General features: G+C 51.0%; 48 protein-coding genes and 2 pseudogenes (1 of these 50 running past the window's edge). 24 read left to right on the plus strand and 26 right to left on the minus strand.

Going from position 1 to position 57,671, the window contains the following annotated elements; translation table 11 throughout:
• From C1N53_RS21850 to C1N53_RS21865, 4 genes are all read left to right on the plus strand, one after another.
• Complete coding sequence (locus C1N53_RS21850; protein WP_137761619.1) at positions 1–1,440, plus strand: MATE family efflux transporter; 1,440 nt, start codon at positions 1–3, stop codon at positions 1,438–1,440.
• A gap of 352 nt (positions 1,441–1,792) precedes the next feature.
• Positions 1,793–4,333: a multicopper oxidase domain-containing protein gene (locus C1N53_RS21855; protein WP_137761704.1), complete on the plus strand. Its 2,541-nt coding sequence runs from the start codon at positions 1,793–1,795 to the stop codon at positions 4,331–4,333.
• Positions 4,334–4,587: 254 nt separating this feature from the next.
• Positions 4,588–5,226: a DUF2911 domain-containing protein gene (locus C1N53_RS21860; protein WP_137761620.1), complete on the plus strand. Its 639-nt coding sequence runs from the start codon at positions 4,588–4,590 to the stop codon at positions 5,224–5,226.
• A gap of 162 nt (positions 5,227–5,388) precedes the next feature.
• On the plus strand, positions 5,389–5,838 hold the full coding sequence (locus tag C1N53_RS21865) for a DUF305 domain-containing protein (protein WP_137761621.1): 450 nt from the start codon (positions 5,389–5,391) through the stop codon (positions 5,836–5,838).
• A 179-nt stretch (positions 5,839–6,017) separates the two neighbouring features.
• Here the strand turns inward: C1N53_RS21865 and C1N53_RS21870 are convergent, their stop codons facing one another.
• Positions 6,018–7,952: a copper-translocating P-type ATPase gene (locus C1N53_RS21870; RefSeq protein WP_371415971.1), complete on the minus strand. Its 1,935-nt coding sequence runs from the start codon at positions 7,950–7,952 to the stop codon at positions 6,018–6,020.
• On the opposite strand from C1N53_RS21870, the gene C1N53_RS23035 reads away from it, so the two are divergent.
• Positions 7,866–8,171, plus strand: coding sequence for a hypothetical protein (locus C1N53_RS23035; protein ID WP_371415973.1), 306 nt, complete (start codon positions 7,866–7,868; stop codon positions 8,169–8,171). The two genes, C1N53_RS21870 and C1N53_RS23035, sit on opposite strands and share 87 nt — an antisense overlap.
• Positions 8,172–8,174: 3 nt before the next feature.
• Here the strand turns inward: C1N53_RS23035 and C1N53_RS21875 are convergent, their stop codons facing one another.
• From C1N53_RS21875 to C1N53_RS21930, 12 genes and pseudogenes are all read right to left on the minus strand, one after another.
• The gene (locus C1N53_RS21875; RefSeq protein WP_168194102.1) at positions 8,175–8,483 is read right to left on the minus strand and encodes a phosphoribosylpyrophosphate synthetase; all 309 of its coding nucleotides are present in this window, start codon (positions 8,481–8,483) and stop codon (positions 8,175–8,177) included.
• Between the two features lie 95 nt (positions 8,484–8,578).
• Positions 8,579–9,244 (minus strand): hypothetical protein, encoded by a 666-nt coding sequence (locus C1N53_RS21880; RefSeq protein WP_137761623.1) that lies wholly within the window; start codon positions 9,242–9,244, stop codon positions 8,579–8,581.
• Positions 9,245–9,481: 237 nt separating this feature from the next.
• Positions 9,482–10,069, minus strand: a complete 588-nt coding sequence (locus tag C1N53_RS21885) for an AraC family transcriptional regulator (RefSeq protein WP_137761624.1) — start codon at positions 10,067–10,069, stop codon at positions 9,482–9,484.
• A 185-nt stretch (positions 10,070–10,254) separates the two neighbouring features.
• Positions 10,255–10,749, minus strand: coding sequence for a hypothetical protein (locus C1N53_RS21890; protein WP_137761625.1), 495 nt, complete (start codon positions 10,747–10,749; stop codon positions 10,255–10,257).
• Between the two features lie 222 nt (positions 10,750–10,971).
• Positions 10,972–11,601 (minus strand): DUF3347 domain-containing protein, encoded by a 630-nt coding sequence (locus C1N53_RS21895; protein WP_137761626.1) that lies wholly within the window; start codon positions 11,599–11,601, stop codon positions 10,972–10,974.
• 125 nt (positions 11,602–11,726) lie between these two features.
• The gene (locus C1N53_RS21900) at positions 11,727–12,170 is read right to left on the minus strand and encodes a hypothetical protein (RefSeq protein ID WP_137761627.1); all 444 of its coding nucleotides are present in this window, start codon (positions 12,168–12,170) and stop codon (positions 11,727–11,729) included.
• Between the two features lie 45 nt (positions 12,171–12,215).
• Complete coding sequence (locus C1N53_RS22895; protein ID WP_256377517.1) at positions 12,216–12,344, minus strand: hypothetical protein; 129 nt, start codon at positions 12,342–12,344, stop codon at positions 12,216–12,218.
• Between the two features lie 7 nt (positions 12,345–12,351).
• Positions 12,352–13,551, minus strand: a complete 1,200-nt coding sequence (locus tag C1N53_RS21905) for an efflux RND transporter periplasmic adaptor subunit (RefSeq protein WP_137761628.1) — start codon at positions 13,549–13,551, stop codon at positions 12,352–12,354.
• Between the two features lie 8 nt (positions 13,552–13,559).
• A complete protein-coding gene (locus tag C1N53_RS21910) occupies positions 13,560–14,876 on the minus strand; it encodes an efflux RND transporter periplasmic adaptor subunit (RefSeq protein ID WP_137761629.1) in 1,317 nt (438 codons plus the stop codon).
• Between the two features lie 79 nt (positions 14,877–14,955).
• Complete coding sequence (locus tag C1N53_RS21915) at positions 14,956–16,215, minus strand: TolC family protein (RefSeq protein WP_137761630.1); 1,260 nt, start codon at positions 16,213–16,215, stop codon at positions 14,956–14,958.
• Positions 16,202–19,408 (minus strand): annotated as a pseudogene (locus C1N53_RS23040) (efflux RND transporter permease subunit). The gene C1N53_RS21915 and the pseudogene C1N53_RS23040 overlap by 14 nt, the downstream one beginning before the upstream one ends.
• A 153-nt stretch (positions 19,409–19,561) precedes the next feature.
• Complete coding sequence (locus C1N53_RS21930) at positions 19,562–19,996, minus strand: hypothetical protein (RefSeq protein ID WP_137761633.1); 435 nt, start codon at positions 19,994–19,996, stop codon at positions 19,562–19,564.
• Between the two features lie 399 nt (positions 19,997–20,395).
• Here C1N53_RS21930 and C1N53_RS22950 point away from each other — a divergent pair.
• Both C1N53_RS22950 and C1N53_RS21940 read left to right on the plus strand, forming a co-directional pair.
• Positions 20,396–20,592 (plus strand): annotated as a pseudogene (locus C1N53_RS22950) (hypothetical protein); the annotation flags it as partial.
• Positions 20,593–20,705: 113 nt separating this feature from the next.
• A complete protein-coding gene (locus tag C1N53_RS21940; RefSeq protein ID WP_137761634.1) occupies positions 20,706–20,915 on the plus strand; it encodes a heavy-metal-associated domain-containing protein in 210 nt (69 codons plus the stop codon).
• A gap of 79 nt (positions 20,916–20,994) precedes the next feature.
• On the opposite strand, the gene C1N53_RS21945 is transcribed toward C1N53_RS21940, so the two are convergent.
• The 3 genes from C1N53_RS21945 to C1N53_RS21955 form a co-directional block, all read right to left on the minus strand.
• Positions 20,995–21,966, minus strand: coding sequence for a nucleotidyl transferase AbiEii/AbiGii toxin family protein (locus C1N53_RS21945; protein ID WP_137761635.1), 972 nt, complete (start codon positions 21,964–21,966; stop codon positions 20,995–20,997).
• The gene (locus C1N53_RS21950; protein WP_137761636.1) at positions 21,963–22,679 is read right to left on the minus strand and encodes a DUF6088 family protein; all 717 of its coding nucleotides are present in this window, start codon (positions 22,677–22,679) and stop codon (positions 21,963–21,965) included. Before C1N53_RS21950 ends, C1N53_RS21945 begins: the two co-directional genes overlap by 4 nt.
• 125 nt (positions 22,680–22,804) lie before the next feature.
• Positions 22,805–24,649 carry a DUF6035 family protein gene (locus tag C1N53_RS21955; RefSeq protein WP_137761637.1) on the minus strand — a complete coding sequence of 615 codons (1,845 nt, stop codon included), beginning with the start codon at positions 24,647–24,649 and terminating at the stop codon, positions 22,805–22,807.
• A gap of 177 nt (positions 24,650–24,826) precedes the next feature.
• On the opposite strand from C1N53_RS21955, the gene C1N53_RS21960 reads away from it, so the two are divergent.
• The 10 genes from C1N53_RS21960 (at position 24,827) to C1N53_RS22000 (ending at position 38,394) form a co-directional block, all read left to right on the plus strand.
• Positions 24,827–25,204 (plus strand): metalloregulator ArsR/SmtB family transcription factor, encoded by a 378-nt coding sequence (locus C1N53_RS21960; RefSeq protein ID WP_137761638.1) that lies wholly within the window; start codon positions 24,827–24,829, stop codon positions 25,202–25,204.
• A 5-nt stretch (positions 25,205–25,209) separates the two neighbouring features.
• Positions 25,210–25,815 carry a mercuric transport protein MerTP gene (gene merTP / locus C1N53_RS21965; RefSeq protein ID WP_116541363.1) on the plus strand — a complete coding sequence of 202 codons (606 nt, stop codon included), beginning with the start codon at positions 25,210–25,212 and terminating at the stop codon, positions 25,813–25,815.
• A gap of 2 nt (positions 25,816–25,817) precedes the next feature.
• Positions 25,818–26,027 carry a GDCCVxC domain-containing (seleno)protein gene (locus tag C1N53_RS22840; protein WP_116541362.1) on the plus strand — a complete coding sequence of 70 codons (210 nt, stop codon included), beginning with the start codon at positions 25,818–25,820 and terminating at the stop codon, positions 26,025–26,027.
• 288 nt (positions 26,028–26,315) lie between these two features.
• Positions 26,316–26,576 carry a DUF6660 family protein gene (locus C1N53_RS23045; protein WP_371415972.1) on the plus strand — a complete coding sequence of 87 codons (261 nt, stop codon included), beginning with the start codon at positions 26,316–26,318 and terminating at the stop codon, positions 26,574–26,576.
• 368 nt (positions 26,577–26,944) lie between these two features.
• Entirely contained in the window at positions 26,945–31,333 is a 4,389-nt protein-coding gene (locus tag C1N53_RS21980) for a CusA/CzcA family heavy metal efflux RND transporter (protein WP_137761640.1), read from the plus strand.
• A 29-nt stretch (positions 31,334–31,362) separates the two neighbouring features.
• Complete coding sequence (locus C1N53_RS21985; protein ID WP_137761641.1) at positions 31,363–32,571, plus strand: efflux RND transporter periplasmic adaptor subunit; 1,209 nt, start codon at positions 31,363–31,365, stop codon at positions 32,569–32,571.
• A 229-nt stretch (positions 32,572–32,800) separates the two neighbouring features.
• A complete protein-coding gene (locus tag C1N53_RS21990) occupies positions 32,801–33,559 on the plus strand; it encodes a helix-turn-helix domain-containing protein (protein ID WP_137761642.1) in 759 nt (252 codons plus the stop codon).
• Between the two features lie 56 nt (positions 33,560–33,615).
• On the plus strand, positions 33,616–35,643 hold the full coding sequence (locus tag C1N53_RS21995) for a heavy metal translocating P-type ATPase (RefSeq protein ID WP_137761643.1): 2,028 nt from the start codon (positions 33,616–33,618) through the stop codon (positions 35,641–35,643).
• A 22-nt stretch (positions 35,644–35,665) separates the two neighbouring features.
• Positions 35,666–35,821, plus strand: coding sequence for a hypothetical protein (locus tag C1N53_RS22650; RefSeq protein WP_168194103.1), 156 nt, complete (start codon positions 35,666–35,668; stop codon positions 35,819–35,821).
• Between the two features lie 65 nt (positions 35,822–35,886).
• On the plus strand, positions 35,887–38,394 hold the full coding sequence (locus tag C1N53_RS22000; RefSeq protein ID WP_137761644.1) for a heavy metal translocating P-type ATPase: 2,508 nt from the start codon (positions 35,887–35,889) through the stop codon (positions 38,392–38,394).
• A 291-nt stretch (positions 38,395–38,685) separates the two neighbouring features.
• Here C1N53_RS22000 and C1N53_RS22010 read toward each other — a convergent pair whose 3' ends face one another.
• Entirely contained in the window at positions 38,686–38,928 is a 243-nt protein-coding gene (locus tag C1N53_RS22010) for a hypothetical protein (protein ID WP_137761645.1), read from the minus strand.
• Between the two features lie 426 nt (positions 38,929–39,354).
• Between C1N53_RS22010 and lpdA the strand changes: the two genes are divergently transcribed.
• The 4 genes from lpdA to C1N53_RS22030 all read left to right on the plus strand — a co-directional run bounded on the left by lpdA (position 39,355) and on the right by C1N53_RS22030 (position 44,975).
• Entirely contained in the window at positions 39,355–40,758 is a 1,404-nt protein-coding gene (gene lpdA / locus C1N53_RS22015; protein WP_137761646.1) for a dihydrolipoyl dehydrogenase, read from the plus strand.
• Between the two features lie 216 nt (positions 40,759–40,974).
• The gene (locus C1N53_RS22020) at positions 40,975–41,919 is read left to right on the plus strand and encodes a murein L,D-transpeptidase catalytic domain family protein (protein ID WP_137761647.1); all 945 of its coding nucleotides are present in this window, start codon (positions 40,975–40,977) and stop codon (positions 41,917–41,919) included.
• A 706-nt stretch (positions 41,920–42,625) separates the two neighbouring features.
• A complete protein-coding gene (locus C1N53_RS22025; protein ID WP_137761648.1) occupies positions 42,626–43,522 on the plus strand; it encodes a cation diffusion facilitator family transporter in 897 nt (298 codons plus the stop codon).
• A 676-nt stretch (positions 43,523–44,198) separates the two neighbouring features.
• A complete protein-coding gene (locus tag C1N53_RS22030) occupies positions 44,199–44,975 on the plus strand; it encodes a histidine phosphatase family protein (RefSeq protein WP_168194104.1) in 777 nt (258 codons plus the stop codon).
• A gap of 599 nt (positions 44,976–45,574) precedes the next feature.
• Here the strand turns inward: C1N53_RS22030 and C1N53_RS22035 are convergent.
• The 9 genes from C1N53_RS22035 to C1N53_RS22075 all read right to left on the minus strand — a co-directional run bounded on the left by C1N53_RS22035 (position 45,575) and on the right by C1N53_RS22075 (position 54,842).
• On the minus strand, positions 45,575–45,787 hold the full coding sequence (locus C1N53_RS22035) for a hypothetical protein (protein ID WP_116544964.1): 213 nt from the start codon (positions 45,785–45,787) through the stop codon (positions 45,575–45,577).
• Between the two features lie 181 nt (positions 45,788–45,968).
• A complete protein-coding gene (locus tag C1N53_RS22040; protein ID WP_116544963.1) occupies positions 45,969–48,089 on the minus strand; it encodes a DUF5916 domain-containing protein in 2,121 nt (706 codons plus the stop codon).
• Between the two features lie 133 nt (positions 48,090–48,222).
• On the minus strand, positions 48,223–49,017 hold the full coding sequence (locus tag C1N53_RS22045; protein WP_116544962.1) for an ABC transporter permease: 795 nt from the start codon (positions 49,015–49,017) through the stop codon (positions 48,223–48,225).
• A 12-nt stretch (positions 49,018–49,029) separates the two neighbouring features.
• Positions 49,030–49,662, minus strand: a complete 633-nt coding sequence (locus tag C1N53_RS22050) for an ATP-binding cassette domain-containing protein (protein WP_116544961.1) — start codon at positions 49,660–49,662, stop codon at positions 49,030–49,032.
• A 68-nt stretch (positions 49,663–49,730) separates the two neighbouring features.
• Complete coding sequence (locus C1N53_RS22055) at positions 49,731–50,714, minus strand: DUF1259 domain-containing protein (protein WP_116544960.1); 984 nt, start codon at positions 50,712–50,714, stop codon at positions 49,731–49,733.
• A 48-nt stretch (positions 50,715–50,762) separates the two neighbouring features.
• On the minus strand, positions 50,763–51,524 hold the full coding sequence (locus tag C1N53_RS22060) for a hypothetical protein (protein ID WP_116544959.1): 762 nt from the start codon (positions 51,522–51,524) through the stop codon (positions 50,763–50,765).
• Positions 51,525–51,546: 22 nt separating this feature from the next.
• Positions 51,547–52,263, minus strand: coding sequence for an ABC transporter ATP-binding protein (locus C1N53_RS22065; protein ID WP_137761650.1), 717 nt, complete (start codon positions 52,261–52,263; stop codon positions 51,547–51,549).
• Positions 52,250–53,809, minus strand: a complete 1,560-nt coding sequence (locus C1N53_RS22070) for an iron ABC transporter permease (RefSeq protein WP_116544957.1) — start codon at positions 53,807–53,809, stop codon at positions 52,250–52,252. The genes C1N53_RS22065 and C1N53_RS22070 overlap by 14 nt, the downstream gene beginning before the upstream one ends.
• A gap of 16 nt (positions 53,810–53,825) precedes the next feature.
• Positions 53,826–54,842: an extracellular solute-binding protein gene (locus C1N53_RS22075; RefSeq protein WP_116544956.1), complete on the minus strand. Its 1,017-nt coding sequence runs from the start codon at positions 54,840–54,842 to the stop codon at positions 53,826–53,828.
• 398 nt (positions 54,843–55,240) lie between these two features.
• Here C1N53_RS22075 and C1N53_RS22080 point away from each other — a divergent pair, with 398 nt between their 5' ends.
• The 3 genes from C1N53_RS22080 to chrA form a co-directional block, all read left to right on the plus strand.
• Positions 55,241–55,807 carry a hypothetical protein gene (locus tag C1N53_RS22080; protein ID WP_207774915.1) on the plus strand — a complete coding sequence of 189 codons (567 nt, stop codon included), beginning with the start codon at positions 55,241–55,243 and terminating at the stop codon, positions 55,805–55,807.
• A 157-nt stretch (positions 55,808–55,964) separates the two neighbouring features.
• A complete protein-coding gene (locus C1N53_RS22085) occupies positions 55,965–56,828 on the plus strand; it encodes a chromate resistance protein ChrB domain-containing protein (RefSeq protein WP_116544955.1) in 864 nt (287 codons plus the stop codon).
• Between the two features lie 140 nt (positions 56,829–56,968).
• Positions 56,969–57,671: the 5' portion of a chromate efflux transporter gene (chrA, locus tag C1N53_RS22090; RefSeq protein WP_116545007.1), read on the plus strand. Its footprint extends 509 nt past the window's final position; 703 of the gene's 1,212 nt are visible here — the first part of the coding sequence; it begins with the start codon at positions 56,969–56,971; the stop codon falls past the right edge of the window.

The following is a 57,671-nucleotide window of genomic DNA, read 5'->3' on the forward strand; positions in this document are numbered from 1 at the left end:
ATGGAAGTTAATAAAGAGCGTGTAGATATACCAATTGCTGTCACTCTTCGTGATAAAATGAAGATTGTCCTGCTCCTTGCTTTTCCAGCAGTAGTAGAGAACTTCTTTCAGACATTTATTGGCTTTGTGGATGTCTATTTCGTCTCAAAGATAGGCTTAGCCGAAGTTTCTGCCATAGGGGCCACCAACGCCATACTGGCTATCTATTTTGCCGTCTTTATGGCTATCGGGGTGGCAGCAAACGTAAGGGTGGCAAATGCCCTGGGAGCGAAACAGGTAGAAAGGGCTCGGCATATAGCGCAGCAGGCCATCATACTCTCCATCCTTTTCGGCATTCTGACAGGTATCGTAACATTGTTTTTTGCACGCCCCCTGCTCACGCTCATGGGGCTGGAAGAGCAGGTGCTGGATATTGGAGAGAACTATTTCCGGGTTGTGGGTATTCCTTCCGTGTTCATGTCGCTCATGTTTGCGCTTAGTGCCAATTTACGGGGCTCGGGTAACACACGGGCACCCATGAAAGTCAGCATTCTCATCAACATCTTTCATGCGTTCCTGGGGTATGCCCTAATTTTTGGTTTCTGGATTTTTCCTGAAATGGGGGTGACAGGTGCTGCTTTGGCTACAGTTGCTTCCCGTGTACTTGGGGCTCTTCTGCTGGTCTACTACATCCAGCGGTCGGAGGTGCTGGCCTTCCGGAAGGACTTCTGGTCAGTTGACTGGGGCCATCAGAAGGAGCTTGCTACATTAGGCAGCCCTGCGGCCGGGGAGGTGCTCATCATGCGGGCAGGGCAGATCGTCTACTTCGGGTTCATCGTTTCGCTGGGAACCAACGTCTTCGCCGCCCATCAGATTGCCGGTAATGTGGAGGTAATCTCCTATATGGCAGGTTATGGCTTTGCCACAGCAGTTACTATACTGGCAGGACAGCAGATAGGTGCAGGAAGAATAGAGGAGGCGATTTCCTTCACAAAAATAGGGGCCTGGATGGCTGTAGGCATCATGGGTGTGCTGGGCTTACTGCTCTTTTTCCTGGGAGAGTGGGCTGGCAGTCTGTTCTCCGAAGACCCGGAGGTAATCTCTAAGATAGGGGACGCCCTGAAGGTTTCGGGTGCGTTTCAGCCTTTCCTGGCAGCCCTTTTAACGCTTACAGGCGCGTACCAAGCCGCTAATAATACGAAGTTCCCCATGTACCTGACGGCGGCTGGTATGTGGGCCATCCGCACCGTTCTGGTCTACTATCTTGGAATCACCCTGGGCTGGGGCCTTATTGGTGTCTGGATCGCCATTGGTATTGACATTGTGACCCGTGCAGGGGTCTTGGCCTATAAGTTTGCTAAGGGTACATGGATGAATCTGGAAAAGGAAGCAGAGGTGGAGTCACAATGTCACCCGCAGTCCATTAAAGAGACCATGTCTGACTGCGTTAACAATTACTAAATATGTACTAAATGACAATGCCACCGGGATATGTTAGCAAGAAGAAACTCAGCTAAATCTGTTGGTCAGCCACCACCAATTATCCAGGTACTAAAAGAGGCTAATCCAACCTATGAAGCTGTTTCATGTAAACAGAGATATAAATTAGCAGCACTAGCTTAGAAGTGGATAAAAGACCTTTAAGCATTGCGTGTCGCAGGTATAGTATAGAACGCTTTAATTACCTTACCAGCTTAAAATGTATAAACTTTTGATACTAGTATTATTGCTCGGGACTGGGCAGTATACTTTCGCACAGCACGAACAGCATAAGCCAACCCAGCAACAGCAGACTGAGATCTACACCTGCCCGATGCACCCCGAAGTGCAAACCTCAAAACCCGGTACATGCCCCAAGTGCGGTATGACGCTGGTAAAGAAAAAGCCACAAGCCCCTGCAAAACAACAGCAGCAACAGGCTCCACAAAAAAAAGCTGTTAAAGCCAAGCCTGCTGCCCCAGCAAAGCAACGTGTACAGCAGAAACAAGCACAGCCTGCTCAGAAACAAGCTCAACCTGCTCATCAACATGCACAGCCGACACAGCAAAAGCCAGTCACACCTGTACAGAACCCGGAGGAAAAAGAGAAGCCCATCCACAAAACAGGACACAAGCCAGAAAGCCCGGGACAGACCTATACTCCTCGCACCGTTCGGTATGACCTGTATGTACGGGATACCTTGGTCAACTTCACAGGAAAAACCAGAAGAGCCGTGGCTATAAACGGGAGCATTCCGGCACCTGCCTTAACCTTTACCCAGGGTGATACAGCCGAGATCTATGTGCATAATGAGATGGATGTGGAAACTTCTATCCATTGGCACGGCGTGTTTTTGCCCAACCGGTTCGATGGTGTTCCCTGGCTTACCCAGCAGCCGATCAAGCCCCATTCCACTTACCTCTACAAATTCCCGATCATCCAGAATGGTACTTACTGGTATCACAGCCACAGCGCCTTTCAGGAACAAAGCGGCATGTACGGTGCCCTGATCTTTAACAAGGTGAATGAACCGGATATGCCGGCTATACCGATCGTGCTTAGCGACTGGACCGATATGAACCCCAAAGAGGTATACCGTTCCTTGCGGAGCGCCAACGACTGGTTTGCGATCCGGAAAGGTGCTACCCAAGGCTATGCAGAGGCTATAAAGAAAGGCTACTTTGGCACCAAACTTAAAAATGAGTGGAAGCGGATGACGGCAATGGATGTGAGCGATGTGGCCTATGAGAAGTTTTTAACCAATGGGCAGGATATTGCAGAGCAAACCCATTTCACGGCAGGGGATGTAGTCAAACTCAGAGTAGTGAATGGCGGTGCTTCCACCTACTTCTGGCTGACCTACTCTGGTAGTAAGATTACGGTGGTGGGCAACGATGGCAACGATGTGGAGCCAGTGGAGGTGGATCGCCTGATCATTGCGCCTGCCGAAACCTACGATTTGCTGGTCACCATACCCGAGAGCATGCAGTACGAATTCCTGGCTACTGCCGAAGACCGCTCCAATACCACTTCGCTGTGGCTGGGCAGGGGCATGAAAATGAAGGCACAGCGTCTAGGCAAGCTGAACTACTTTGAAGGCATGAAGATGATGAACGACATGATGAAGATGAACGGGGACATGGAGCCGATGGGCATGGAAATGAGCAACCAGCAGATGGATATGAACCGCGTGATGTACCCGGAATCAGCAGCCCAGGACCACAGCATGCACGGAGAAGGGGCGACAAAACCTGCTGCTGATACAAGCATGCAGATGAAGCAGCAGGTTGACACCACCGCACACCAGGGCCATGATATGAAAGGATACGATATGCAGAACATGAACATGAGTGGCAGCAAGGACGAGATGGTCACCCTGAACTATGGCATGTTGCGCGCTCCTGAAGAAACAACCCTGAAGCCCGGCCCGGAGAAAGTATTGCGCTTTGAGCTTACCGGCAACATGAACCGCTATGTATGGACGATGGACAACAAGACGGTGTCAGAGTCGGACAGGATCCTGATCAAAAAAGGGGAGAATGTGAAGATCATCATGTTCAACAACTCCATGATGCGCCACCCCATGCACCTGCACGGGCACGATTTCCGGGTACTGAACAAACACGGAAAACATGCACCTCTAAAAAATGTACTGGACATACTTCCGATGGAGACAGACACGATTGAGTTTGCAGCTTCGGAGAGTGGTGACTGGTTTTTCCACTGCCACATACTCTACCACATGATTGCCGGCATGGGCCGTGTATTCACCTACCAAAACTCACCACCCAATCCTGAGATTCCGGATCCTGAGCGGGCCCAAAAGATGTTTAACCGCGAAGACAAGATTTTTCTGCCTTCAGCGATGGTAGGGCTGGAGAGCAATGGCAGCGACGGAGAGTTTGTACTTGGTAGCTCCCGGTACCAGATCTCCACTGAATGGAGGATTGGTTTTAAGAAGGAGTATGGTATTGAAAGCGAGACCTACTTTGGCCGTTATTTTGGAAAAATGCAATGGCTCTTTCCCTTCGTCGGCTTTGACTATCACTACAATAGTATAGAGAATGAGCCCGAGGAAAACATGTTCGGGCAGCTAAGCAACCAAGATAACCGGAAGGTGGCCGTGGCCGGGGTGCAGTATACCTTGCCTATGCTGATCGTGTCAGAAGCGAGGATAGACTCCAAGGGTAAGCTGCGGTTCCAGTTGCGGCGCGAAGATGTCCCACTAACAAGCCGCCTGCGCCTGAACCTGATGGGGAACACCGATAAAGAATACATGGCCGGCCTGCGATACATTGTAACCAAGTATATATCCCTATCAACGCATTACGACAGCGACATGAAGTATGGCGCTGGGCTTACATTTATTTATTAGGCTGTGTTAGCACAGGAAACAAATGTGCGTTTCTATTCTGGTTCGACATCTAAGGTATAATTAAAACGCTCTGTGGACCACTGCTCCTGGATCTTAATCATTTCAACAGTACTAACCTTTGTACTATCACAGCCAGGCTTTTTTACCTGAATGCTAGTATCATCAGGTGCATAAAATTTGTAGCTTTAAAGATTCATTCAGAACAAGAATTAAAATCGCTCTATACCTTAAAGCCACCTATACCGCTAAACAGCATGAACAGAAATCTTACAAAAACCCTTTATGCCCTTATACTTTGTGGCGCACTTACTTACTGCAACCAAGCAGCGCAGGAGCAGGAGGCCCCAATCGAACAGGAACAGGAGGCAGCACATGCCGAACATACGCCGAAAGTGAGCGAGGGAGCAGTGGTGATACAGGACCAGCCAGCTGCGGACACGCTGAAAGGCAGCCTGAAAGCAGAGGTGCACGGGCAGATCGGGAACGCACACATTATGATCAACTACCATTCTCCTGCTGTGCGCGGTCGTACTATCTGGGGTGGCCTGGTAGCGTATGACCAGGTATGGGTGACAGGTGCGCACTCTGCCACCAGCCTGAGCACTGATAAAGACATCACCATTGGAGGGAAGACATTGAAGGCTGGTAAGTATGCCCTTTTCACCATTCCGGGTAAGGACGAGTGGACAGTCATCCTCAACAAAAACTGGGAACAGCACCTGGCCGATGACTACTCCGAAGCGGAGGATGTGCTGCGGATCAAAGTAAAGCCGGAAGCAACCGCACAGCCACAGGAGCGTTTGCGCTACCAGATCGTATCGGAGACTGACGAAGAAGGGGCCATCGTCATCACCTGGGAGAAGCTAAAAGTAAACATTCCGGTTGCTGTATAAAAACTAAAAAAATCATCAAAAAGCCGCTTCAACTGGTGTCGAAGCGGCTTTTTTGGATTTAATAATAAACCAAAGTATATAAATATCGGTATCTCTATACTATTGAAAGCAGTGCTTATGGCATGCATCAGTTTCTAATCTGAAACTTAAAAGTTACTAAAAATGGAAAAAGGAAATTATAAGAAATTCTTCCTCATGCTGGGTGTCTCCTTTGTCATCATGTATGGGGTGATGTTTCTGAATGCAGACAAGTTCGACCATGTATACCTGAACCTGAACCGGCTTTATATGGCCTTGCTCATGATAGCTCCCATGGCGCTTGTCATGCTGGGGTTTATGTCCTCTATGTACAAAGATAAAAAGCTGAATGGCATCATAATAGGGGTAAGCCTGGCCGTAATGGCAGGAACCTTTCTACTGCTCAGAAGTCAATCGCTGGTGGGTGACAAGCAGTTCCTGAAGTCTATGATCCCGCATCATTCCTCTGCCATTCTGGTCAGTCAGGAATCCGATATTAAAGACCCGGAAGTGAAGAAACTAACGGAGCAAATCATCGAGTCGCAGGAAAAGGAAATTGCTGAAATGAAGGCGATCCTGAAGAGAATGGAGTAGGTACTTTGCTCACTTTTTCTGCTGGTTTTGTGAGCCATCTCTTTCATTTTCTTGTCTACGCTATTGGCTAGTTATTCATCGGCCATCCGGACTGCTCCTTGAAAGGGGTGGGCTCACATACTGCATGTGCTGATGCAGAAGGCCTATCAGTTCTATCTTATTCTTATCCTACAAAATAATCAGTATTTTAATTGCCGGCGCAGCAACTGCGCATTGATCGCCACGATTACCGTACTCAGGCTCATCAGGGCGGCGCCCACGGCAGGCGATATCATGATGCCTTGGTTATAAAGTACACCAGCCGCCAGGGGTAGTGCGATGACGTTATAACCTGTGGCCCAGATCAGGTTCTGGATCATTTTGCGGTAAGTGGCTTTGCCAAACAGGATAAGCGAGGCGATGTCCTGCGGGTTGCTGTTGACCAGAATAATGTCGGCTGTTTCGGCGGCTACGTCAGTGCCGGAGCCCACGGCAATCCCCACATCAGCCTGTGCCAGGGCAGGGGCGTCGTTCACACCGTCGCCGGTCATGGCCACAAACTCGCCCTGGTTTTGCAGTTCTTTCACTTTCTCCTGTTTCTGGTGCGGCAGCACATTGGCCAGGTAACCATCCATTTGCAGTTTGTCGCTCACGCTTTTGGCTACCCGTTCGTTATCACCGGTGAGCAGCAGGTTCTTGATGCCGTTCGCCTTCAGCACGCTTATGGCCTCTGCCGACTCTTCCCGTATCTGGTCGCGCATGGTGATGTACCCGACGGGCTTTCCTGCTACCAGCGTATAGACCACTGTTTCCACGCCTTCCTCTGCCTCGCTGGAAGGCACTTCAATGTTAAATTCCTTGATATAATTGGGACCCACCACCTTTACATCCTTGCCCTCTACCATACCTTCCAGTCCTTTGCCGGGCAGGTAGTTGAAAGACTGGGAGGGAGGCACCGCTATACCTTCGGCCTTCACTTTCCGGAGGATGCTCTGCGCGATGAAGTGCTCGGAGTTCTGCTCCACACCGGCTGCCAAACGCAGCATTTCCCGCTCGTCCAGAGCCTTGTCAAAGGTCACGACAGCGGCTATTTCATGCGAGCCTTGTGTAAGGGTGCCGGTCTTGTCGAAGATGATGGTAGTGATGAGGCGGGAGTTTTCGAACGCGGTGCGGTTACGGATAAGCAGGCCATTGTTGGCGGAAACAGCCGTGGAGATGGCCACCACCAGCGGCACGGCCAAACCCAGCGCATGCGGACAGGAGATGACCATGACGGTGACCATACGCTCCAGGGCAAAGGCAAGTTCATGGCCTAGCATAAGCCACACGGCAAACGTACCGAAACCGGCAATGAGGGCAATGTAGGTAAGCCATTTGGCAGCACGATCAGCCAGGCGTTGCGTCTCCGATTTGGTCTTCTGCGCGTCCTGCACCAGCTTGATCACTTTGTTAAGGTAGCTCTCTTTGCCGGTATATTCCACCCGCACCCGCAATGCCCCGTTTCCGTTGATGGAGCCGCCGATCACTTTGTCGTCCTTGTTCTTTTTGACTGGTTTGCTCTCGCCGGTCAGCATGCTCTCGTTGAGATAGCTTTCACCGTCTTCTACCACACCGTCAGCCGGTACTTTCTCGCCGGGTTTTACCAGAATCAAATCACCTTTCTGCAGGTCCTCAATGCGCACGCGAACGGTCTCTCCATCCTTAATCAGCATGGCTTCGGCCGGCATCATGCTCACCAGCAACTCCAGTGCTTTGGAGGCACCGAGCACGGAGCGCATTTCAATCCAGTGCCCCAGCAGCATGATCACAATCAGGGTGGCCAGCTCCCAGAAAAAGTCCATTCCTTCTAGCCCGAACACGATGGCAGTGCTGTAGAGGTAGGCTACGGTGATGGCCACCCCGATCAACGTCATCATACCCGGTGCGCCTTTCTTCACCTCCTCAACCAGACCCGTCAGGAAAGGCCAGCCACCATAAAAGTAGATGATGGAGGAAAGCACAAAAGCAATGTACATGCCGTAGGGCACATCCAGCGTAAAGCCCAGAATGTGCTGCACCATGGGGCTCAGGATGATGACAGGTACAGACAGCGCGAGCGAAAACCAGAAGCGCTTTTTGAAGTCCACGATCATCATGCGGTGATGGTCGTGGCCGTGCTCGCCGTGGCCGCTGTGGTCATGCCCGTCGTGCGGCGGGTGGCCGCCGGTGTCTTCGTGCATGGCGTGCTCGTGGCCGTGCAGCATTTTTTTCCCCAAGTGTTCTTTGGCTGCTTCTACGTGATTTTCAGCTTGTTTTTTGGGCCCATGGTGATGATGGTGATGCTCAGGATTGTTCTTCATAACTATCTGATCTGATGTTTAGTACTCTCGCCTTAATTTGCGGGCCAAATCAGGCGTAACAGCATCAGCATATACGCCATATGCATCCACCAAAACTCCCTTCACTCCTTTATCAGAGGAAACAGCATACACGACAGAATTATCATCCGGATTGCTGGCACCTTCAAACCGGTAAACTTCATCAATCTCAAATTCTTCAGGTTTTAACTCCAGGTGTAGCTGCGGGCATTCCAGACAGGTGGGCTGCAAATTAAAGTCTACTGCGTAGCCGCGCTCCCGTAAGTTGTTCAGCGTCTCGACCATCGTATCATACTTGTACTGTTTCATCTATTTAGCTTTAGTAAATATAATGATTTTGTTTGATTCTTTCTTGAAAATTAGTAAATGGAAAAGGCGCAGCTAGGGTGACTGCGCCTTCGGACTTAATGGTGGTGACCAGTCTCCAGGTATTTGCCTTGTGGGCCGACACCCTCTATATGTACGAGCTGAGCGCCATAATGTCCGGCCATGGCCACACAGTAGGCAGCACTGGTAAGAACAAGGGCAACAACCAGCACGCTCCAACGCTTCCCTTTAAACAAGAACTGATTTAACAATTGGGCTATCAGGCCTATTCCTCCTAGGTAGATGGTCCAGTCAGCGTAGAAGTCATGCTGTTCAAGCACCAGCTTGGCATGCGCTGTAAGGCCAGTTGTATGCGGGTGGTCGATTTCAGTTACATAGTAGGCCGTACTAAAGCTGATCAGAGTGGCTACGGTGGTGATCCAATCGAGCTCCTTGCGCAGAAACAGGATGTTGCACAGCTGGACGGCAGCAGCCACTAAAAGCAGCACGATGGGGAAATGCACGATCAAAGGGTGCTTATTTGGAAAATCATCCGGCCTGGCGTGGGCGGAAGCGGGGTCCTGCACGTGGGCTGCGTGCTCTTCGGGTGCTATCTGCTGCGGCGTAAGGGTATCTGGCACCTGCGAAATAGCCTCTGTCCGGGCGGTGCTGCCATGTTTCTCGCCTCCATGTGCGTAAAGCGGGGCTGTATGCATCAGACACAAAAGCAGGATGAATAGCATTGATAAAAGGGTATTTTTCATGATTTGTAAAAATTTAGCATTTATTGGGGTGTGATTAAACAGGATGTAAACTCTGGAAAGTACCTGTCCATGAGAGCTGGCAACACACCAGCTCGTAATATGCTAGCAAAGCGCTGCTGTCAGCCAGGCATTAGAAGCAAGGCAGCACATTAGGCTACACTTCCAGTACTATGCCGGCCCTTGGGCAGCTTTTTAATTTATAAAGCTGTAATCTCTTTGTCCATGGGTACGCATATGTCAATACAGGTTATCAATGGGTTGACGATCCGCTCCGCCCTGCTTCTTGTATATACTGGGGCTTATGCCGGTTACCTCTTTGAACTGCCCAGACAGGTGTTGCAGGCTTCTATAGCCTAACTTGGCCGCAATGGTACCAAGAGGGAGCTCTCCATAGGTTAGCAGTTCTTTAATGCGTTCCACCTTCTGCAGTATGATGTATCTGTTCAGGGCAATTCCCTCAGATGCTTTAAAGGCCGTACTGATTGTAGCGTAATCCTTCCCAAGCTCCATGGCCAGGTGCGTGGACAGATTTGTAGATAGGGTGGCAAGCCTGTCTGCAGAGATCAGGTCAATAACAATTACCTTGATGCTTTCCACAAGCTTTTCTCGCTTGCTGTGAAGCAGTTCAAACCCTTTGCTAACCAGTGCCGCTTCTATAGCGGTTTCATCCAACCGGTCACTCTGCTCGATTAGGGCCGTGCCAAGCTTTACTTCCAGTACTTGCAGGCCGAGGTTTTCAAGTTCCTGGCGCACTACCATGATGCAGCGGGGACATACCATGTTTTTAATGTGTAGCACCTTGAGGTGCCGACTCTCTTCACTCATTTTCACGAATTGAATATGAAGCGAAATCTTTGCTTCACTTGTTGGACAAACTAACTTAACACGACGCTGAAAGCCTTTCTGCATACCAGGAATTTGGTATAGGGCAGGGGACAGAAGGTCGTTTGCATCGGTGCTTGAAAGCATAGGCTTTCAAGCACCGATGCAGAACAAGTACAGTTTGTGCATCAAATAATAAGAGAGTGCAGGAATACCCTGATATCGGGTATTTTAGGTACAGGGGCATCGGGGGGAGTATACGTTACATCTGTAATATGGCTCTTGTACAGGAAACCCAGCACTGCCTGATAGAAGGTGTCCATGAAGGCAATAGGTGCTTTTACAAGCTGGGAAAGCTCCACGGATGGGGAGGATTTGAGAAAAGGAGCGTACTCTTGTTCTACGCAACAGCCAGTGTCTTCCGTTGACGAAGCAGGATGCTCACCGCTTTGGTGTGCACTCCTGTCACCGTGATGCGCGGATGTAGGGGTTCCATGTCCAGGAGAGTGACTGTGTTCTCCATGTCCCGTGCTATGGTGGTGTGCTGTAGAAGCGACAGGTTGAAGCCGCTGTACCAGGTGCGGCAGGTTGCAAGCCAGCTGAACAAGGTACAAGTGTACGAAGACCGTTAGGAGAAACAGTCCCGTAAAACTTATATTCTTGTTATGCCTGGTTCTTTTCATGAAGCAAAGCTGCAATCGGACAGGGTACTGTCCGATGCGCATGATAAATATATAGAAAAAGTATTACCTAAACCTACTCTTAGGCAGGGCACGACTGGCTACTTGCTGCATCGCCTCCGTTCGGACTCACTCGCCAAATACTTCGTACCGACCTTGGCAGGCGCACAGGTATAATAAGTTAAGTCATGCGTGAGCCACAGTTAGACCCACGCATGAATGGTTTTAGTTGAACACTTCCTCGATGCTACCGCATTCTAGCATGCTCTCGCCAAAGTATGGGTTACGGATTTCCCCATCAGCGCTCAGCCAGTAGGCGCCTTGGTTGTTGTTGGCCATGGGGCAGTGCTGGTAGAATAAAGTAGCGGTGGAAGCACCAAAGGCTTTGGTCAGGGCAAAAGTAGCTTCAGAAAGCAACTCTAACTGGCCACGCTGCACCGCCAGATCAGCTGCCTCTGCCATTTTGGAAGCGCTTTGTTTGACCTCTGCTATTCTTTCTTCCGCGAAGGCTTTTTGTTCTCCTGCCAGTCCTGCCGCATCTACTTTTTCAGCTGCAGCCAGCAGCGTTTTGGCTTCATCCTGCGCTTGCTGAGCATCAGAAGCAACCAGGTCGTCTTTCAGCTTCAGGAAGCTGTCCAACACTGCAGCAATTTGCTCTTTTACAGGTGCTGCTACAGCTGTGTAGTCCGGAGCCTCTACTACTAGTGAGTTACTGGCAGGCATTTCATCACCATGTGCCATGCCTTCATGGTGTTCGTGGCTTTCTGTTTCGGTTGCAGAGGTTTCTTGTTTAGCCTCTGAACAGGAGGTAAACAGAAATGCTGCCAGGGCGGCTGCGATTAGGGGTTGTTTCATCGTTGGTTTGGTTAATTGTTTATGTAAGGATTTAATTTAAATTCAACTGGACTTAAAGAAAGCAGTGAGACAAACAGTGAGCAGAACGTTACAACCTGTTCCGGTATTCTCCTTTTACTTCCATGTTACTGCATGTACTTCCGGTAATTTTCTTCAGAGGCAAAGTAGAGCACATCGCCGTTGGCACCGCCGGGTTTCAGGGCGATGAAGGCCAGCGACTTGTCCACCTCCTCCCCGGTTACCGGATCAACGGCATGGCGTACTTTCCGCTGCTGCTGGATGGTGTTTACGCACATTTCGCAACAGCCGTAGTACATTTTGTTTTCGAATGGTACAGGGAACTGCTTTTTACCCATATAGGCGTTGTTGACCATACAAACCAGGTCTTTAGGCAGGCCCTCCCTGGTCATCAGGTCTTCCGCGGAAGGATCAGCCTGTGTTTGGGGAGTGGCAATCGCCATGTGGTTTGCGTGGGGGACGGGTGCCGCTGCAGTTGTTTGGGCCGCGGCGGCAGCCTGGGTCTCGGCGGTCTTTTCTGAAGTGCACGATGCCAGTAGGATTGCTGACAAGGCTGCGGTATACAGCAGGTTCTTTTTCATGGACAAGGAAATAAATTAAGTTGTAAACTGTTCAAATAACACCAGCCCGAGGGCCAGCAGTAGAGCCAGGTAGAGCAGCCGCTTCGGCCAGCTGTTCTTTTTTTCAGGCGCTTGCTCATCGCCGGTTCTGCAACATTCCTTCATCGTATACTTAGTGCTGATGGCCGGCCATCGGGTCAGCCCCTTGCTTCAAAACAAACTCGCTGTACAGAAGGTAGGCCCCGCTCACCACGACCCTGTCGTTTTCCTTTAAGCCGGAAAGAATGGCCACGCTGTCGGCGCTCGCTGCTCCCAGTTTTACCATTTGAGCTTTGAAGGTATCCTTGCCCGACTGCACCCACACATGGCTGCCTTTGCTGTCCCGGAGCACCGCATCGGTTGGCAGGGTAAGGGACTTGCCGTTCGGGTTGCGCAGGATAACGCTTGCCTGCATGCCCGGCAGGTATTGCTGGTTGGGGTTAGGGAGTTCGGCGCGAAGGGTGGCCACCTGGCTACCTGCCTTGAACTCCGGACTGATGAAGGTCACTGTTGCGGAGACGGGCGTTTGACTGAAGCCTTCGACCGCGACTTTCAATGCATCGCCTTCATTTACACGGGCAAGCTCCTGGGGATACACTTCGGCTTCTACCCAGATTTTGTCGAGCCTGCCCAGGCGGTACAGAATCCCTCCCTCAGCCACGTACTGGCCTTCGGCTGCTGCGACTTCGGTCACCACACCGCTAACGGGGGCGACAAACGTGATACGCGGGCTCACCTGCCCGGAACTAGCCAGACGTTGAATTTGCGCCTCTGTCAGTCCGTATAGCAGGAGCTTCTTTTTGGCAGCTTCCAGAAAGGAAGTGAAACGCGGGTTTTCTTGCCCCAGCTCCTGGTTTTGCCGGAGCGCCAGCAGGTATTCGCGTTGCAGCGTCAGAAGATCTTCCGAGTACAGCTCGTAAAGCGGCTGTCCTTTTTTTATAGGCTGGCCGCTTTCTTTCAGGTATAGCTTCTCGATGCGGCCGGCGGCGCGGCTGCTCACCACATCGGTCTGCGTTTCGTCGAGCACCAGTTTGCCGGTAAGGATCGCGTTGCTCCCCACGGAGCCAAACTTGATGCGTTTGGTTTTGATGTTGCCCAGGGCAATCTGGCTTTGGCTCAGCATCAGTTCCCCGTTTTCCTTACCCGTCTGTGACACCGGCACCAGGTCCATGAAGCAGATAGGGCAGGTACCGGGCTCGTTCTGAACGATCTGCGGGTGCATCGGGCAGGTATAGGTTGCTGATTCGCCATCAGCATGCGTTTTTTCCTCCACCGAACAGGCAGCTACAAGTATAGCTGTCAGCAGGAAGAGTATGTTCAAATATCGTCTCATGGGTCTCTTTAATTATTAACCTTGATAAAGCTTTCACTGTCGACCAGGAACTGGGCGTTGGTGGCGATCACATCGGTTTGCTCCAGGCCAGCCGTGATCTGGATCTCATGCCCTGCGCTGGCGCCTGTGGTCACTGCTACCGGTTCGAACACACCGTTCGCTTTCCGGAAGGCCACCGTTTTGGTGCCGATATCCAGCACCGCCGCCTGGGGTACCCAGAGGGCAGGAGCCGTGTCGACGCTGGCTTTTGCGGTGACCAGTTGCCCCACCATTGCCAGTTTTGCATTACCTGGCAGGTATACCCGCACTTTGGCAAAGCTCTCCCCCTCGTCGAAGAACGGCTGAAAGAAATCCACCTTGCCATCAAGCTGCTCACCTGGGATTTGTGGGAAAGAGATCTTCACCGGCTTGCCTTTGGACAGGGCCTGTATCTGTCCGGCAGGCACATTAAACTCGGCCCACAGTTGCTCGGCATTCACCACCTGCACCAGCGGCTGCCCTACGCTTACATACATGCCTTCGCGCAACTGGATGGCCTGTCCGGCTGGATTAGTTGAAGCCCCGGAAGTAGGTGTTGGGGTTGCGGCGCCGCCTCCGCCCATGGCGTCCATGCCGCCACCGGAGCCGGCTGCAGGAGTAGCTGCGGCCATACCGGTAGAAGCGGCCGGAGAAGCTGTATTGAGATCAATTACGTAGCCGTCGTAGGGGCTATAGAGCGTGAAGGTATAACTCTCTTCGCCTTTGCGGATAAGGCGGTTTATCTGTTCGTTGGTGGCCCCGAGGTACTGCAGTTTTTGCCTGGCGGAAGCGATCAGCTGTTGATCTTCAGGTGAAGCCTTCACCAGGTAGAGCAGTTCGCGCTGCGCCGTGATCAGGTCCGGGCTGTACACCTCCATCAGCTTCTGCCCCTTGCGGATCGGCTGGAAATTGTATTTGACATACAGCTTTTCGATGCGGCCGCCCACGCGGGCGGGGACCGTGTAAACGCGCCGCGGATCATAGGTGATGATGCCGTCCATCTGCACGGTGGTCTGAGTCGCCTTTTGCGCAGGCTTTGTCGTGGTAATGCCGGCTACCACCGTGCCAGTCGTCGGTTTCAGCAGAAACGCCAGGTCCTCGGTAATTTCAACGCCTTCGCCATGTACGGTTTTGGGGACTAAATCCATACCGCAGACAGGGCAGGTGCCGGGCTTGTTCTGCACAATTTGCGGGTGCATGGGGCAGGTATACTCCGTTTCACCCTCTGCATGTGTTTTTTCCTCCACCGAGCAGGCAGCTACCAGTAGCGCTGTCAACAGGAAGAGTATGTTCAAATATCGTCTCATGTTTGATTTTGAGTGAGTGATCGAGTGGCTGTGTGTCAAGGTTTGAATCAAATCCTTTGCACAGTCACTCAACCGCAATTTATTTCTCTATTTCTTTTTCATAGCTCACCGTCATCTGATAGAGTGACTGGAGAAGCTTGAGATACTCCATCTGCGCCATGTTCAGGGCTTCCCAGGCGTCGATCACCAAAGGCAGCTCCTCGCTGTTCTGCTCATAGGCCAGCAGGGTCACATCGTAGTTCTTCTTCAGCGCCGGGAGGATCCTGTTGTTGTAATTTTCAACCTGCACACGCATCGTGTTCAGTTCGAGTGCCATGGTTCGCGCCATGCCCTCCGCCTCGTTGAGCATGGCTTCCCGCTCACGCTGCATGGCCTGTATTTCCAGGTTCATGGCCTTGGTGTTGGCCTTGTACATCTTCGACGACCAGGGGGCGATCGGGATCGAGACCATACCCATGGCCGTGAACTGCTGCGGCATCATGTTGTCGCGCGGGTACATGTGGTCAAAACGGATGCCGAAATCCGGCAGGCGTTCCTTTTTCTCCATCTCCACGTTCAACTGCATCGATTGAATCGTTCTATCCACTTGGCGGATGTCGCTGCGAGCGCTGCTCAGGTAGGTGGTGTCCACGGTCAGCTGGTCAGGCACGGGGACCGCTACGGCGGTATCGATTTTATACTTCTGCTCTTTGGGCAGATTCATGAGGATATTGAGCTGCACGTTCTGCTGTTCGATCTGCGTAGCGGTCATCACCTGCATGTTCTTCACCTCGTGCAGCCGGGCTTCTGCTTTGTACACACCGCCCAGTTTGCCCTGGCTGTAAGGGTAGCGGATACGGGCCAGCTTCAGCATGTATTCCATGATCCGCTCGTTGTCTTTGAGCACGGCCAGTTGTTTTTCCAGCACCACCCAGTTGTAGTAGGCGGTTTTAGCTTGCGCACGAAGCTGGTTATAGGTCACATCCTTCGCCGCCTGCTCGACGCCTGCTCGCGACTGCATGTATTTCTCCTTGGCGCGAAGCTTTACCGGGTTGGGTATGTCCTGTTCTGCTGAGATCATAAAGGAGCCTTTATCGCGTTCATCCATGACCTTAGCACCCGGGTAAGGGGCCATGAACACACCACCGCCTACCATGGGCGCCATCCAGCTCTTTGCGCCTTCAGCGTAGGCATCCATCGCTTTTGCCTTATAGTTGTACTGTTGCAGCATCGGATTATTGTTGCTGATGCGCTGCAGTACGCTGTCTAAGTTGATGGTGTGTTGCTGCTGGGCCAGCACCGGGGTGCCAGCCAGCAACACAAACACAAACAACCAATTTATTTTCTTAATGCTTAACATCGTATATCTCTAATTTGCCGTGCTTCTTTAACTCATACTCTTTCGTCATTTCAAACACCACCGGGGTTACCAGCAGGATATGGATGGAAGAGGTAAGAACCCCTCCGATCAGCGGCAGCACGATCGGGAGCATGACGTCAGTGCCCACACCAGTTGCCCAAAGCACCGGGATCAGGCCGAACAGCGATACCGACACGGTCATGATCTTGGGGCGAAGGCGTTTTACCGCTCCTTTGAACACATAGTCCCGGATGTCCTGCTTGGTGATGGTCTCGCTGCTGTTGCCTTTCAGCGTCACCAGCTCGTGTATGGCCTCGTTCAGGTATACCACCATCAGCATACCGGTTTCGATGGCCATACCAAACAGGGCGATGAAGCCTACTGCCACCGCTACCGATAAGTTGACGCCATAGAAGTAGACAATGAATACCCCGCCGATCAGGGCAAACGGGATGGTGATCAGGCTGAAGAAGGCTTCTTTCAAAGAGTTGAAAGAGAAGTAAAGAATAAAGAAGATGATGAGGACCACCAGCGGAAGTATGATTTGCAGGGTCTGGTTGGCGCGCACCTGGTTTTCCCACTGACCGCTCCATTCCAGGTAATAGCCGTTGGGCAGACCGGTCACTTCTGTATTTATCTTCTCAATGGCTTCCTTCACAGTGCTACCCAGGTCGCGGTCGCGCACGTTAAAGAGCACGGCCCCGCGCAGCTGCGCATTCTCTGAGTATATCATCGGAGGCCCTTCGGTAAAACGCACCGTGGCAACCGAAGAAAGCGGAATAGTACCTGCCGAAGCCGTCTGTATGGGGATGCGCTCAATCCGCTCCACGCTGTTGCGGTATTCCTGTGCCAGGCGTACGTTAATGGAGAAGCGCTTGCGCCCTTCAATGGTATTATCTATCGGTGCGCCACCCAATGCAGACTCCACGATCATGTTCACGTCGTCTACGGTCAGGCCATAGCGGCTGAGGGCTTCCCGATTGATGTCTATTTCCAGGTATTTGCCGCCTGTGATCGGCTCTACGAACAGGTCATTTACGCCTTCGACATCACGCAAGGCAGACCGGACTTTTTCCGATACCGACGCGATAGAGTCCAGGTTCTGTCCATACACTTTCACGCCCACGTCGGTCCGGATGCCGGTAGCCAGCATGTTGATGCGGTTGATGATGGGCATGGTCCACCCATTTACCACACCCGGGATCTGTAGCTTGCTGTCGAGTTCCCGGATGATATCCTGTTTGGTGATGCCTTCGCGCCATTCCGACCGTGGTTTGAGCATAATGATCGTTTCGATCATGCTGATCGGGGAATTGTCGGTGGCCGTACTGGCGCGACCCGCTTTGCCCAACACACTCTCCACTTCAGGCACTGATTTGATGATCTTGTCCTGCACCTGCAGAATGCGCTTGGCCTCGGCGTTGGAAATGTCAGGCAATGTTACCGGCATGAACAGGATAGAGCCTTCGTCCAGCGGCGGCATAAATTCGGTGCCCAGGCTCATGAGCATGGGGATGGAAACCAACAAGGCCAGAATGTTGACCCCGATGGTGGTTTTACGCCACTTCAGGCACCACTTCAGCACCGGTCCGTACACCCATTCCAACGCCCTGTTGATCGGGTTGGCGCTTTCTTCTTTAAACTTCCCTTTTAAGAAAAAGGAGATGAGCACTGGTGTCAGCGTGATGGCTATGATGGCATCCACGATGAGGATAAATGTTTTTGTCCAGGCCAGCGGGCCGAACAGCTTGCCTTCCTGGCCGGTGAGCAGGAATACCGGCAGGAAAGAGGTTATGACGATCACGGTACTCCAGAACACGCTGGGCCCCACCTGCTTGGCAGCCTTCTCGATGATCCGGATTCTATCTTCTTTTGATAATTTCATGTTGAGTTTCTTCTTGAAAGACTACAGTTAATCCTCCCATGGTTTGCCCTTGCTCGCGTCAGCCAGATGGCGGTAGGAGTTTTCTACCATCACAATCGCATCGTCCACGATCACACCGATTGAAAGGGCAATGCCGGTAAGCGACATGATATTGGAAGAGATACCGAAGGCGTTGAGCAGTATAAAGCCAATGGCGACTGACAGGGGCAGCTGAATTATGATGACCAGTGCGCTGCGCCAGTGGAAGAGGAACAGAAACACAATCACGGAGGCTACCAGCATCTCTTCAATCAGGGTCTTTTTGATGGAGTCCACCGATTCGTTGATCAGGCCGCTGCGGTCGTAAACGATGTTGAACTTCACGCCCTCGGGAAGGCCTTTGGCGACCTCTTCCATCTTCACTTTCACGAGGTCGATCACTTCTTCGGCATTCTCGCCGTAGCGCATCACCACAATGCCGCCCACCGCTTCGCCCTCGCCATTTAGGTCGAAAATGCCCAGGCGGCTTTCCCCTGTCATCTGCACCGAGGCCACATCGCGCACCCGCACCGGTATGGAGTTGTTGGTGGCGATGGCAATGTTCTGGATCTCTTCCGTAGATTGTAAATAGCCTGTGGTTTTGATGATATAGCCGATGTCGGATAGTTCGAATTTACGGCCACCGGCTTCGTTATTATTGGAGCGGATGGCCTGGATAACCTGCGGCACCGAGAGTTTATAGTAGGTAAGTTTATTAGGATCCAGCGTGATCTGGTATTGCCTCTGGAAACCGCCAAAGGAGGCCACTTCGCTGACGCCTTTCACGTTCTGCAGCGCAAACTTCACATACCAGTCCTGGACGGCGCGTTGCTCCCCCAGGTCCATGCCTGGGGCGTCCAGGGTGTACCACAGGATATGGCCCACGCCGGTACCGTCTGGTCCCAGGGTAGGGGTGACGTCTTCCGGCAGCATGTTGCCAACAGAGTTGAGGCGTTCCAGCACGCGGGTCCTTGCCCAGTACACATCTGTTTCGTCTTCAAAGATGACGTAGATAAAGCTCATGCCGAACATGGAGCTGCCCCGCACATACTTCACTTGGGGCAAACCCTGCAGGTTGGTTACGAGGGGGTAAGTGATCTGGTCTTCGATAATCTGTGGGCTGCGGCCCATCCATTCGGTAAAAACGATCACCTGGTTTTCAGACAAATCCGGGATGGCATCCACCTTGTTTGTCTGTACTGAATACAAGCCCCATCCGAATAGAACCGCCGAGATGAGCAGAACGATATACCGGTTACGGAGCGAAAGAGAAATTAACTTCGCAATCATGTGAATTTGAATTAACCTTAACAGGAAAGAAGGAGCTACTGAAAAGCAGCAAGTATAGAGTGAGGCCAACGTATAAGTATGATCTGAGTAGCCTGAATCTTTATAAAAGACACAGCTACGCCAGTCACATTATGGCATCCACAATCTGTAAGGTCAAATCAGGAAGGTTTGCAACAGCACAGGTATGTCGCGGGTAATAGGGGGGGATTTATACAGCGCGTAGGTAGACGCTTGTTCTGCTTCAGGAGCAAATAGCTGAAGTATAACCACTTTAAAAGCGGCTACAAATTTCAGGTCTAAGGCTTTGGTAAGAAGTTGTGCGTTGGAATCTGAGGCGGCATCAGCTTGCTCCAGGTGGAGCGTGTGGTCATCGCAGCAGGCGGATGCAGAATCGTCTGAGCCAGGCACGTTATGGCAGGATGGCAGTTTTTGTTGCTGCTGTTCCATCGGGCAATCTGCCTTGGCTCCGAAAAAGGAAAGATCCTCTAACTCACCCTCACACAAATGCATGCCCACCGAGATGCCGGTCGAAGAGACAAGCACCACGAAGGTCAGGACAAGTAGGATCAGGTGACGGATCAGCTTCATAGTGTGACTTAAACTTTTGCAAAGATAAAGCATATGTAACAGAGTTTGTTACATAAATAGCGGAATGTTTTATAAATTCTTTGCGAAACAACCCATCAGGCGTATGATCGCGCGGATGGATTATAATTTAAATAAGAGCTATTATGAGGTTTCTGACAACAGGGAAATGCTTACTCCCTTTTGTTTAATACTGCTTGAAGATTATCTACACTGCCGTGTGTTGTGTCCATAAGATACGTTGGCAGATAGAAACTTCCTGGCTTATTGTGGGAAAACTCATTCCGACTGAAACCAAACCTTTAACAACCATCCTGTAAAACTTGCAGCACTCAGCTTAAATTGCATAACAGCCTGGGAAGGACGAAGATACAATTTCCCGGAGTGCAGAATCTTTCTTGGAGGCATACAGGGCGGATGATCAGGCAGAACCTGTTCTGGGCCTTCATCCACAATCTAATAGGCATTTCCATCACGGCTGGGATACTCACCCGCTACAAGGCTTCCTGCTAAATCCGATGAGAGTAGGAGTAGCCATGATATTGAGTTCTGCGTCAGTGATGACCAACAGTTTGCAGCTAAAGGCGCAGAAAATATAGAGGAGCAAGATAAATAAGTAAAAAATAAGAAGGATTGTGTAACAGACCACACTTAGGCAGGTGCTGTTTTTGTAGTGATAAAAATAAAGTAAGAAAACTAGCTATACAAAAGGATAAAGCAGCTACAGTTTAAAACCAAAATCAATTGCGGAGGCTGTGTTTCTAATGTGCCCCCAGTACTTAATGCTACTGAGGGTGTTTGCGAGTGGAGTGTGGATACAGCCAATAAAGACAAAGTTCTCCCCGTGAAAACAGGTTCTTTATCTGCCAGTGAAATTATTGCCACTGTCGAAAGAGCTGGTTTTAAGGCACAGACACTGTAAGTGTACAATAGCTGGTGCTTACGCGCCAGCTATTTTGCTAAATTTTTCCGCTTACTTTATATTTAGCTCATAATCTTATTCAGAGGCTGCTCCTTTGCTCTCTGATGCGTGCAGCGATTATTTCCAAAACAGCTACTATTTCCTCCGGGTCAGGCAGCGTACCATATACCAGAGAACGAAACTCTTGTAGGTAAGCCGTAGCCAGAGAGCCCCAAGTTCCTCTCACGTCGGCGAACAGAAGGCAGGCATCCAACGGCTGCATGGCCCAGCCCCCCTGAAACTCACTATTGCGGGCATCATCAGCCTGCACGGCCTTGATCATTTGAAAGAAGCCCTCGCTGTGCAGAAAGGCGGTCACTGCGGGTGCTTTTAGCATGGTGTGCAGGTCATATACGTGGCGGATCTTGCTACCTAATTCATCTACCGGGTTTTCGGCATAAGAGGTCCGCACCAGGGCCAGCACTTTCTCTGTGAAGGTGCGTTCCAGGCTGACCACATTCACTTCAAAAGGCTCAAGCCCGTACTGGCGGATCATATCCAGCAAGCCACGTTGAGCCATAAACTGGCTGATGTAGGTCTTGATCGGCATCAGCTGGTGTGGATTAGGGCTGGCAAAGGAGTTGATCTCCACCAGAATCCTGTCGGTCGCCTGGCCATAGTCTCCCTGCACGGAGGCCCCGTAGTCGTGCAGCGTCTTTCGGAAGCGGGAGCCCTTGCTGGTCCGGTGCGGATCATCTACCTCAACCATATCCTTTGTGATCTCTTTTGAGATTTTGCGGATTAGCTGCATGACCTGATTGTTGGTCATGCCTTCGGGCGCGTTGATAGCTAGATCGATGTCCTCTGAAAAGCGCTCAATCAGGTTGTAGGCCTTGGACAGGGAGGTGCCGCCCTTGAAGATGGCCTGCTCCACGTAGGGGGAGTGGGCCAGCCTATAGAGCACCAGCGTCACCCAGTAGTCTTTCTCCACATACACATCCCTGATCTGCAGTGCCTCTGCCGTGGCCGTGATGGCGTCCCGGAACACCTCCGGGTTTTGGTGCAGGTTCATATAATATTCCAGTCTTTTCTGTTGGGCAAAATGCTCTCGCTAATGCCCAGTTTGTATTTAGTCAGCGGGTTGAGTGACTGCTTTAGCCTGTCTGCCTCCTTAGCATATCCCAGCTGCTCCAGCAGGGCTCCCAGCAGGGCACGGGTAGCTGGGTTGTAGTCCAGCGCCAGCTCTATAAGACGTGATGTGTCACGCTCAGTCAGCTTCCTGATGTACTCCAGTAAAATGAGGATGGTCTTTTTGTTGTTACGGTCCGGAATCTTCTTGTAACCGCGCAGGGCGTCCAGGATTTGAAGCTTGTCTATGTCGGACTCCTTGAAGCTGGTGGGGCTTTGGACATAACGGATCTTGGTCTTCCCGACGCTGGTGACCCGCCGCTGCTTGCGGGTCACCAGCGTCACCTCCCGGGGGACCTGCGTGGTCAGGCCCAGCTGGTTGTAAAGCCCCAAACCGCTCTCGTACCCTTTGACTTTTCCCTTGGAGGTGCTCAGGCTCTTGATGATCTCTTTTTCCGAGGGTTTTACTTTGCCAAACAGGGTTTCCTTTGGCTTGTAGTAGCGGCCTTTAGCCAGCCGGTTGATCACCCCTTGCCTGACCAGGCGGCTGAGTGCCGCTGCCAGGGCCTCCAGCTGGCTGTCGCTTACCTGAAAATCGGCGTAAGTCAGCAGCTGCCCGGGCTGTGCCTGCTCGATTCTTTCCCGGACTTTCTGCATAATGCTCATCACTTCCTTTCTAAGTTGTGCACTGGTTTAGCCTAATGGTTCTATAAAGGTAGTAGCTTAGCTATTACATGTCAAGTTTTTTTGTTATTAAACTTGACAAAATAAAAGAAAGTGCTTTAAAAGGAGCCTCTTAAATCATCCAGGACGCTTTTCAAGCTTACCACCTCTGCTTGCAAAACGCTTATCTCACCATCTAATGCTTCACTACTGATTTCAATATTCGATTTTTCGAGTTTAGAGTCAGCTATCTCCGCTTCAAAAGTTTGCTTTATCCTATCTTGCAATTGAATCTTTAACTCTACTTGCATCTCGTCAATGCGCGAAATAGATCTCTGGCAAGCCTCTACTTTATCAGAAAAGGTCAATACATCCTGACCATGTTCAACCAAGAGAAATAAGCTGCTCTTGGTAAAGACCTCCAATAGGTTAGTTTCAGAAAGCACAGACCGAAGCTCAGCCCCCTCGAAAAGCGTTCCCACAGCTGACTTCGGTATATATTTCACTCGAGCATAATGAGGTCTTATCAGATGGAAGTATTGATCTACCTCAGGTAGAATTTGGTAACTTACTCCCGCTATTGTTATTTGCCCCAGTGTAGGAAGGTCGGCCTGCTTCTTCAGCCAGTAACCTTTCTCTACGAATGCCCGCGCAAAGCTTGCCTCTAACTCTTTGCCAGTCTCCAGGAACTCTGCACGCAGTGTGTTCACCATTTCATAATGGCCGTATTCGAAGTTCCTGTGGAAAGGGTTTGAGCGGCTTTTACCAGTTATGAGGTCATAAGTTTTATCAGCAAAAGCTATAAGATTTGTTAGGATTTGCATCCTGTTCTCTACTCTTTCCTGTAATCGTTGTGCTTTCCTCTCCGCACTATCTTTCTCCTGTTGGAGCCCGTGAAGCTGCTGGGTTAATTTTGACAGGTTTTCTTTTAACTCGGTATGAGCAGCTATTCTTCTTTTCTCTTCAGCCTTTCTTTGCTCCAGGATTCTGGCCTGTGCGGCCCTGCGTTTTTCGGCTTCATTTTCTTGTTCCCTTTCAAGGAGGGCTCTTCTGTTTCTTTCCCGGGCAACGGCGAGTTCCACTTCTCTCTTCTCCTTCTTCGCATCGTGAAAGTAGACTTTATAGCTTACGGTATCAAAGGTCAGGTCGGAAAGGGTAACATAAGTCATTTCCCAGGTATCCATTATCTCAAGCCCCTGCCGGTAATACTTCTTGTAGTAGCACTTCAGCACCAGATCGTTCTCAAGATCTGATTTCCTGCTACATTCCTCGTCGAAAACATAAGCATTATGGTGATTGGTAAAGATCACATCATTATAGGTTAGCTTTCTGACATCATCATCCAGGCTGAACTTATGAAACACCCAGGGTATATAGCTGCCCTCTTCCTGATAGAAATGCTGCCTGCCGGTAATCACACTCAGCCAGGTGGTGGAAAGCTGCAACTCAATAGCCACGCGCTTATCCTGGAAAGAGGCATTGATGTCAGGCTTACGCCACTCCTTTTCAATGAGCTTGCTTTTAACAACCTTTTCTATCTCAACAGAGGATACCCCCTTTTTAAACAACCTGTTTTTGTTCAGGTAAGCAGCGATCTGTTCCTTGAGGTGAATGTGCAGTGCGCTCTCTTTGGCACCATTGTATTTGATGCGGTCAACCTCCTCCCGTGTGTATACATGGTTGGTTTTTATATGGCAGGCTGCGCTATCTTTTAGATGAGCGAAGTGGAAGCTGTCCTTTTTACTTTTTCCGCTGTTAAAATTCCCACCCCTGATCCTGATCAGCTGCTTGCAGTAATAGCAGACGTACAGCGGCTCCCGGTAACCTTGAATAGCTTTCTGTAACTCTGAGCGGTGCTCTGTGATTTCATCTAAAGGCTTTTTAAAAAAAATATATGCGCTCACTTGCTCTCCTGTTTCATAATTCAGGACATCTTCAATGGTCAGTTTTCCTACTTGTCTCATAAGCCTCAGTTGATGAGGGAGTAGAACATAAAATTTATGAAGTTGTGTTAAATCCTCTAGTGCTGAAAATAGTGGCAATACTGATACCATCGGTTGTACCATTGAGTAACATTTGCAAGTATTTAAGTACTTGCTTAAATACTTATCATTTATTAAATTTGCTTGACAGAAATTGCTATGGAAGAAGAGAAGTTATGTATTCGGGTTTACACCAATAAAGAAAGACTGCAACTATGCTCTGATCGGCTGGAGACTGCAGCCGGTATGATACAGACCCTGAGCCAGGTCTTTAGCCTGGCAGGGAGTGAGACAAGGCTTAAGCTACTATACCTGTTGGAGCAGGAGGAATCGCTGTGCGTCTGTGATCTAAGCGACGTGCTGCAAATGACCATGCCCGCTGTCTCGCAGCACCTGCGCAAGCTCAAGGATGCTAACATCATCCAAAGTAAGAAGGTAGGGCAGACCGTGTTCTATTCCCTAAAGCAGGAGCGCCAGGAAGTAATAAAGCCCCTGTTGGAGCTAATCATCAGGGAAATAGAAATAAAAACAAACTAAGTGAAATGAGAAATACTTCATCTAAGCTTGCGGGTAGCAGCATAGTGGCTGCATTTACGGCCTCTCTTTGCTGCATCACACCGCTGCTGGCCGTAATGGTAGGTGCCACAGGGGTTGCTTCTTCTTTTGACTGGGTTGAACCACTCAGGCCGTATCTGATAGGCATTACCATCGCAGTCCTGGGCTTGGCGTGGTATCAACGTCTGAAACCGGGCAGGTCAGCCTCTAGCTGCGACTGTGAGCAAAATGATAAGTTCTCATTCTGGAAGTCGAACAGGGTGTTGCTATTGGTGAGTTGCCTTGCGTTGCTTCTGCTTACCTTCCCAAATTATGCAGGTGCTTTCTATGGGCAAACAAATCCGATAGCCAACGGTGCCGAGGGCGACATTAAGCAGACAATGGAACTGAAAGTGGAGGGAATGACCTGTGCGGGCTGTGAGGCGCAGGTGAGCCAGGTGATAGGCGAGGTGCCGGGAGTCTTTCATGTGAGCACCTCGTACAAGGCTGGAAGCGCCACCATCTCCTACGACAGCACAAGGGTGAAGCCCTTGGATATCCTACAGGCGGCTAAAAAGACGGGCTATACAGTGGAGGTAGCTAAGAAGAAGTAAGCATGGGAGAGACTAGTCTAAGCTCAGTTATCACCTGTCCGGAGTGCGGGCATCGAAAGGAAGAGCAGATGCCCACAGATGCCTGCCAGTACTTTTATGCGTGTGAAAAGTGCAAGAAGCTTCTGAAACCGAGGCCAGGGGACTGCTGCGTGTACTGCTCCTACGGCACAGTCCCTTGCCCGCCTATTCAGCAAAGCAGAAGCTGCTGCTAGGTTGTTTATCACTATTTTTATCATTGGATAGTGTAAACCAGCAGAATTTGCAGCGTAGAACGCTCGAGCTATAGATTAGCACCAGCTAACTCTTAATCTTTTAGCAAGTACCATCTTAAAGGCGTAAACTAACGTAACATTATATTGGCCCTTTCAAGGGATCATTATAGGAATAATTTCAACATCCGCAATGCCATTGCATTATTTTTTCTCTTACCTTTGCACTGAATGAGGTTTATACTCTCCATATTGATTCTGCTATTGCTCACGCTTTCCCTGAAACCATGCATGGACAGGGCAAGTGCGGTTTCGAGTGAACGGCAGGCAGTGGCTATGGCTGGCACACATCAGGACCATCAGGATAATATTGCGGATGGATGCTCCCCATTTTGCTCCTGCCATTGCTGCCATACCCATTTTCAGGCACAAAGCACAGCCGTAATCGAGCACACCTCCCCACAGCAGGCAATTCAGAAGGTGGATCTGTACAAGAGTAGTTTTATCCCCTTCCTTTCCTATTCCATCTGGCAACCGCCGAAGGTAGCCTAACCCGTTTCCCTTTCTTTTTTGTGAACAGACCTGTACATAACCGGCACTGGTATGTACGTGTCCTTCTGTTCCTGTTTATTCCTTCGAATTCAGAACGCAGTAACCCGACGAGAGCATTCTAAAACATTTTGCCAATCGGAATTGAAAAAAGTAAGCAAGAAAAAAGCCAATAAGAGAAGGAAACCAGGGCAGAGAAATAGGCAACACAACTGGCGGGGGCGGCAACCTAAGTGGCAGAGGCGGCTAAAAATGGCCGTCCTGATTGCTGCCACCCTCCTGGGCGCTTTAGCCGTCATCGCCAAGGCTTACCATTTCTTCTCTGTTCATTTAAAATAACCTAACAGAATTTTGATTTAAAAACTTTAATTATGCTTGACCGCATTATACATTTCTCCATTTACAACAAGTTCATCATCGGTATCTTCACCCTTGCGCTTGTTGTCTGGGGCAGCTATTCCGTCACGCAGCTGCCCATCGATGCCGTACCCGACATCACCAACAACCAAGTGCAGGTGATTACCACCAGCCCCTCCCTGGCAGCCCAAGAAGTAGAGCGCCTCATCAGCTTCCCGGTGGAGCAGACCATGTCCACCATCGCCGATATTGAGGAGGTGCGCTCCATTTCCCGCTTCGGCCTCTCGGTGGTGACCATTGTGTTTGAAGACAATGTGGACATTTACTGGGCCCGCCAGCAGGTGAGCGAGCGGCTCGTGGAGGCCAAAAACATCATACCCCCAGCCATAGGCAGCCCGGAGATGGCCCCCATTTCCACAGGCTTGGGCGAGATCTACCAGTACGTCGTGCATCCCAAGCCTGGTTATGAGAAGCAGTATGACGCGATGGAGCTGCGTACCATCCAGGACTGGATCATCAGACGGCAGCTTCTCGGAACGCCCGGCGTGGCGGAGGTTAACAGCTTCGGGGGCTTTGTGAAGCAGTATGAAGTGGCCATCGACCCTGCCAGGCTCCGCAGCTATAACCTGAGCATCAGTGACGTGTTGGCTGCGATGGAGCGCAACAACCAGAACACGGGTGGGGCTTACATCGACAAAAAACCCAACGCCTACTTTATCCGCAGCGAGGGGCTTATCAGCAGCCTGGATGAGGTCAAGAAGGTCGTGGTCACTAACACTGCCAATGGAACTCCTGTGCTAATCTCTGACATTGCCCAGGTACGCTTCGGCAGTGCCAACCGCTACGGTGCCCTTACGGACGCCACAGGGGAGGCCGTGGGCGGTATTGTGATGCTGCTCAAGGGCGAGAACACCAACCAGGTGGTGGACCGGGTCAAAGAGCGGCTCGAACAGATAAGGAAGTCACTGCCCGAGGGCGTGGAGATCCAGGCGTTTCTCGACCGGAGCGAGCTGATCGGGCGCGCCATCGGCACAGTGGAGAAAAACCTGATTGAAGGGGCATTGATCGTAATTTTCGTGCTGGTGCTCTTCCTGGGAAACTTCCGCGCAGGGTTGGTGGTAGCCTCTGTCATTCCGCTGGCCATGCTCTTTGCCATCATCCTGATGAACCTGTTCGGCGTGACAGGTAACCTGATGAGCCTGGGAGCCATCGACTTTGGCCTTATCGTCGACGGGGCCGTCATCATCGTGGAGGCGACCATGCACCACCTGGGGCTGCGCAGCAAAGGCAGGCTGACGCAGGCGCAAATGGATGAGGAGGTGTACGAATCGGCGCGGAAAATCCGCTCCGCCGCTGCTTTTGGCGAGATCATCATTTTGATCGTGTACCTGCCGATACTCGCGCTGGTTGGTATAGAGGGCAAGATGTTTAGGCCCATGGCGCTGACTGTTTCCTTTGCCATACTCGGGGCCTTCATCCTCTCGCTCACCTACGTGCCCATGATGTCGGCACTGCTGCTGAACAAGAACATTACACACAAGCGCACCATCTCCGACCGCATGATGGATTTCTTCCAGCGGCTCTATACTCCGATCATCCATGGAGCGCTTCGCTTCAAGGCACTTGTTTTGGCCATAGCCGTAGGTTTGTTTGCCCTGAGCCTGGTGCTTTTCTCCCGCATGGGCAGCGAGTTTATCCCCACCCTGGAGGAGGGCGATTTTGCGCTGGAGACAAGGCTGCTGACCGGGAGCTCTTTGTCTGAGACGATTGAAAAAGTAACCTTGGCTTCCCGTATCCTGAAAGAGCAGTTTCCTGAGGTTAAAGATGTGATCAGCAAAATCGGCGCGGCAGAGATACCGACAGACCCCATGCCGATGGAGTCCGCCGACGTGACCATTACCTTAAAAGACAAGGAGGAGTGGACCAGTGCGGAGACACGGGAGGAGCTGGCCAACAAAATGACAGAGGCGCTGGAGGCCATACCGGGAGTTACCTTTGGCGTTTCACAGCCAATCCAGCTGCGCTCCAACGAGCTGATCTCCGGGGTGCGCCAGGACGTGGGCATCAAGATCTTTGGAGAGGACCTGCAGGAGCTGACCCGGCTGTCCCAAGAGGTTGGCAGCATCGTGTCCACCGTGCAGGGGGCCGAGGACCTGTACCTGGAGCAGGTGTCCGGCCTGCCGCAGATCGTGGTGGACATCAAACGGGATCAGATAGCCAGGTTCGGCTTGGACGTGGAGACGGTGAACCAAGCCATCAACGCGGCCTTTGCCGGCCAAAGCGCCGGGATGGTCTACGAGGGAGACCGCCGCTTCGACCTGGTCGTGCGGCTCACGCACGAGAACAGACAGGACATAGCCGATGTGCGGCAGCTCTTTGTCACTACACCGAATGGGGTACAGGTGCCCCTAGAGCAAGTGGCAGACATTGTGTTTCGGCAAGGGCCAAACCAGATACAGCGCGAGGACGCCAAGCGCCGCATCATCGTGGGGTTTAACGTCCGGGGGCGGGATGTCGCCAGCGTGGTGGAGGAGGTGCAGCAGAAAATAGACCGGCAGGTGCAGCTTCCCACGGGCTACTTTGTCACGTATGGGGGGCAGTTTGAGAACCTGCAGGAAGCCAACAAGCGGCTCTCGGTGGCTGTTCCGGCTGCCTTGGCGCTGATATTCCTACTGTTGTATTTCACCTTCGGCTCCGTGCGCCACTCGCTGCTCATCTTCACTGCCATACCGCTGTCGGCCATCGGGGGCGTACTGGCCCTGTGGCTGAGGGATATGCCCTTCAGCATATCGGCCGGTGTGGGTTTCATTGCCTTGTTCGGGGTGGCAGTGTTAAACGGTATTGTGCTCATCGCTGAATTCAACCGACAGCGCAAGGAGCACAATAGCCTGAGCCTGCGGGATGTGGTGCTCAACGGCACCTCCACACGTCTTCGCCCCGTGCTGATGACGGCTGCGGTGGCCTCCCTTGGCTTTTTGCCGATGGCGCTCTCCAACACGGCAGGGGCTGAGGTGCAAAAACCACTGGCCACGGTAGTGATCGGAGGGCTTATCACCTCCACCATGCTGACGCTGGTGGTGCTGCCCGTGCTTTATATTCTCATCGAAGGGTATCTCTCCAGCAGAAAGCAACGCAAAGCAAGTGACAGTGGATTTCCGGCAACCGCGATAGTGACGGTTTTGGCCACGGTTGCCCTGCTTATGGGCAGGGCGCAGCCGGCACAGGCCCAGCAGCAGCATCCGGTAGAAGTGTACACGCTCGATGAGGCCGTTGCCAAGGCAATTAACCGAAACCCCTCCGTAGAGGCCGCCAGGCTTGGCGTCAAGAGGAGCCAGTCGCTCAAAGGGGCAGCCTGGGACATCAATAAGACGCAGCTGCAGTACTCCACCGGTAAGCTACAGTCTGGAGAGTATGACACTGAGGTTTCTGTGTTGCAGACGTTTGCCTTTCCGACTCTTTATGCCAGACAGGCAAAGCTTGCCGGGGAACTCACCCAGGCAAGCAGGATCGGCCTGACCCAGCGCCAGCGGGAAGTCGTCCGCGACGTGAGGCTCAACTACTACGGAATAGTCTATGCACGCTCCCGACTCAGCTTGCTCACCTATCAGGATAGCCTGTACACAGCTTTCCTCCGGGCCGCCCAGGTCAGGCTCCGGACCGGTGAGACTCACCTGCTGGAGCAGGTGACGGCCGAGACGCAGCTGTCGGAAGTGCGCAACAGCGTCTTTCAGGCGGAGGCCGACAGGGCCGTGTTCCAGGAGCGCCTGCAGGCCTTGCTGGCAACCGACACGCTGGTAGCCACGGCAGACACGGTACTCAGCCGCTTGCCCCTGCCAGGCATAACCGAGGAAATGCTGGAGCGGAATCCGCGGCTCCGACTGGCCCGCCAACAGGTCGAGGTGCGGCAGGCGGAAACCAAATTGGAGCGGTCCAGGCTACTGCCGGACCTACAGCTGGGCTATACGAACCGAACCATTGCCGGGAATCATGGAAAAAGGGGGGGAGAGGAGTTCGAGGCGCCCCAGGAGGTGTCCTTCGGCGTGGCCATCCCACTGTGGGCAAAGCCACAGAGGAGTCGTATAGAGGCGGCTAGGATACAGGCAGACGCAGCTCAAATGAACCTACAGGATACACAAAACGAGCTGCGGGCAGACGTAGAGGGTGCACTTCAGCAGGCGCTGAAGCTGCAGGGTAGCCTGGACTATTATGAGCAGACAGCCCTGCCACAGGCAGAGCTAATCATCAACCAGGCTACCCGGGCTTATCGCGCAGGGGAAATTAACTACCAGGACTACATCCTTAGCCTGAACAGGGCATTGGCCATCAGGACCAATTACCTGGATACCCTCTACCAGTACGACAGGGCAGTCATCGAGCTGAACTTCCTGATAGAAAACCAATAATAAAAACTTTAAAGCTGAATTTGTCCCACATGAAAAGGATTCTGAACATAAATCTATTTTTTATCGCAGGCTTACTGTTTTTCTCCTCGTGCAATGAGGAAACTGCCCCTACCCATGAAGCAGAACAGGAGCAGGAAGCTGGCCACGGTGAAGAGGAAAACCCCAACGTAGCGGAACTGACCGCGGAGCAGTACCGGGTGGCAGGCATTGCGCTGGGCAAGCCGGAAATGCGCAACCTCAGCAAAGGCCTCGTTGTGACGGGGCAATTGGAAGTACCACCTCAGAGCACGGCCTCGGTGAGCGCCCCTATGGGGGGATTCGTCAAGGGTACCAGTCTGCTGGAAGGGGAGCGCGTGAAGAAAGGGCAGCTGATCGCCAGGATCGAGAACCCTGATTTTGTGACCCTGCAACAGGATTACCTGGAGGCAAAAAGTAGGTTAGGCTTTATGGAGCAGGAATACCAAAGGCAGAAGGAACTGGCGGAAGAACAAGTAACGGCCGCCAAGACCTTCCAGCAGACAACAGCCGAATACAGAAGCCTGCAGGCACGTGTGCAGGGATTGGAGGAAAAGCTAAGGATTATCGGAGTCAATCCAAGCTCCCTAAGAGCGGGCGGTATTAGCCGTATACTTCCCATATATGCCCCCATTGATGGGTATGTCACATTCATAAACGCAAGTGTCGGCCAGTATGTCGCCCCCACGGATGTGCTGTTCCGGATAGCGGATACAGATAAAATGTTTGTGGAGCTTACTGTATTTGAAAAAGATGTAGCTGCCTTAAAAGTTGGGCAGCCTGTCTGGTACGCCTTGCCAAATGAGCAGGCGGCGCAGCGTGTGGCCACGATTCACCTTATTGGCAAAGAGATAAGCCAGGAGCGAACGATTCAGGTACTGGCTCAGATGAAAGAGCAGGACAAAGAGCTGACTCCGGGGATGTTTGTGAAGGCCAATGTCGAGCTTAACGGACAGCAGGTATTAGCCTTACCGGAAACGGCTGTGGTCCAGGATGCGGGGAATGACTACATCTTCCTCTTCACAGGAGAGGAGAAAGAAGGTGAGGCAGTCATGAAGCGCTTCAGGATGGTACCGATAGAAAAAGGCGTGGCAGAGAGCGGTTACGTGCAGGTGGCGCTTCCTGCCGGTGTAGATACGGCCTCAGCAAATTTCGTCACCAAAGGAGCCTATTCACTGCTCTCGAAGATGCGCAATTCAGAGGACGAGGGCGGACATCATTAAACCTGGACCTGCAATAGGTTTCTCTGCCTGCAGAGAAACCTATTGCAGGCAATCAAAGGGGCTAAGCGCTCAGTATCCGTGCCGTTTTCACTTTCTTCAGGAAGAGAACATGGTGGAAGAGTTAGCCGCAAGAGCTTCTTCCAAGGTAGTGAATAAGTCGTTTATGTCCCGCGCAGGTAACCGAATGAGCTTGTAGAGCGTGCTTCTTCACCGTGTAGTATGTGGAAGAATGAGTGTAAAGTCAAAAATACTATGGATAGTGGCATGGATAGCAGTTGCTATGGTATCCCTATACCCACTGATGCTTTCTGTGGGCAACATCGAGGCGCCACATAAGCAGAAGTCTTGGCTGGGAGAAGTTGTCCTGATAATTCAGGGCAACTTCTCCTTTCAAGATTCAGAGCAATACATCCTCTGGCTGCTGCTTGGGCTCTTATTAGCAATCTTCCTCCTGAGAGTAGCAACCGGTAATAAAAAGCTTCAGGCAATAAGGGAGTTTCAGGTCGTAAGGCAAATCATGGGCCTCATTAAAGTGGGAGAGACTCAGGTTGTTGCCCTACTGCCAAGAATGCTGGGAGCTCCTGGGCAATCAAAGTTCTCATCTGGTCCGGCGCTGGCTGTAGCTAGTACAATGGCAGGCTTGATGAACACGCAAGGGGGCTTTCTTTTTATTGGCGTGGACAAGGACGGCAGCTGTAGGGGAATGGAAGAAGACTATAAGGTTTTGGGAAACTCAGGCCGCGAGAATTTTCGTCAGCACCTCCTGCAGGTGGTAGAAAGCGTGTTGGAACCTAGCTGCTGCGCACTGTTAAAGGTAAGCTTCCAGGTAGTTGAGGGAAAAGACATTTGTCGTATACAGGTAAAACGTGCTTCCTTCCCTGTCTACGTGCACGTGGGTGAGCGCTCGCATTTTTATATCCGGGAGGGCGTAAGCACCCGGGAACTAGAGGTAACAGAGGCCCTGGAGTATATTGAAAGAATGAGCTAGGAAGGCCTCTGAAAGTACAGGGTCACGCAAAAGGCAGCATCTTAAACAGAAGAATTATGAACAGTGAAGACAGCAAGAATAAAGCGATAGAGACGGGTTTCAAGCCCCTGGAGATCACTTCCCCGAGGACAGCGGAAGCACCAGGGCCGAATGTGGGGGCAGAATGCTGCTCTACAGATGGAAGAACAAAAGTTAAGGGGGCTCAGGAGCATGAGGAGGCAGAAGAAGAGGCAAAGGCTTCCTACATCCCCACGGCCATCAGCCTTGTCCTGCTACTGGGAGGCATTTTGCTTGACTACCTGGACACCCCTTGGTTTACAGGTTACCTTCGTTTTGCAGTTTACAGTATAGCCTATGTGCTGGTGGGCTGGCGGGTGGTGTGGCATGCCATCAAAAGCCTGCGTTCCAGCTTCTTCAATGAGTTTTTCCTGATGAGCATGGCTACGTTGGGTGCCTTCTATATTGGCGAATATGCAGAAGGAGTTGCTGTGATGCTTTTCTATGTCATAGGTGAGCACTTCCAGGAAGCAGCTGTGCTGCGCTCCAGGCGTTCTATCAAGGCACTCATCGACAACAGGCCGGATGAGGTTGGGCTCGTGACCGCTAATGGGGTATTGACGGTGAAGGCGAAAGAGGTGCAAGTGGGGGATGTAGTACAGGTGAAGGCCGGCGAAAAGGTGGCTTTGGACGGGGAGCTGCTCTCTGAACGATCCTCCTTCAACACCGCCGCCCTGACAGGCGAGTCTAAACCAGATACTAAAAAGCAGGGCGAGACGGTGCTGGCCGGGATGATTAACCTGGACCGGGTAATCGAGCTGAAGGTAACTTCTGCTTATGAAAACAGTGCCCTTTCCAAAATATTGCAGCTGGTGGAGGAGGCCGGTAGCCGCAAGGCCAAAACGCAGCAGCTTATCACCCGTCTGGCCAAAGTGTACACGCCTGTTGTCTTCTTCCTCGCCCTTGGCCTCACTTTCATCCCCTACTTCTTCGTGGAGGCTTATGATTTTAATCAGTGGCTCTACCGGGCGTTGGTCTTCTTGGTCATCTCCTGCCCCTGCGCGCTGGTGATATCCATCCCGCTCGGCTACTTCGGGGGCATCGGAGCCGCCTCACGTAACGGCATCCTGTTTAAGGGGGCTAATTTCCTGGACCTAATGACGCAGGTAGACACGGTAGTGATGGACAAGACCGGCACGCTGACCGAGGGGGTATTTAAGGTACAGCGAGTAGAGACATTACTGGATGATAAGGCCTGGTTCCTGGAGGCTGTAGCCGGACTGGAGAGTAAATCCACGCACCCGATCGCCCAGGCTATTGTTTCAGAAGTGGGGCTGACCTACCAGAGCCTCTCGGTGAGAAACGTGGAGGAGATTTCCGGTCATGGACTGAAGGGCCAAGTGGAGGGCAGGCAGCTGCTGGTGGGAAATACCCGATTGCTGGATAAGTACAGTATTGTCTATGATTCCAGCGTGAAGGAGATAGTGGAAACGATCGTGTTGGTGGCCGTAGACGGAACCTATGCAGGTTACATCACCATTGCTGATAAAGTTAAAGAGGACGCTCCCTTGGCTGTGAGGAGAATGCGTGAGCTGGGGGTGAATAAGCTGGTGATGCTTTCCGGTGACAAGGAGAGCATCGTGCAGAAGGTTGCTGGTGAGCTGCAACTGGATGAGGCATATGGAGGCCTACTGCCGCAGGATAAAGTAAGCGAAGTGGAGAAGCTGAAAGCAGAGGGCAGGACAGTTGCCTTCGTGGGCGACGGAATCAACGATGCGCCGGTGATCACACTGGCCGATGTGGGCATGGCTATGGGGGGGCTTGGCTCGGACGCAGCCATTGAGACGGCGGACGTGGTGATCCAGACAGACCACCCTTCCAAGATCGCTACGGCCATCGACATTGGCAAGAAGACCAAGCAGGTCGTGTGGCAGAACATCACGCTGGCCTTCGTGGTGAAAGCCATCGTGCTGATCTTGGGGGCTGGCGGCCTGGCCAGTCTATGGGAGGCCGTGTTTGCCGACGTGGGCGTCGCTTTCCTGGCCATACTGAACGCAGTACGGATCCAGCGAATGAAGTTTAAATAAGCATAATAGTCATCTTTGTGGTGTGGCTCATGTATTTTCATTGGAAGCTACTGGTAACTTCCTGTTTAAGCGAAGAGGCTGGCTGGCTGTGCTGGACTTGGCTTTAAGGACACTCAAGCGCCACGCATATTGGTTTGAAGAGAGCGAGCGCTCTTTACTACCCTGGAGTGCTACCTAGTTGCCAGTAGGCACGTAACCTGCAAGAAGGTATTAATCTAGGCTATACAACAACATCGAAGATCAATGGAGAAGCTCAAAATAGAAATCCCCCTCCTTTTACCCCAAGTGCCGGATGAAAAAGACCGCTGTGTACGTGAGCTAATGGACCGGCTGCAGGGCCGGGAAGGCATAGAAAGCGTGCATGTCTCCAACGGGCAGGAGGATGGCGTGCCGCAGCTTTGCTTTCACTATAATCCGGAAGAGATTTCCATGGCCCGCATCGAGGCGCTGGCCAGGCAAACTGGAGCTTCACTGGCTGAAAAAATTGGGCATAGGCTCCTGGCAGTAGACGGTATTCGCCATGCTCGCCATGCCCGCCACCTAGAGCAGGCTTTACAACAGTCAGAGGGGGTGATTCAGGCTTCCGTTGCCCCCACAGGCATGGTGCGACTAGAGTTCGATAGGTCCAGCACCAGTGAAGGAGAAATTATCTCTACTCTAAGGAAGGAAGGCGTGAATGTTCTGGACGCCTCTGTTAGTGCTGAAGACTATACACGCCAAACTGGAGGTCGTGTAGCGGAGGCAGAAGCAGAAGGGCACCAAAGGTTAAAAAAGAAAATGGAGCCAGGCAGCGACCACACGCACGAGCATGGGGGCATCTTTGGCAAGAACACCGAGCTGATCTTTTCCATTATCTGTGGTGTGCTGTTAGGTACGGGCTTCGGCTTGAGCTTCGTGGAGGGTGCGGCGGATTGGGTAAGCCTCTCGCTCTACATTGGAGCCTACTTTTTTGGAGGCTTTTTTACCACCAAGGAGGCGGTGGAGGAGATACTTAAAAGGAACTTTGAGATAGACTTCCTGATGCTGGTGGCAGCTATCGGGGCCGCTATCCTGGGAGAGTGGGCCGAGGGGGCGCTGCTGCTGTTCCTCTTCAGCATGGGGCACGCCCTGGAGCATTATGCTATGGACAAAGCCCGCAAGTCCATTGCAGCGCTGGCGGAGCTGGCGCCCAAAACAGCCTTGCTCAAACGGAATGGCAAAACCGAAGAGGTGGGCATCGAGACTCTTCGCTTGGGCGATGTGATCGTGGTGAAGCCTAATAGCAAGATTTCGGCGGACGGGGTGGTGGTCAAAGGACGCAGCAGCGTGAACCAGGCTCCTATTACGGGCGAGAGTGTGCCTGCGGATAAGCTGCCGGTAGAGGACCCGGAGCAGGACTTTGGGCCGGATAGTGAGATCAGGGCCGAAAGCCGCGTGTTCTCCGGGACTATCAACGGGAATAACACGTTGGAAATAAAAGTGACCAAAGAAGCAAAGGACTCCACTTTATCACGCCTGGTACAGCTGGTGAACGAGGCTCAAACCCAAAAGTCCCCCACCCAGCGCTTTACCGATAAATTTGAGAAGCACTTCGTGCCCTCCGTACTCCTGCTGGTGCTGCTGCTGAACTTTGCCTTTTTGGTCGTCGACGAACCGTTCAGAGCGAGCTTTTACAGGGCGATGGCCGTGTTAGTGGCAGCCAGTCCCTGCGCCCTGGCCATTTCCACGCCAAGCGCCGTACTGAGCGGCGTAGCGCGCGCCGCTCGCGGAGGTGTCCTCATTAAAGGAGGCCGCCCATTAGAAGACCTGGGTGTGCTGACCGCACTGGCCTTCGATAAAACCGGCACACTGACAGAAGGCAAACCTAAGCTCACGCACGTTATTCCAGTTAGTGACATACAGGAGCATGATCTCCTGAAAAAAGCCGTCGCCGTGGAGGCGCTGAGTAACCATCCGCTGGCCAGGGCTATCGTCAGGGACGGAAAGGGAAGGTTGAAAGGCATGCCTGTTCCCAATGCGGAGGACCTAGAGGCTGTGCTGGGGAAAGGCATCAAAGCCTCCCTCGAGGGGAACAGGATTTATATCGGCAACCTGGAGCTCTTCGAGGAACTGGATGCCGTAAAGCCTGGAGAGGAGCTGATAGACAGAGTGCAGGCTTTGGAGGCAGCGGGAAACACCACCATGCTGGTGCGCGAAAATGACCGCTATATCGGTATACTGGCCTTGATGGACACGCCGCGTGCAGCGGCAAAGGCCACCTTGGAGGAGCTCAGGAAGATAGGTATCAAGCGGATGATCATGCTCACCGGCGACAACCAGAAGGTAGCGGACGCAGTGGCTGCGGAAATCGGCCTCACTGACGCCTGGGGTAGCCTGTTGCCTGAAGAGAAGGTGAACGCCATAAAAGAGCTTCGCCAAAAAGAGAGCAAAGTAGCGATGGTGGGGGACGGGGTAAACGATGCCCCGGCTATGGCCAACAGCACGGTTGGCATCGCGATGGGGGCCGCTGGGTCGGATGTGGCTTTGGAAACCGCCGACATTGCCCTGATGTCCGACAAGCTGGAGAACCTTCCCTTTGCCATTGGGCTGAGCCGCAAGTCCAGGAGCATCATCAAGCAGAACCTTTGGGTAAGCCTGGGCATAGTGGCGCTTTTGATCCCCGCCACCATTCTGGGCCTCGCTAACATCGGCGTGGCGGTGCTGATTCATGAGGGGTCTACCCTGCTGGTAGTCTTCAACGCCTTGCGGCTTCTGGCATATCAGAAAAAGTAACCCTGCGATGCTGATCAAAAATAAATACCTGCCGGCTTGCTGCTTAGCAAGACCAAATAGGAGCTACTAGCCATCGTATAGGCAGCTTATTAGGAGAAGTACTAGCGGACATGTTCAACGTATCCGAAAAAAACTAAGCCTGGCGCTGCACCTGGCTGCCGGGGTCGTGCTGGCAATGATCGGTATAGAATTAGTGCCTTAGCCTGAGGCTGATCCGCCTTATATACCTATTCTGGCAACTATGTGGAAAGTAGTTGTTGCCGATGTGGGTGTAGCTTTTTTTGGTTAAATTTAAATGTTATGAGAATCTAACGGATGAGGTGTTGATTTTCTGGTAAACCTATACATTCCCCACCAGGCGAATGGAGCAAGTACAAAGACACTTGCCATTCCTGGGAAATAACTGTCGCCTCCATTCGTGAAGAATGGAAAAATAAAATGAGCGAGTTCTGTAATACCCATAGCTGCAAAAAAGGTCCAGGCTAAATAATATCCAAAGGCATACCCCCTGCCATGGAGAAATGGAATGGACAACCAAGCACCTACAGATGTAAGCACAAGCAAAGTTATAGGTACAGAAGTTATTTCAGAAACCGGAACCCTTGTAAGGTCGAAAGTCAGGCAAAAATCCCGAAAAAAGTTTCTTCTATTCTATGGACCAGGAATAAGCAGAAGGTTACCCAAAAATTGAATTTTTATAGATGAGAAATCTGGATTTGTGGGCATAATTAGCCATAAAATAAATCAACCTTAAAACCGGAGGTAAAAATAACCGTAGGCCATATGCCAAAAGAAATATAACCCAGGGTAAGAATAACTATTGTAATAATAAAGGCAGTAATAGTTATAGATGTCTTTACCCTCATGTTTTGCATTGGTTTAAACCCAAAGCCAATGCACAGACTTTTCTCGAAATAATTTAAATTTAACAAAGATTTAAATTCCTTATTTATAGCTTCAATGGAAAAATATGATGCAGTTATTATTGGCTCCGGCCCTGGGGGTTATGTATGTGCCATCCGATGTGCCCAGCTTGGTCTCAAGACAGCCCTTATAGAAAAATACAGCACCCTTGGCGGCACCTGCCTGAATGTGGGGTGCATACCGTCTAAAGCGTGGCTGGAGGCATCGGAGCACTACCATAGGCTAGTGCATGACTTCCCGAAGTTCGGGGTGACTTTTGAGAATCCTGCTGTGGACATCGCTAAGATGAACGGGCGCGTGAAAGCAGTGGTAGAAGAGATTATCAATGGGGTTTCCTTCTTAATGAAAAAGAACAAAGTGACCGTGTATCAAGGGACAGGCACGATCAAAGATAAAAACACTGTTAAAATCACCCAAGAATCCGGTACACAAACTATAGAATCCGCTAATATCGTCATAGCCACAGGCTCAAAACCCAGTTCCCTTCCTAATGTCGCGCTGGATAAGGAGCGGATCATAAGCTCTACGGAAGCGCTATCCTTAACAGAAATCCCTAAACACATGATCGTGATCGGAGGGGGAGTTATTGGGGTGGAGCTTGGATCAGTCTTCAACCGCTTGGGGGCCAAAGTAACGGTGGTGGAATATATGGACACCCTGATTGGCGCAATGGATTTGGCACTGGGCAAAGAACTGCAGCGGTCTCTCCGGAAGCAGGGGATAGAATTTCTTTTGCAGCACAAGGTAACAGAGGTGATACGTACTGGTGAAGAAGTGACGGTGACCGCGCAGGCGCTTGAATCTAAGGAAGAAATTTCCCTGACAGGAGACTACTGCCTGATGGCGGTAGGCCGCAGGCCTTATACCACTGATTTAGGGCTAGAGAATATTGGCATCGGGACAGACGGAAAGGGCATGATACCGGTGAATGAACAACTGCAGACAGCTGTTCCAGGCATTTATGCCATAGGAGATGTTATAAAGGGCGCTATGCTGGCGCATAAGGCCAGCGAAGAAGGTGTTTTTGTGGCAGAAACCATAGCAGGCCAGCGACCCCTCATTAACTATAACCTTATCCCCAGTATCGTGTATACAGCGCCGGAAGTGGCCGGAGTAGGCGTCACGGAAGAGCAGCTCCGGGAGCAGGGCATCGCCTACAAGGTGGGTTCTTTCCCGTTCAAAGCAAATGCCCGGGCCAAGATAAGCATGGATACGGACGGCTTTATCAAGGTGCTGGCATCCGCGCAAACAGACGAAATACTGGGTGTGCATATGATCGGTCCCCGTATCGCCGATACCTACGTGGAGGCCGTCGTGGCCATGGAGTACAGGGCTTCTGCAGAGGACATCGCACGCATGACGCACGGACACCCTACCTTCTCAGAGTCTTTCAAAGAGGCTTGCTTGGCGGCCACAGGGGGCAGGGCTGTTCACATGTAACGGGAAGGTGATAGTCTCCTTTGAATTACACGCGCTCTGCAGCCCGATGGACTTGCGTCACGCTCCCGTTGCATCGCTCTCCAAAGAGGATCGATCCAGGCTCAGAGCTTATTTTGCTTCAGTATACCATATAGGATATGCCATGTTAATACTTGCTACATGGCCTTTGCAACAAAATAATAGACCCTACTATGTCCCACTGGCCAGCCTTGATTAATGACCAAGCTAACTGGCAGCGTTGGTTTAGGAATGGAACAATCAAGGGTCGTCATGGTGTTCTATCGGAAAAACGACATGACAGGAAGACATTTTATGAAATCCATCAGCTTCGCTCTAGTTGTCTTTGCTGTTGCTCTCAGCATGGGCTTTGTCCTCAAAGGCAGCGGCAAAGGCAGCGGCTCTCCCCCAGTAAAAGCAGAAACAAACCTGCATAAAGCGGCTGTAATATCAGAGAGTCCTGTTGACAAGAGTGCTTCTGTCACTGATTCCGCTCCCAAGGCTGTGTTTGAGCAGTATGTAGAGGGCTCCTATAAAGAGGCAGGTTTAGAGTTGATGGGGCTCTCGCTCGAAACATTCAGAGAAGCAGTTACGGGGTATCATAATCTGATGTCAACGGACTCTTTATCACAGAATAAGGCATTGATCACCATTGTGGATTTTAACCAGTCCAGCAAAAATCGTCGTCTGTGGGTCATTGACTTGGCTACAAACAAAGTGGTGTACAATACTTGGGTAGCTCATGGGCAAGGCAGCGGTGGAGAATTCGCAACTACCTTTTCTAACGTTCCTAACTCGTACCAGAGCAGCTTAGGATTTTATCTTACCCAAGAGACCTATGTCGGCAAGAATGGGCTCTCGCTAAAGCTGACAGGATTAGACGCTGATTATAATTCAAATGCCTTGGGTAGGTATATTGTGGTGCATGGAGCAGCCTATGCCAGCGAAGGCTTTATCAAGGCCAATGGCCGCTTGGGTCGCAGCCAAGGTTGTCCTGCCCTTCCTGTGGAGGTAACCAAACCTATCATTGATACAATCAAAAATAGGACAATATTATACGTAGACGGTCCCTCTAGTGGCTATACTTCTCCTTTCCTAGATATTGAGCAGGCAGCTCTGTGCTTGAGTGCTGACAAAGATGGAAAGGGTCATCTTCAGGTTTGATGTGTTCTTCTCTTGGGCTATCAGGTATTGGAAATACAATTGGTATAGAAAAAATCGATTAACCCACAAGCCTGAACGATAGTACTTGTAGGTAGTGGGCATCAAAACTCTTTAGTAGGCATAATATATCCATGTTCCCTTCTATACTTTAACCATATAAAAGGGAGCTTATGTGCTATAAGATTATTCGGGGCAGGGAATCTCTGTCGGTTCGATTTGGGCCATGATAGCGTAGAATGGAGGCAATGTGCCTGTATCGTGTATCGTGCCCTTCGTCTCGTGCGCTATCTGGTTCCTCTACGTAACAGACAGAGTCTAGTCTACCCAGAAATGCCAGGTATGTACGTCCGGATGGTTCATAAAGTCCATTTTCCTGGGCTGACACTTCTTTAATCTTATGAGCCCGGCACCATTTGCGACAGCAGGCTATCGGCCTTGAACATCACCATTACCAAGGTAGTGGTGATGTTCTCAAACCCGCCGCTCTTTCCTCCAAAGCGGGGAGAATAATATTGTAGCTTGCTTTATATCAAGCCACAAGAACTGCGTTGTGCGCATTCAAAACTTTTTTGTCAACTACTGTGGTGGGGTGTGTGAAACCTTAATGTGGTGCTATCTTCCCGAAGCTGTATCCCTAACAATATGATAGTCGTCCCGTACAAATTACACCACAATAAAAGCTAGACACTAATTGATAGATAAGCCTATGCCACAGGGACACGCTGTATCTGCAAGCAGCCAAAATAAAGGCCGGCTTAAACTGGTACTAGCCTTTACATCGCTGTATTTGATTGTTGAGGTGGTGGGAGGCATTTTAACAGGGAGCCTTGCCTTGCTTGCTGATGCCGGCCATATGCTAACGGACGTGGGAGGGCTTGCTTTTGCGCTCTTCGCCATTATACTGGCAGAGCGGCCTGCCTCCCCTGCACGCACCTACGGCTACTATCGTGCTGAGATATTGGCTGCGCTTGCCAATGCGGTGGTTCTGATTGGCATCTCGCTTTATATCCTCTACGAGGCTTATCAGCGCTTTCTTGACCCACCAGAGGTAGAGAGCAAAGCCATGCTGCTGGTAGCAGTAGTCGGTTTAGTAGTGAATCTGACAGGTATGTTTATCCTACGGAAGGGGTCTAAGGAAAGCCTGAACATGAAGGGAGCTTACTTTGAAGTTCTTTCTGATATGCTTACATCTGTAGGAGTAATCGTAGCAGGTATCATCATGTGGACAACCGGTTGGTATTATGCCGATCCGATTTTGTCAGCAGGAATAGGGCTTTTTATCCTTCCCAGAACCTGGATACTGCTTAAAGAGGCAGTTGGGGTGTTGTTAGAGGGAACGCCTTCAGACGTGAACATAGATGAATTGCGCACCTCCATGAAAGCGATAAAAGGAATTGAAGAAGTGCACGACCTGCATGTCTGGTCTTTGACTTCTGGCGTCAATGCGATGAGCGCGCATGTAGTCTTAGCTGCTGATAACAAGGCCTCTTACGACGAATTGCTAAGCAGAATAAACCAAACTGTCACCTCTAACTTTAAAATATCGCACACCACCATCCAACTTGAGAGCAGTGGATATAAGGAGAAAGGAACTCACTTGTAGTGGCGCCTGAGTGGCACGGTGTTCAGTAAAAAGAACAAGATGCTACCAACAAGTTGCTTACACACATGCAAGAAACCGAAACCGGCGGGATCATAGGGTTGAGCACTGCAGTCCCTAGAAGAAGATTCTGCGTGGCACAGTACGACCAAGTGGGGCAACAAACGAGCTGATCACCAGCAGTCTCATGAATTAATTCTCCTTGCAGGAACTTTGGAAAAACAAGCATACCATCGATGTTATTTAATGTAAATTACCCTGATTCCATTGCAAATAAAATCCTCAAGCCCTGAATGTATTGCAAGTAAGGGAACTAGGGACACCTGTTTCCGTTTAAAGAACGGCAGTCTTATGTTTGTGTTGATTGCGTTGATTGTGCCCCAAGGTCTTTATCTAAGGTCTTGGGGTTATTAACCTCATGCTCCTCCTCAACCATGCGTCTTGAGTAAGAGATGCGAAACATTGTTCATCCGGTTTCCCAAGCTTGGTATTGCCTGTCAGTAGTATAACTATCAAAGCCCATGTTCCTTACTGTCAACTAAAAAGAAGGCAACTTATTCTTAAACTTTTGGTGCAGCTAAGACCGCTCATAATGATGAACTTCCCATGACTATTTTAAGTTATAGCATTAGTACATCCTCTTACATAATGTGAAATGAATTCGATCAGGAAAGCAGCTTTGAGTTGCATATTAACCATCCTTGCCATTACTTCTGTAGCTGCAAAAGACAAGGATGATTTACATCAAACCATCAAGGCTATAGCGGCTAAGTTTGAAGCAATGGGTGTAGGCGCTTCGTATGTCACTGCCAAAGGGAAGCCGGTGGTGCAGCAGGTGTCGTTTCTGCAGGAAAAAGACCTGACGTTCCCTGTTAACGGCAACCTGCGTCAAATTGCTCTCATTCGACATGGCGAACCTGATTTGCGAAAGACGGGTAAGTTTTCTTATATGGAAGCCAGGAAGTTTGCAGTAGATTATGATAGTGTAGGCATAGTGACGCCAGATGCTCCTTTCTTTGAAATTCAGAACCCAAAAGAGGTGGCCGTATTCGCCAGTTCTATCAACAGGGCCAGAGCGACAGCACAATATGTGTTTGGGGCAGATAGCCAAATGACCGTCTCACCGGTTTTTAGAGAGTTTGAAACGGCCATGGGCGAGCATAGCCCTAGCTTACGCATGCCAATCAAATTCTGGACCACTGCTGCCCGCATCAAGTGGGTGTTGGGTATAGACCGGCAGGGGGCTGAAAGTTTCGCGGATGCCCGCCGACGGGCACAGGAGGCAGCCCAAATCCTGGTCAGTGCAAGCGCGGATAAGCCTAAAGTAGCACTTGTAGCCCATGGCTTGTTGAACCGCTATATTCAGGAGAACCTAGAAGACATGGGGTGGCATGTCGTGCGTGACGGGGGGAGTGGCTATCTGGGAACCACCATATTAGTAAAATTGGACAGCTAATCAGTGGTACGGGCCTTTCAGGCGGTGCTACTCCTAGGCCAGGCTGAATGCTAGTACATGATATACCTGTTGTGGCTCCACTTTTTCCTGTATTTATCTTCCACTCTTTGGTGCCGTTAGGCCAAAGGGAGTTTTGGCTGGCTCTATTCTTTCCCCTTTTCCAGACTTTATCATCTGTGCAGCCCCGCTTCTTCGTCAGCAGAGTGAGCAACACTGTCCGTGGCAATAAAGCGCCTATATGGCCATTCGTTCAAGGTAAGTCGCCAAATAGTCAATTATCGATGTGATGCAGTTGGAATTAGCTGCCAATTATAACTCTAAAAGTTAATTCAAAACTAATGCTTTACAATTATTGGCTTCTATGATAAATAAATATACTGTTTTATTAATAACAAGCATTAACTATTTAACATAAGGTAAATTATAAGACATTTAATAAATTATAAATTTTCACCTATACGGCTTAGGTAAAGTACTGCGCAAGGGGAAGGAGCTGCTCAAGCAACACTTATGACACCGGAGCTCCAAGAAAGCATCAAAAGCAAGATCTGGCAGATCAAATTAACCCTTGCGGCTGGCAAGAATCGGTGGAGCAGCGCTTATAACGACAGCTGGGGCTCTAATACTTGCCACTGGCGCTTTACATTCAACTTAATGACTTCCCGGGCGAACTTAGCTACCTCAACCATGTCAACAAAAACTTCCCGGATGACAGCGGCTTTCCGGACTTTTTGTTCAAGTGGACGATAATCCTTTTCAAGCTTGGCGAACGGAAGGAAGCCGAGCGGAGGGCTTTCTGGGATTTCTGCCACAATACTGGTGTTGCTAGGGTTTGTTAAAGGGTTAAAATATATGCTTGATAACCAATAGAATGATCCTGTGGTTGTCAACCATTTAATGGTTGCTTCTTTGTGATCGCGTTATGCTGTCTTGTCCCTCCTATAGCAGCGGCATATTTTTGATAACCTTCTGTTCTTAGCGGGAATGTGGTCCTCATAGCACGAACCGCCAAATCAATTTGCCGATAATGAGCGTCTGGGTCAGCTTCCATCCCAGGCCGGAGGTGTCGTAGAGCTGGTTCACGATAAAGAAGAAATCCGTGCCTATCCTGGGGATGATGTGGAGCCGGTAGTTCAAAATGGCTTCCCTGTCCTCATCGTTCCATTGGCCAAACAGGGAGCCGAATACATTCGGGCTCAGCGCATAAGCGATTTGGCTGTTGACTAACCTGGCATGGAAGCTCCCTTCCGGCAGGCTCACCCAATTATGTTCGTAATTTAGGTTGGCGTTCAGGTAACGGCTTGCACGCCAATTGAGGCCGAAGGCACTTTCTGTTATTTTACCGTCATAGAACCTGCCCCAATTAACGGCAGTGCCTACCGAGAACTCCCGGCTAGAAAAGGTGCTGGCTTGTATCTCATACCGGGTTTGCCAATAGTCACCTGGCTGTATAAAAATCCCTCTGCCAATCTCAAAGGGCTCCCTGACTCCCTCCCCGCGGCGCTGAATATTAAACTCGAAAGACTCGCCGCCCCTTGTCTCGAAGCCCAGCGGCCTGATCTCGTAGAAGAAGCTCTGCATCTGCTTGGTGTCATCGTAAATGAACCAGTTCATGTCCAGCGGCTTAAAACTGAACTGCCTGATCCAGCGCAGGAAGTTCTTGGTGGGGCGGGGCCGGAACTCCAGCTCGGTGTAAAACTCCTGAAAGTTATCCCGACTCAGGAAACCTACCTCCGGGTTAAAGTTGGTCGCACTGCGGTTCCAGGCTGCGTCAAACTGGATGCGGTCATTGGGGTAGCTGACAAAGAAACGGTGAGCGCTGGCGTCAGCCGGCGTGCCATCTGAGTTATAGTTTCGGGCGTAAGCTCCGCCAGCCATCAGGTTCTTGTCTCCGAAAAGGGAAGAGGTACTGTAGCGGGCGTATCCCCCTGTGGTGCTGTGATGACGTCCCTGGGCGTATTTGTTCGTAGACATGATACCTACGCTTGACTGCTTTAGCACATCCTGCCGCCAGCTTAGCACCGTATAATTGGTAGTGGGGGAATGGTTTTCCCCGCTGCCTTGTTCGGCCGTCTGTAAGCTCATCGCCCCAACCGTGGAGTTGTTGATCTTGCCCAACATCCTTGCCCCTGCTATAATGGACACCGGCTCTCGGTTTTGGTTAAGCCCTATCCTTCTGCTATAAAAGCCTATTATCCGGTCACCGAGCCCCATGTCAAAGTAGTCTTCCCCCTCCAGGAAAAACTCACGCCGCTCCGGGAAAAACACCGGGAACCGGGTCAGGTTGATTTGCGCCCGGTCCGCCTCCACCTGTGCAAAGTCGGTGTTGACCGTAAGGTTTAGCCGGAGCGTAGGTGTCACCAAGTAATTCACATCCCCACCCGCATTGAGCACCCCTTTATTAGCATCTCTTCTGTTGAGTTGCATTCCGGCAATGCCATAGGGTTTCACCTCCACAAAAGCCTTGTCTTCAATGTTGCTCAATCCTTTCAACGCTCCTGCCCGATTGACAAACTCCAATTCTGAATCCCTCGACCACCCCTGCCACAGGATTTGTTCCCGTTTCCGGCGGATGTTACGTTCGAAGTTTATCCCCCAAACCTGCTGTTCAAGACCTGACCTGAATTTTAAGGTGGAGAAGGGTATTTCAAACTCAGCAAACCATCCTTCCGCGGTGATGGAGGTCTTTACATTCCAGACCCCATTCCAGTTGACGTTAAAGCTGCCCCCATTATTTAAAACCTGGGCATCTTTGCGGGCCCCGTTAGGGTTGACGATGAACAGAAAACCGTTCCGCTTGTCGAGGTACGTATCAATGATGACCTCGAAGTTATCATCCACACTGTGGTTGAAGTCCCTTCTAAGTTCCTTTGCGATTATTTTATCTGGCTCCCGGTCGTAGCACCAGGCTCCGATGTAGAGGGCCTTCTGCGTGTACACCACAGCCACCTCCGTGCGTTCGGTGGCCAGCTCACCCTCGTTTAACTCCCGCTGGGTAAAATTAGAGATCCGGGTAGCTTCTTTCCAGGCAGGCTCATCCAGGATGCCATCGAGCTGGATCCCTGCTTCTGTGAAGTTAGTCCGGATAGTATCAGGCAGACTCACCTGCGCCACGGTTTCATAACAGGGAGCCGTCAAGAGGCAAGCGAGAACACAAAAGCAACGGAAGAGGAGGTCTTTGTACATATTGACACAGGTTGCGCAGGTTTAGTGGACAGTTACATGTGAGACTGCTTTTGCTATTATGCTACTGGGGCTTGAGGCTGTCAAGCTTGAAATTATCATAGGCATCAAAGGCATATCGGTTAGCGAAGAAAATCGTCAGGAGTACCGTGAGAAGGGAGGAGGTGAAAATGGTGACCATGATCATGAGCTGGTATTTTATGGCCACACTAGGGTCGCTTCCGCCCAATATCTGCCCTGTCATCATCCCAGGCAGCGACACCAGGCCAATCACGGCCATGCTGGCGATAGAGGGGTTGAAGGCCTTGACCAGAGCATCCCGTACAAAGGGGTGAAGTGCTTCTCCGCGGGTGGCGCCGTTAGCCAGCGCGTAGCGGTATAGCTGCTGTTCCAGGCGGAGTCTGCTATAGTAAGCATTCAGTCCGATGATGTTGCTGTGCATGCAGTTACCCAGCAACATACCGGTAATTGGAATCAGGTACCGAGCTTCAAAGTAGTTCTCCAGCCTGATCACTACAGTGAAAAAGTACGCTACTATCACGGTGAGACTAAGGCCAATGGCCCAGAAAACAGGTATAAGATAAAGCCTATGCGTAAGGCTGGTCCTGCTGATAACCGCCAGCGAGGCAAAAGCCACCATCAGGATGATCCAGAGCAGGTTGACCCAGACGTTGTCCAGCTTGAAGATAAACTCCAGGTAAAGGCCTACCAGAGACAATTGGATTGTCATTCTGGCCACCGCCATAAGAGTGGGCTTTATCAGTCCCGTACGGTAGTACCCCAGCAGGGCAAGGGGCAGCAGCAGCAACAGGTAACCGAGCAGTAAAAAAGGCCATTGTATATCCTTTATCCCGTCCACGTTCCTGCTAATTTAATGATGTGACGCGTTTCCTAAAGAGATAACCCCATCGGAACGGGCAATCCATTCCTGGTCATGAGAAAGCGCCAGTATCGTTACTTCCCGAAGATTAAAAAGGTAGTCCATGACGCACTGCTTCGTCACAGCATCCAGCGCGGAGGTTGGTTCATCCAGCAGAAGCAGGGGCCTTTTCATCAGCACACAGGATGCTAATGCGACCCGTTGCTTCTGCCCACCCGATATCTCCTGCAAAGGTTTGTTCAGTAAGGTGGTCTCCAGCCGGAAAGCCTCAAAAACCTCTGCTACCTCCCTGTCAGATGGCAGCAGGTGCTTGTTGCGGGCAAAGGAGAAAGGCATCAGCAACAAATCCCGCACCCGATCAAGGAGCAGGGGCAGCTCCTGGGGTAGCCAGGCTATTTGGGAACGTATCTTCTGAATATGCTCTTGGCTCAAAGGGTGCCCTGCAATGATTATTTCACCGCTTTCTGGTATCACAAAACCCATCAGCACATGCAGCAGGGTACTTTTCCCCGATCCTGACGGCCCCTTTACGGCCACTTTATCGCTTTGTCCCACTTTAAAAGACAAATTATCCAGAACAGTCTCCTGATCAAACCTAACTACTACATCTTTGGCATGAATCATCTTTATGCGTTCAGAAGCCCGCCCCTAAAACATGCGCTGCATGGATAGGGGCTTTAGCTTTTGTAACATCAATGCTTTTTATGGTTCATTGCCTTGCCATGCCTGCCCAACTCGTCAAGTGCTGCCCGGAAGCCCTTTGCCAATTCTCTCGCCTGCCCACGCCCATAATAGTGCAGAAATATCATGCGCGGGTCGTCGCCGAGCATATGGTTGTGCAGGGCCACCACTTCCAGATTATTTCGACGGAGAGCCGCTATCACAGGGTTTACTTCAGGTTCCAGCATCGCAATATCTCCAGCTACGTGGGCATTATCTCTATCCCCGGCAAAGGAGGCCCAGGAGTTCAACCCGATGGATGGCGTCAGCTCCGTACCCATGGCCATGATGGTTAAATCTTCACGTCCCACGGTGTATTTGTAGGTGGGGCCGTTCACCGTGCCTTTATGCCCGACGATGCCATCCAGGGCTGGTGTGTAAAATCTTTGATCCCCCGCCGAACCAACAGCTGTAGTGGTTTTGGGTTGGTTTGCAGGGGAGATCTTGCTTTGGCTGATGGTCGCGGCAAACTTCTTTGCCAGCTCTGCCGGGGTACCCATCCCATGCAGGTGCATGTAAAAGATGCGCGGTTCTTCGTAAAAGAAATGGTTGTGGATAGCGCTTACCTCCAAGCCATTGGCATGGGCCGCGGAGATCAAAGGGTTTACCTCCTCCTGCAGCAGCACCGTGTCGCTCATCAGCATCGCGGTCTTACCATCCACGGTTTTCTTAATAGCGGCCCAGCCACCAAATCCGAAGGAAATCGGTACGGCTTCGCCCTTTATCTTGACCTTTAAATCATTTCTAGGCAGCGCCGTGGTATGCGTGGCTTCGGCCTCTTTATAAGTTCCTTTCTTACCCATGGCAGCTTCAATGGCCGCAATCTCCTGCGAGCTAAGAGGAGGTGTTTTCCCTTTTTGCGGGGCTGCCTGTAACTCAGGTATACCTATAAGGGGCAGCGTGCCCAGTAACGCAGTAGCACGAAGGGCCTGTCGACGGTTTATGATGTTCTTCATGAAGTCCAGTGTTAATTTTTATCTGAAAATTTATGTTTAAAATTATACTTACGGTAATACTTCTACCTGCAGGTCATCAAAATAGGTCACGGCATCGGCTTTGGTCCAGAATCCAACTTTGCCGGCCTGGGGGAAGGTTTTGTCAATGACCCTGAACAACTCCATTTCGTTATAGTACACGGTAAAGAGGCTGTCACGGGCTTCCAGCCGGAGATCATTCCAACCATCACCCTGCACCTCAGTCTTGGTGCCGTAAGTCCTTCCCTGCCCTACTAAAGGCAGATCTGTCCTTTTCCCTTTTTCTACCTTGTAAAGCACCACGTTATCCTCCAGGGGGTTCGCCCGAACCACGTAATAGTTTCCGGGGTCCTGGAACCGCCAGACAAACCCGCCGCCCTGGTCCATTCTACCCCTTAACGATTTGAGCCGGGCCTGCAAAGAAACATTTCTGGCAGTGATGCTGTCGTTTACGGCCACATTAAAGTGGTTGTTAGGGTTGTCGCCGGCTAACTGCGCCAGCACTTTGTTGCCGCTGTCATTCACAATCCCCCAGTTAATCTCACTTCCCTTGCCGGTTTTATGAGCGCTCCAATTTTCCGGCAACTTTCCTTCAGGCGCCTCCTCGAAATCAAAGGAGACGGTGTTCCCCACATTTTGTCTCACCCCTTCCGGTTGGCTTATAGGTTGGGTGGTCACGGTAGTGGCCTCTTCCTGCCGGGTATCGTTATCAGTGGTGCCGATCGGCTGGTTTTGCTGATTACAGCTAAAGCAAACGCCTGCCAGCAGCCCTATTAAGTTTATTTTTCGCATCTTTATCGCATTTAAATTAAAATCACAGCTCTATAAAGTATTTAATGAACGCACTGTCCGATTGCCGTATCTCTTCCGGGGTGCCTGTTGCTTCCACGCTGGCCCCGTTGAGGATGATCAGTTGGGAGGCCAGGGAAAAAGCCTCCCGGTGGTCATGGGACACGTAGATAATGGTAATCCCCAGCGCTTCCTTTAGCTCAATTATCTTTTCTCGCACCACTTTCTTCAGCTTCACATCCAGGTTGGCCAGCGGCTCATCCATCAGCAGGACTCTGGGCTGGAGCACTAGGCTTCGCCCAATAGCGACTAATTGTTGCTGGCCGCCTGATAACTGGGAGGGGTACTTGTCCAGCGAGTCTTTCACGCCAAGCCATTCTGCCGTCTCCTGGACTTTTATTCTATAATCTGGCTCCTTCCTGGCCTTTAGCCCGAAAGCTATGTTCTCGAATGCCGTCATGTGCGGCCACAGCGCCAGGTCCTGGAAGATGTAGCCGATTCCCCTCTTATGAGGTGCGACAGTCACTTTCCCGTTGCCGCTCACTACCTCACCACCGATGCTTATCTCCCCGCTGTCCGGTGCCTCAAACCCGGCCAGCAATTTTAAGATAGTGGTCTTCCCGGAACCAGAACTGCCTAAAAGGCAGGCAAGGTCGCCTTTCTTAACCTCTACCGTAATATCCTGGAGTACCTGTTTCTTCCCGTAAGATTTAGAAACATTCCTCAGCTCAACTTCTGCCATAGCGTGCAGTTACTCTTCTCTTAATGTACCAGAGGGCAAACAGGCCCCCTGTTACGCTCCCGGTGAACAGCAGCGCCACCAGGCACATGGCGCTTGTCAGGCTTTGCGGGGCGTTCGCCATGATGGTGAAGATCTTGATGGGAAGCAGCGAAGTGCCCGGCGGATAGACCATGATGGCTGTTCCCAGTTCACCCATACAGAAGATAAAGCTTATGACAAAGGCTCCGAATAAGGCGTCGGCCACAAGGGGTACCGTTATCTGCCAGAGCGCCCCCCACTTTGTGGCGCCGCTCACCAGGGCCGCCTGCTCCAGGCTGGCCGGAATCTGCATCAGCCGGTTATGCAGGATTTTCTCCGCCACGAACAGGTACCGCATCAGGTAAGCGATGATGATGATGAGCGGGCTGGTGTAGATGAAGTTGAGGGCAGGCGTGTTATAGTATCTGATCAGAGCTATTCCTGTTACCACAGAAGGCAAAGCGAAAGAGAGGATTAACATAAAATCCACAGCCCGGGCGGTCTTTCTTCCTTTCAGGTAGGAAAATCCAAAACCAAACAGGACGAGGAGCAAAGCACCCCAACAGGCGTATAAAAACGTTTGCCACATCTCTGCCTTCAGGTAGTCGAAAGCCTGTGCCAGGTGCTGCAACCCAGGAGAGAGCGCCTGCACGGCCAGTAAAGCGATAGGGACCAGTGTTGAGCAAAAGAGGTAGCCCCCTGCGACAGCCAGCCATTTCTTTTTATCCTTATCGGAGGCGGTATACCCGGACCGTCCGTTTCGGCTTCCTATCGTCAGGAAAGGCTTGTCTGTCAAATAGCTTGACTCTGCCAGCAACCCGATGGTGCAAAGAAAAATTAGGGAGCCTGACAGGATGATGGCCGAGTCGAAATCATAGAAAGCCGAGAATTGTGTAAATATCTCCGTCGTCATCACCTGTACCGACAGAAAAGCAGGAACAGAAAACTCGGATATGGCTAAGATAAAGATAAGCAGGCCGGAAGATAGGAGAGCAGGCTTAACCAAGGGCAGAATGATGCGGAAGAAGGCCTCTCTATAGGGTACCATGATCATGGCCGCCTCCTCCAGGCTGGCATTTATATTCTGGAGAGAGTTAGAAAGCAGGAGCATGGCAATGGGTGTGTAGATGATGGTAAGAACGAAAATGGCTCCAGCCGGGCTATAAATAACACTGGGGCTCATGCCCAGCACCACAAAAAAGTCAACCCAGGCCACAGCAAAGATGTAGGGGGGCAGGAACAGCGGGACCAACAGCAGGATGGTGAGCAGCTGCCCATGCCGCAGGTTGTTCTTGCTGATGATAAACCCCAGCACCAACCCTAAAAAGGTCGCGCTGATCGCCACGGCTGCCCCTATGCCAACAGTGTGGAGCAAAAGCCGAACCGTCCGGCCTCTCAGCAAGGCAGTGTATGCCCCCAGCTCTATTTCACTTCCGATTCCCAGAGAATGTGACACCAGGTAAAGGATGGGCAATAACGCTATTGCCACAAACAGGAATGATAAAGCCCAGAGGTAAATTCTGCTCATCTGCTCAAATGCTTACTTACATGTTTGTTTCCACCCATTCTTTCAGGTAAGGCTGAATTTCCTCCAGCTTTTTGGACGACTTGTCATAATCCACCCGCATCGGCTTTACCTTATCAAGGGAGAACACGCCCTCCGGCACTTCTACCCCTTTGCTCAGCGGCATCTGGGCACTCGAGTGTGCCAGTTTTAACTGTGTCTCCTCACTCATCAGATAGTTTGCCAGCCTTTGGGCCTCCTCAGGGTTGGGAGAGCCCTTTATTAAGGAAAGGGTGTTAGGGATAATCAAGGTGCCAATGTCTTGCTGCCCTAAAAACACGACACCTATGGGTGCCCCTTCCTTCATGGCCTCGTTGGCATCATCCGTGTCGGTAAGACCGAGCCATACCTCCCCATTGGCAACCCGCTTCTTTACATCTCCGTTGCTGGTGGCTATCACCACGTTGTTTGCCTTCAGGTCATCGAGCCACTTCTTTGCCTGCTCATCCCCTAGCGCAGCGAAAATGGCCGCCATGTGAAAAGAGGTGGTGCCAAAAAGGGGATTGGCAACTGTCACTTTTCCCCGATACTCCTCTTTGGTCAGGTCGAAGATGGAAGTGGGCACCTGATTGGCAGGAAGGAGGTCTTTGTTGTAGATAAGGACTCTGGCCCGGGAGGAAAAGCCTGTCCAGTGTTTCTCCTCATCAATAAAGTGACCGGGAATGGTCTGGGCGGCCTCCGGAGAGAAGGGCTGGCTGATGCCTTTTTGCTTCAGGACATTGGCTCGGACCGGGTCCCCGCTCCAGAAAAGGTCGCATTGGGGATTATTGGCCTCTGCGATCAACCTGTTGAGCACCCCGGTGGATTTTGTTTCCTCGGTGTCAAATACAGCCTTTACTTTGATACCGGTCTCCCTCTCAAAATCATGCAGGATTGGCTCGGCGAACACCTGATCCACGGAAGTATACACCACAACCTCCCCTTCGTTGCCCCCGCCGCAACCCGTGCTAAGAGTAACCAAGAGCAGCGCAAGGATTTTGTATAGCTTTTCCTTCATAGTTTTCTGTTGTTTTTCATTTATCCGGAGGGGTCAGTCTGAATACGTAAAAGATGAATCGGAATCTGCCCCGCCACGGAGGTCATCAGTACCTCCCTTTGCCTTGGTAACCTTGCAAGGTTAGGTATTCTGCATTAGACATAATAGAAGGATTTTAACCTTTAGGACATGCTTTACCTTTTACCTGGCTTTTTCTGTGGTCGGATGGGTTATAAAAAGGAGAGTATACTAAAATCTTATCTTGTCTTACCTGCTAATGCTATTTGTTATGTTACGATTTTTACAGCAAAAAGCTTTTAAAGTGTAAAATGTTAATTTAATACAAAAGGTTAACTGGGTTCTATTTTGTTTGTTAATCCCTTCCTATCATTGCAGTTTGAAACAAACCATTAGATTCCATGCTTCACTTACACGCTACTGTAAAGAGAACTTCCAATGCAGGATTTACTAAAAGCATTGCTTGCATACTCCTTACTGTATTTCTTGCCTTTTTCTTCGGGCAAGCCCATAGCCTGGCACAGGTACCGCCCGTAACCTATCCCAAAGTAGCCGGATACGTGGGAATAATCCATCCACTAGTGACTTTCAGCAAAGAAGGCACTACTACGAATTTCAATGACCACTATGTAGTTGGTATGCCTACTGGTATCAATATCTGGAAAAGTGCCAGAGTAGGGTTCACCTTTGAGGCAGTTCCTTTCATAAGGGTCGAGAACAGAACGAGCAGAATGAGTAATTTTTTGTTTCATCCTGGTATATTAGTAGCATTAGGTAATGGCTTTACCTTTGCTGGCCGTGCAGCTTTCGAGACCTCCGGCCGATATGGCTTCACACCCGTTCTAAGCAGGGCCATTATCAGAAACAAAAACAGTAGCTACTTTGCAGCACTTCCCGTACCGGTACGATTTGGAAACAAACACCCTACCGCTATAACGGTAGGGCTTCAATTGGGAATAGCTTTTTGAGTATGACCTGGCATGCAAGGGGGTAATTCTGCATTAAAATAATACTACTGGCCATTAGTTCTTTTTTAAGCCACTGTCCGGATTGTTGAGTTAGAGACATCAAACCCTAAAGCTGGATCCAACAAGACAGTTCAAGACTGTACAATTAATTTACCTTATGAAGTGGATTACCCGAGAGCGCCCCAAGATTGACCGCCTGGCCTGCCCCTGGTTAATCAAGAGGTTTATCGACGCGAAGGCCGAAATCATATACGTGCCAGCCAAAGAGGTGATAGCGCAGGCTAAGGCGCTGCAGGCTATTCCCTTTGACGTACCCGATGTCGAGTTCAGCCACTACGAAGACCGCTGCACCTTCGACTATTTTATCGAGAAGTATAACCTCAAAGACGCCGCCTTGCATACCATGGCCCTGGCCGTACGCGGGGCAGACACAGACAACCACAGCATCAGCAGCCAATCCGCCGGCCTATGGGCTATATCCGCCGGCCTTGCCTTTAACTTCAGGGATGACTATGAGCTGCTTGAAAGGGGCATGCTTATCTACGATGCCCTCTACAGCTGGGCTAAGTACCTGCAAAATGAGAAGCATACCCAGAACCCGACAGAGAGCCTGTTGCAGCGGGTGCTCCATCAGCACCTTGCCCAGGAAGAGGAAACCCACAGGAAAATGCCAGACTGGGGCCTTCCTTTAAAAAAAATCATCCAGGACCAGATAGACAGGAACCTGGTCCCCAACCTGACTAAGATATCAGAGGAACTGGATCTGCACCCGGCTTATCTGTCCCGCCAGTTCCCCAAGTACTTCGACAGCCTCACGTTTGGGGAGTACATCCGGAAGCTTCGTATTGAAAAGGCCATTCATCTGCTCTATCATACAAGTCATTCCCTATCCGAGATCGCTTACCTGGTCGGCTTCTCTGACCAAAGCCACTTTTCCAGGATGTTCAAAAGCCAAACCGGTGTGAAACCCTCTAATTTCAGAAAAGGGATCATAAAAGGTAAAGAAATTGCAAAAGGTTAAAGCTGTTCTATTAATAATCGGTTTAGCTCCCTATCATTGCACTAAGTAAGTAAGCGACAGACGGATAGACATGAGCGAATTGCCACACCTGTCTCTAAGCTAAGCTTTAAAGAAGCTTTTTACATACTTATTTTATGCATATGAAAGAATCTCCAGGCACGACTGTTATTCGTCAGACGAAAATACAGATTTTCCTACGCTTCCTAAAGTTCGGGTTTCTTGCCTGGGGCGGCCCGGTGGCACAGATAGCCATGATAAAGCGGGAATTGGTGGAAGAGGAAGAGTGGGTGTCTAAGGAACGGTTCAACAGAATTCTTGCCGTTTACCAAGTGCTGCCTGGGCCAGAGGCACACGAATTGTGCGTCTATTTCGGGATGGTCGCAGGAGGCAGGCTTGGCGGGTTTCTCGCAGGGCTTGCCTTTATGCTTCCCGGCTTTGTCCTCATGCTGCTGCTCACGTGGCTTTACGTCAGCATCGGGATTGACTCTCCAATACTTAAGGCTGTTTTTATAGGTTTCCAAGCCGCGGTTATCGCCCTTATCTTTGCAGCCGTTCACCGGATAGGGAAACACTCGCTTACAAACGTGAAATTGATTGCGGTGGCTGCAGCCGCTTTCATTGCCTACTTCTGCGGAGTGGGTTTCTTTATTGTTCTCCCCCTGGCAGGGCTGGCCTATGTCTTCTGGATGAAGGGGCAAAGAGCCTATGTCGCCCTTTGCGGGGCAGCGCTTGCCATTGCCAGTGTCCTGCTGTTCAACCCTGAAGTGCTGCAGCTACAGACTGCCGCACCCGTACCTGAAACGGGCTCATCTACAAGTAGCTATTCGCCCCTTGCTGTCTTTT

The sequence above is a fragment of the Pontibacter sp. SGAir0037 genome, from assembly GCF_005491705.1.
Classification (GTDB): domain Bacteria; phylum Bacteroidota; class Bacteroidia; order Cytophagales; family Hymenobacteraceae; genus Pontibacter.

Excerpts from the sequence above, each read along its gene's own strand:
- lpdA (WP_137761646.1), top strand. The coding sequence starts at position 39,355 with ATGGAAAAATATGATGCAGTTATTATTGGCTCCGGCCCTGGGGGTTAT.
- C1N53_RS21875 (WP_168194102.1), bottom strand. The coding sequence starts at position 8,483 with ATGAAACAGTACAAGTATGATACGATGGTCGAGACGCTGAACAACTTA.
- C1N53_RS23045 (WP_371415972.1), top strand. The coding sequence starts at position 26,316 with ATGGACAGGGCAAGTGCGGTTTCGAGTGAACGGCAGGCAGTGGCTATG.
- C1N53_RS21860 (WP_137761620.1), top strand. The coding sequence starts at position 4,588 with ATGAACAGAAATCTTACAAAAACCCTTTATGCCCTTATACTTTGTGGC.
- C1N53_RS21855 (WP_137761704.1), top strand. The coding sequence starts at position 1,793 with ATGCACCCCGAAGTGCAAACCTCAAAACCCGGTACATGCCCCAAGTGC.
- C1N53_RS21880 (WP_137761623.1), bottom strand. The coding sequence starts at position 9,244 with ATGAAAAATACCCTTTTATCAATGCTATTCATCCTGCTTTTGTGTCTG.
- C1N53_RS22025 (WP_137761648.1), top strand. The coding sequence starts at position 42,626 with ATGCCACAGGGACACGCTGTATCTGCAAGCAGCCAAAATAAAGGCCGG.
- C1N53_RS21950 (WP_137761636.1), bottom strand. The coding sequence starts at position 22,679 with ATGCAGAAAGTCCGGGAAAGAATCGAGCAGGCACAGCCCGGGCAGCTG.
- C1N53_RS22075 (WP_116544956.1), bottom strand. The coding sequence starts at position 54,842 with ATGAAGGAAAAGCTATACAAAATCCTTGCGCTGCTCTTGGTTACTCTT.
- C1N53_RS21865 (WP_137761621.1), top strand. The coding sequence starts at position 5,389 with ATGGAAAAAGGAAATTATAAGAAATTCTTCCTCATGCTGGGTGTCTCC.
- C1N53_RS21850 (WP_137761619.1), top strand. The coding sequence starts at position 1 with ATGGAAGTTAATAAAGAGCGTGTAGATATACCAATTGCTGTCACTCTT.
- C1N53_RS21870 (WP_371415971.1), bottom strand. The coding sequence starts at position 7,952 with ATGATGATCGTGGACTTCAAAAAGCGCTTCTGGTTTTCGCTCGCGCTG.
- C1N53_RS21895 (WP_137761626.1), bottom strand. The coding sequence starts at position 11,601 with ATGAAACAACCCCTAATCGCAGCCGCCCTGGCAGCATTTCTGTTTACC.
- C1N53_RS22050 (WP_116544961.1), bottom strand. The coding sequence starts at position 49,662 with ATGATTCATGCCAAAGATGTAGTAGTTAGGTTTGATCAGGAGACTGTT.
- C1N53_RS21980 (WP_137761640.1), top strand. The coding sequence starts at position 26,945 with ATGCTTGACCGCATTATACATTTCTCCATTTACAACAAGTTCATCATC.
- C1N53_RS22840 (WP_116541362.1), top strand. The coding sequence starts at position 25,818 with ATGGGAGAGACTAGTCTAAGCTCAGTTATCACCTGTCCGGAGTGCGGG.
- C1N53_RS22060 (WP_116544959.1), bottom strand. The coding sequence starts at position 51,524 with ATGCGAAAAATAAACTTAATAGGGCTGCTGGCAGGCGTTTGCTTTAGC.
- C1N53_RS21990 (WP_137761642.1), top strand. The coding sequence starts at position 32,801 with ATGAGTGTAAAGTCAAAAATACTATGGATAGTGGCATGGATAGCAGTT.
- C1N53_RS22895 (WP_256377517.1), bottom strand. The coding sequence starts at position 12,344 with ATGAAGGAATGTTGCAGAACCGGCGATGAGCAAGCGCCTGAAAAAAAG.
- C1N53_RS21985 (WP_137761641.1), top strand. The coding sequence starts at position 31,363 with ATGAAAAGGATTCTGAACATAAATCTATTTTTTATCGCAGGCTTACTG.
- C1N53_RS22020 (WP_137761647.1), top strand. The coding sequence starts at position 40,975 with ATGACCAAGCTAACTGGCAGCGTTGGTTTAGGAATGGAACAATCAAGG.
- C1N53_RS21960 (WP_137761638.1), top strand. The coding sequence starts at position 24,827 with ATGGAAGAAGAGAAGTTATGTATTCGGGTTTACACCAATAAAGAAAGA.
- C1N53_RS22080 (WP_207774915.1), top strand. The coding sequence starts at position 55,241 with ATGCTTCACTTACACGCTACTGTAAAGAGAACTTCCAATGCAGGATTT.
- C1N53_RS22055 (WP_116544960.1), bottom strand. The coding sequence starts at position 50,714 with ATGAAGAACATCATAAACCGTCGACAGGCCCTTCGTGCTACTGCGTTA.
- C1N53_RS21905 (WP_137761628.1), bottom strand. The coding sequence starts at position 13,551 with ATGAGACGATATTTGAACATACTCTTCCTGCTGACAGCTATACTTGTA.
- C1N53_RS21995 (WP_137761643.1), top strand. The coding sequence starts at position 33,616 with ATGAACAGTGAAGACAGCAAGAATAAAGCGATAGAGACGGGTTTCAAG.
- C1N53_RS21885 (WP_137761624.1), bottom strand. The coding sequence starts at position 10,069 with ATGAGTGAAGAGAGTCGGCACCTCAAGGTGCTACACATTAAAAACATG.
- C1N53_RS21890 (WP_137761625.1), bottom strand. The coding sequence starts at position 10,749 with ATGAAAAGAACCAGGCATAACAAGAATATAAGTTTTACGGGACTGTTT.
- C1N53_RS21915 (WP_137761630.1), bottom strand. The coding sequence starts at position 16,215 with ATGTTAAGCATTAAGAAAATAAATTGGTTGTTTGTGTTTGTGTTGCTG.
- C1N53_RS21955 (WP_137761637.1), bottom strand. The coding sequence starts at position 24,649 with ATGAGACAAGTAGGAAAACTGACCATTGAAGATGTCCTGAATTATGAA.
- C1N53_RS21945 (WP_137761635.1), bottom strand. The coding sequence starts at position 21,966 with ATGAACCTGCACCAAAACCCGGAGGTGTTCCGGGACGCCATCACGGCC.
- C1N53_RS22065 (WP_137761650.1), bottom strand. The coding sequence starts at position 52,263 with ATGGCAGAAGTTGAGCTGAGGAATGTTTCTAAATCTTACGGGAAGAAA.
- C1N53_RS22085 (WP_116544955.1), top strand. The coding sequence starts at position 55,965 with ATGAAGTGGATTACCCGAGAGCGCCCCAAGATTGACCGCCTGGCCTGC.
- C1N53_RS22000 (WP_137761644.1), top strand. The coding sequence starts at position 35,887 with ATGGAGAAGCTCAAAATAGAAATCCCCCTCCTTTTACCCCAAGTGCCG.
- C1N53_RS21930 (WP_137761633.1), bottom strand. The coding sequence starts at position 19,996 with ATGAAGCTGATCCGTCACCTGATCCTACTTGTCCTGACCTTCGTGGTG.
- merTP (WP_116541363.1), top strand. The coding sequence starts at position 25,210 with ATGAGAAATACTTCATCTAAGCTTGCGGGTAGCAGCATAGTGGCTGCA.
- C1N53_RS22070 (WP_116544957.1), bottom strand. The coding sequence starts at position 53,809 with ATGAGCAGAATTTACCTCTGGGCTTTATCATTCCTGTTTGTGGCAATA.
- C1N53_RS21910 (WP_137761629.1), bottom strand. The coding sequence starts at position 14,876 with ATGAGACGATATTTGAACATACTCTTCCTGTTGACAGCGCTACTGGTA.